The 57,671-nt window shown below is 63.3% G+C and carries 46 protein-coding genes, 1 tRNA gene, 1 pseudogene and 2 riboswitches (1 of these 50 running past the window's edge); of the genes and pseudogenes, 23 read left to right on the top strand and 25 right to left on the bottom strand.

Annotation, left to right across the window (positions count from 1 at the left end; translation table 11 throughout):
• The 4 genes in view from PPN31114_RS21155 to PPN31114_RS21140 are tightly spaced (at most 31 nt apart) and all read left to right on the top strand, a layout consistent with a single transcriptional unit that may run on beyond the window.
• Window positions 1-103 carry the final stretch of an ABC transporter permease gene (locus PPN31114_RS21155; RefSeq protein ID WP_150681478.1) on the top strand. 722 nt of this gene lie to the left of the window's left edge, so only the last 103 of its 825 coding nucleotides appear in the window; the start codon falls outside the window, past its left edge; it ends in the stop codon at window positions 101-103.
• Window positions 104-108: 5 nt separating this feature from the next.
• Window positions 109-912, top strand: coding sequence for an ABC transporter permease (locus PPN31114_RS21150; RefSeq protein ID WP_150681477.1), 804 nt, complete (start codon window positions 109-111; stop codon window positions 910-912).
• Between the two features lie 31 nt (window positions 913-943).
• Window positions 944-1,987, top strand: a complete 1,044-nt coding sequence (locus PPN31114_RS21145) for an ABC transporter ATP-binding protein (protein WP_150681476.1) — start codon at window positions 944-946, stop codon at window positions 1,985-1,987.
• A gap of 7 nt (window positions 1,988-1,994) precedes the next feature.
• Window positions 1,995-2,822, top strand: a complete 828-nt coding sequence (locus PPN31114_RS21140; protein ID WP_150681475.1) for a phosphodiesterase — start codon at window positions 1,995-1,997, stop codon at window positions 2,820-2,822.
• Window positions 2,823-2,888: 66 nt separating this feature from the next.
• Here PPN31114_RS21140 and hmpA read toward each other — a convergent pair whose 3' ends face one another.
• Window positions 2,889-4,088: an NO-inducible flavohemoprotein gene (gene hmpA, locus PPN31114_RS21135; protein ID WP_150681474.1), complete on the bottom strand. Its 1,200-nt coding sequence runs from the start codon at window positions 4,086-4,088 to the stop codon at window positions 2,889-2,891.
• Between the two features lie 215 nt (window positions 4,089-4,303).
• Window positions 4,304-5,392, bottom strand: a complete 1,089-nt coding sequence (locus tag PPN31114_RS21130) for an ankyrin repeat domain-containing protein (RefSeq protein ID WP_150681473.1) — start codon at window positions 5,390-5,392, stop codon at window positions 4,304-4,306.
• Window positions 5,393-5,653: 261 nt separating this feature from the next.
• On the opposite strand from PPN31114_RS21130, the gene PPN31114_RS21125 reads away from it, so the two are divergent.
• Window positions 5,654-6,328, top strand: coding sequence for a DUF1415 domain-containing protein (locus tag PPN31114_RS21125; RefSeq protein WP_150681472.1), 675 nt, complete (start codon window positions 5,654-5,656; stop codon window positions 6,326-6,328).
• Window positions 6,329-6,488: 160 nt separating this feature from the next.
• On the opposite strand, the gene PPN31114_RS21120 is transcribed toward PPN31114_RS21125, so the two are convergent.
• From PPN31114_RS21120 to PPN31114_RS21110, 3 genes are all read right to left on the bottom strand, one after another.
• Window positions 6,489-6,564: transfer RNA gene (locus PPN31114_RS21120), tRNA-Thr, on the bottom strand.
• 199 nt (window positions 6,565-6,763) lie between these two features.
• The gene (locus PPN31114_RS21115; protein WP_150681471.1) at window positions 6,764-7,777 is read right to left on the bottom strand and encodes a class 1 fructose-bisphosphatase; all 1,014 of its coding nucleotides are present in this window, start codon (window positions 7,775-7,777) and stop codon (window positions 6,764-6,766) included.
• A 105-nt stretch (window positions 7,778-7,882) separates the two neighbouring features.
• Complete coding sequence (locus PPN31114_RS21110; protein ID WP_058377817.1) at window positions 7,883-9,166, bottom strand: aspartate carbamoyltransferase; 1,284 nt, start codon at window positions 9,164-9,166, stop codon at window positions 7,883-7,885.
• Between the two features lie 135 nt (window positions 9,167-9,301).
• On the opposite strand from PPN31114_RS21110, the gene PPN31114_RS21105 reads away from it, so the two are divergent.
• Window positions 9,302-10,207 (top strand): LysR family transcriptional regulator, encoded by a 906-nt coding sequence (locus tag PPN31114_RS21105; RefSeq protein ID WP_150681470.1) that lies wholly within the window; start codon window positions 9,302-9,304, stop codon window positions 10,205-10,207.
• Between the two features lie 94 nt (window positions 10,208-10,301).
• On the opposite strand, the gene PPN31114_RS21100 is transcribed toward PPN31114_RS21105, so the two are convergent.
• The gene (locus PPN31114_RS21100; protein ID WP_150681469.1) at window positions 10,302-10,505 is read right to left on the bottom strand and encodes a hypothetical protein; all 204 of its coding nucleotides are present in this window, start codon (window positions 10,503-10,505) and stop codon (window positions 10,302-10,304) included.
• Window positions 10,502-10,765, bottom strand: a complete 264-nt coding sequence (locus PPN31114_RS21095; protein WP_150681468.1) for a hypothetical protein — start codon at window positions 10,763-10,765, stop codon at window positions 10,502-10,504. The genes PPN31114_RS21100 and PPN31114_RS21095 overlap by 4 nt, the downstream gene beginning before the upstream one ends.
• 440 nt (window positions 10,766-11,205) lie before the next feature.
• On the opposite strand from PPN31114_RS21095, the gene PPN31114_RS21090 reads away from it, so the two are divergent.
• From PPN31114_RS21090 to PPN31114_RS21080, 3 genes are all read left to right on the top strand, one after another.
• On the top strand, window positions 11,206-13,164 hold the full coding sequence (locus PPN31114_RS21090; RefSeq protein ID WP_150681467.1) for an aconitase family protein: 1,959 nt from the start codon (window positions 11,206-11,208) through the stop codon (window positions 13,162-13,164).
• Window positions 13,165-13,464: 300 nt separating this feature from the next.
• Window positions 13,465-14,889, top strand: coding sequence for an MFS transporter (locus PPN31114_RS21085; RefSeq protein WP_150681744.1), 1,425 nt, complete (start codon window positions 13,465-13,467; stop codon window positions 14,887-14,889).
• A gap of 42 nt (window positions 14,890-14,931) precedes the next feature.
• The gene (locus PPN31114_RS21080; RefSeq protein WP_150681466.1) at window positions 14,932-15,525 is read left to right on the top strand and encodes a class I SAM-dependent methyltransferase; all 594 of its coding nucleotides are present in this window, start codon (window positions 14,932-14,934) and stop codon (window positions 15,523-15,525) included.
• Between the two features lie 115 nt (window positions 15,526-15,640).
• Here PPN31114_RS21080 and pepN read toward each other — a convergent pair whose 3' ends face one another.
• Entirely contained in the window at window positions 15,641-18,352 is a 2,712-nt protein-coding gene (gene pepN, locus PPN31114_RS21075) for an aminopeptidase N (protein ID WP_150681465.1), read from the bottom strand.
• 213 nt (window positions 18,353-18,565) lie between these two features.
• On the opposite strand from pepN, the gene PPN31114_RS21070 reads away from it, so the two are divergent.
• Window positions 18,566-19,177, top strand: coding sequence for a DUF4136 domain-containing protein (locus PPN31114_RS21070; RefSeq protein WP_150681464.1), 612 nt, complete (start codon window positions 18,566-18,568; stop codon window positions 19,175-19,177).
• Window positions 19,178-19,295: 118 nt separating this feature from the next.
• On the opposite strand, the gene PPN31114_RS21065 is transcribed toward PPN31114_RS21070, so the two are convergent.
• From PPN31114_RS21065 to xdhA, 7 genes are all read right to left on the bottom strand, one after another.
• Window positions 19,296-19,853 carry a TMEM165/GDT1 family protein gene (locus PPN31114_RS21065; protein ID WP_246182675.1) on the bottom strand — a complete coding sequence of 186 codons (558 nt, stop codon included), beginning with the start codon at window positions 19,851-19,853 and terminating at the stop codon, window positions 19,296-19,298.
• 22 nt (window positions 19,854-19,875) lie between these two features.
• A riboswitch (yybP-ykoY riboswitch) is annotated at window positions 19,876-20,061 on the bottom strand.
• A gap of 263 nt (window positions 20,062-20,324) precedes the next feature.
• Window positions 20,325-21,653, bottom strand: a complete 1,329-nt coding sequence (gene guaD / locus PPN31114_RS21060; RefSeq protein ID WP_150681462.1) for a guanine deaminase — start codon at window positions 21,651-21,653, stop codon at window positions 20,325-20,327.
• Window positions 21,654-21,672: 19 nt separating this feature from the next.
• On the bottom strand, window positions 21,673-23,097 hold the full coding sequence (locus PPN31114_RS21055) for an NCS2 family permease (RefSeq protein WP_246182674.1): 1,425 nt from the start codon (window positions 23,095-23,097) through the stop codon (window positions 21,673-21,675).
• Between the two features lie 289 nt (window positions 23,098-23,386).
• Window positions 23,387-24,427 carry an adenosine deaminase gene (locus PPN31114_RS21050; protein ID WP_150681461.1) on the bottom strand — a complete coding sequence of 347 codons (1,041 nt, stop codon included), beginning with the start codon at window positions 24,425-24,427 and terminating at the stop codon, window positions 23,387-23,389.
• 133 nt (window positions 24,428-24,560) lie between these two features.
• Window positions 24,561-25,688, bottom strand: coding sequence for a xanthine dehydrogenase accessory protein XdhC (xdhC, locus tag PPN31114_RS21045; protein ID WP_246182673.1), 1,128 nt, complete (start codon window positions 25,686-25,688; stop codon window positions 24,561-24,563).
• Window positions 25,688-28,036, bottom strand: a complete 2,349-nt coding sequence (xdhB, locus tag PPN31114_RS21040) for a xanthine dehydrogenase molybdopterin binding subunit (protein WP_150681460.1) — start codon at window positions 28,034-28,036, stop codon at window positions 25,688-25,690. Before xdhB ends, xdhC begins: the two co-directional genes overlap by 1 nt.
• Before the next feature lie 13 nt (window positions 28,037-28,049).
• On the bottom strand, window positions 28,050-29,522 hold the full coding sequence (gene xdhA / locus PPN31114_RS21035; protein ID WP_150681459.1) for a xanthine dehydrogenase small subunit: 1,473 nt from the start codon (window positions 29,520-29,522) through the stop codon (window positions 28,050-28,052).
• A 210-nt stretch (window positions 29,523-29,732) separates the two neighbouring features.
• On the opposite strand from xdhA, the gene PPN31114_RS21030 reads away from it, so the two are divergent.
• Window positions 29,733-30,728: a LysR substrate-binding domain-containing protein gene (locus PPN31114_RS21030; RefSeq protein WP_246182672.1), complete on the top strand. Its 996-nt coding sequence runs from the start codon at window positions 29,733-29,735 to the stop codon at window positions 30,726-30,728.
• Between the two features lie 81 nt (window positions 30,729-30,809).
• On the opposite strand, the gene PPN31114_RS21025 is transcribed toward PPN31114_RS21030, so the two are convergent.
• From PPN31114_RS21025 to PPN31114_RS21010, 4 genes are all read right to left on the bottom strand, one after another.
• A complete protein-coding gene (locus PPN31114_RS21025) occupies window positions 30,810-31,322 on the bottom strand; it encodes a disulfide bond formation protein B (RefSeq protein WP_150681458.1) in 513 nt (170 codons plus the stop codon).
• Between the two features lie 247 nt (window positions 31,323-31,569).
• Complete coding sequence (locus PPN31114_RS21020) at window positions 31,570-32,955, bottom strand: amidase (protein ID WP_150681457.1); 1,386 nt, start codon at window positions 32,953-32,955, stop codon at window positions 31,570-31,572.
• A 2-nt stretch (window positions 32,956-32,957) separates the two neighbouring features.
• Window positions 32,958-33,641, bottom strand: a complete 684-nt coding sequence (locus PPN31114_RS21015; RefSeq protein WP_150681456.1) for a GntR family transcriptional regulator — start codon at window positions 33,639-33,641, stop codon at window positions 32,958-32,960.
• Window positions 33,642-33,655: 14 nt separating this feature from the next.
• A complete protein-coding gene (locus PPN31114_RS21010) occupies window positions 33,656-34,342 on the bottom strand; it encodes a DUF2848 domain-containing protein (RefSeq protein ID WP_150681455.1) in 687 nt (228 codons plus the stop codon).
• Between the two features lie 452 nt (window positions 34,343-34,794).
• Here PPN31114_RS21010 and PPN31114_RS21005 point away from each other — a divergent pair, with 452 nt between their 5' ends.
• The gene (locus PPN31114_RS21005; protein ID WP_150681454.1) at window positions 34,795-36,594 is read left to right on the top strand and encodes a cation:proton antiporter; all 1,800 of its coding nucleotides are present in this window, start codon (window positions 34,795-34,797) and stop codon (window positions 36,592-36,594) included.
• Window positions 36,595-36,714: 120 nt separating this feature from the next.
• On the opposite strand, the gene PPN31114_RS21000 is transcribed toward PPN31114_RS21005, so the two are convergent.
• The 3 genes from PPN31114_RS21000 to PPN31114_RS20990 all read right to left on the bottom strand — a co-directional run bounded on the left by PPN31114_RS21000 (window position 36,715) and on the right by PPN31114_RS20990 (window position 38,861).
• Complete coding sequence (locus tag PPN31114_RS21000; protein ID WP_150681453.1) at window positions 36,715-37,305, bottom strand: PaaI family thioesterase; 591 nt, start codon at window positions 37,303-37,305, stop codon at window positions 36,715-36,717.
• Between the two features lie 178 nt (window positions 37,306-37,483).
• The gene (ribB, locus tag PPN31114_RS20995) at window positions 37,484-38,221 is read right to left on the bottom strand and encodes a 3,4-dihydroxy-2-butanone-4-phosphate synthase (RefSeq protein WP_150681452.1); all 738 of its coding nucleotides are present in this window, start codon (window positions 38,219-38,221) and stop codon (window positions 37,484-37,486) included.
• 96 nt (window positions 38,222-38,317) lie between these two features.
• A riboswitch (FMN riboswitch) is annotated at window positions 38,318-38,495 on the bottom strand.
• Window positions 38,496-38,663: 168 nt separating this feature from the next.
• Entirely contained in the window at window positions 38,664-38,861 is a 198-nt protein-coding gene (locus tag PPN31114_RS20990; protein ID WP_150681451.1) for a heavy-metal-associated domain-containing protein, read from the bottom strand.
• A gap of 272 nt (window positions 38,862-39,133) precedes the next feature.
• Here PPN31114_RS20990 and PPN31114_RS20985 point away from each other — a divergent pair, with 272 nt between their 5' ends.
• The 6 genes and pseudogenes from PPN31114_RS20985 to PPN31114_RS20965 all read left to right on the top strand — a co-directional run bounded on the left by PPN31114_RS20985 (window position 39,134) and on the right by PPN31114_RS20965 (window position 46,669).
• Window positions 39,134-41,710 carry a heavy metal translocating P-type ATPase gene (locus tag PPN31114_RS20985; protein ID WP_150681450.1) on the top strand — a complete coding sequence of 859 codons (2,577 nt, stop codon included), beginning with the start codon at window positions 39,134-39,136 and terminating at the stop codon, window positions 41,708-41,710.
• Window positions 41,711-41,835: 125 nt separating this feature from the next.
• The gene (locus PPN31114_RS20980) at window positions 41,836-42,657 is read left to right on the top strand and encodes an endonuclease/exonuclease/phosphatase family protein (protein WP_217426973.1); all 822 of its coding nucleotides are present in this window, start codon (window positions 41,836-41,838) and stop codon (window positions 42,655-42,657) included.
• A 7-nt stretch (window positions 42,658-42,664) separates the two neighbouring features.
• Window positions 42,665-43,063: pseudogene (gene cueR, locus PPN31114_RS26465) on the top strand (Cu(I)-responsive transcriptional regulator); the annotation flags it as partial.
• A gap of 255 nt (window positions 43,064-43,318) precedes the next feature.
• Window positions 43,319-43,456, top strand: coding sequence for a hypothetical protein (locus PPN31114_RS26235; RefSeq protein ID WP_174988315.1), 138 nt, complete (start codon window positions 43,319-43,321; stop codon window positions 43,454-43,456).
• A 131-nt stretch (window positions 43,457-43,587) separates the two neighbouring features.
• Window positions 43,588-43,728 carry a DUF3563 family protein gene (locus PPN31114_RS20970; RefSeq protein WP_150681448.1) on the top strand — a complete coding sequence of 47 codons (141 nt, stop codon included), beginning with the start codon at window positions 43,588-43,590 and terminating at the stop codon, window positions 43,726-43,728.
• Between the two features lie 631 nt (window positions 43,729-44,359).
• On the top strand, window positions 44,360-46,669 hold the full coding sequence (locus tag PPN31114_RS20965) for a TonB-dependent receptor (protein WP_150681447.1): 2,310 nt from the start codon (window positions 44,360-44,362) through the stop codon (window positions 46,667-46,669).
• 126 nt (window positions 46,670-46,795) lie between these two features.
• On the opposite strand, the gene PPN31114_RS20960 is transcribed toward PPN31114_RS20965, so the two are convergent.
• On the bottom strand, window positions 46,796-47,293 hold the full coding sequence (locus tag PPN31114_RS20960) for a DUF995 domain-containing protein (protein ID WP_150681446.1): 498 nt from the start codon (window positions 47,291-47,293) through the stop codon (window positions 46,796-46,798).
• A 342-nt stretch (window positions 47,294-47,635) separates the two neighbouring features.
• Here PPN31114_RS20960 and PPN31114_RS20955 point away from each other — a divergent pair, with 342 nt between their 5' ends.
• Window positions 47,636-48,112 (top strand): nuclear transport factor 2 family protein, encoded by a 477-nt coding sequence (locus PPN31114_RS20955; RefSeq protein ID WP_150681445.1) that lies wholly within the window; start codon window positions 47,636-47,638, stop codon window positions 48,110-48,112.
• A 3-nt stretch (window positions 48,113-48,115) separates the two neighbouring features.
• Here the strand turns inward: PPN31114_RS20955 and PPN31114_RS20950 are convergent, their stop codons facing one another.
• Window positions 48,116-49,426, bottom strand: a complete 1,311-nt coding sequence (locus PPN31114_RS20950; RefSeq protein WP_150681741.1) for an Nramp family divalent metal transporter — start codon at window positions 49,424-49,426, stop codon at window positions 48,116-48,118.
• A 133-nt stretch (window positions 49,427-49,559) separates the two neighbouring features.
• On the opposite strand from PPN31114_RS20950, the gene PPN31114_RS20945 reads away from it, so the two are divergent.
• From PPN31114_RS20945 to PPN31114_RS20935, 4 genes are all read left to right on the top strand, one after another.
• Window positions 49,560-49,946 carry a hypothetical protein gene (locus PPN31114_RS20945; protein WP_150681444.1) on the top strand — a complete coding sequence of 129 codons (387 nt, stop codon included), beginning with the start codon at window positions 49,560-49,562 and terminating at the stop codon, window positions 49,944-49,946.
• Between the two features lie 174 nt (window positions 49,947-50,120).
• On the top strand, window positions 50,121-51,053 hold the full coding sequence (locus tag PPN31114_RS26230; RefSeq protein WP_174988312.1) for a damage-inducible protein: 933 nt from the start codon (window positions 50,121-50,123) through the stop codon (window positions 51,051-51,053).
• Window positions 51,010-52,722: a Y-family DNA polymerase gene (locus tag PPN31114_RS20940; protein WP_174988309.1), complete on the top strand. Its 1,713-nt coding sequence runs from the start codon at window positions 51,010-51,012 to the stop codon at window positions 52,720-52,722. Before PPN31114_RS26230 ends, PPN31114_RS20940 begins: the two co-directional genes overlap by 44 nt.
• A gap of 21 nt (window positions 52,723-52,743) precedes the next feature.
• Complete coding sequence (locus PPN31114_RS20935; protein ID WP_150681442.1) at window positions 52,744-56,115, top strand: error-prone DNA polymerase; 3,372 nt, start codon at window positions 52,744-52,746, stop codon at window positions 56,113-56,115.
• A gap of 92 nt (window positions 56,116-56,207) precedes the next feature.
• Here PPN31114_RS20935 and PPN31114_RS20930 read toward each other — a convergent pair whose 3' ends face one another.
• Window positions 56,208-57,581, bottom strand: coding sequence for a nucleobase:cation symporter-2 family protein (locus tag PPN31114_RS20930; protein WP_150681441.1), 1,374 nt, complete (start codon window positions 57,579-57,581; stop codon window positions 56,208-56,210).
• Window positions 57,582-57,671: the final 90 nt, after the last annotated feature.

Raw genomic sequence — 57,671 nt, 5'->3', positions numbered from 1 at the left:
GGCGACGGCAGCGGCGCTCTCGGTGATTCTCGGCATCGTCACGTGGGCCGTGCTCATGCTCGCGCGCAACTTCGCCGGGCAGACGGTTGCCGCCGGAGGCTGATTCGCATGCTCAAGAAAACCCTTTTCACGCTGCAACTGCTGCTCACGCTGCTGATGTGCGCGTTCTTGCTGGTGCCGGTGGGAATGTCGATTCTCGCCGGATTGTCGGTGAATTACTTCCGTGGCCCGTCGGCCGGTCTCACGTTTAAGTGGGTGATTCAGGTCTGGCAGGACTATCACGACGCCATTCTCAACTCGCTGTATGTCGGCGCGGCCACGCTCATTCTCGTGACGCTGCTGGGCGTACCGGCGGGCTATGTGCTCGCGCGCTGGAATAGCCGCATGGCGCGCTGGATCGAAGAACTGCTCACGCTGCCTATCGCGCTGCCTGGGCTGGCGAGCGCGCTGGCGCTCATCAGCGTGTACGGCGGCATGCGCGGGTTTCGCGAGAGCCTCGCGTTCATCGTGGTGGGGCACGTGATCTTCACGCTGCCGTTCATGGTGCGTGCCGTCGCGGCGGCCTGTGCCGATACGCGTATCAAGCTGATGGAAGAGGGCGCGGCGAGTCTCGGCGCGAGCTTCCTGCGCCGCTTCATGACGGTGGTGCTGCCCAATATCCGCAGTGAAATCGTTGCGGCGGCGCTCATCGTGGTGACGCTCTCGCTCGGTGAATTCAACCTGACGTGGATGCTGCATACGCCCGATACGAAGACGCTGCCGGTGGGGCTGGCAGACGCTTACGCGTCGCTGCGTCTGGAAATCGGCAGCGCTTATACGGCGGTGTTTTTCGTGCTGATCGTGCCGCTGCTGATCGTCATGCAGATGACGGCGCAGCGCGCCAAGATCCGCAACGCTCGCGGCCGCACTTGAACCCCGCCCATCGAATGCCTAGGAAATTGCAATGAAACTGACTTCGATTCCGATCCATCTCGAACGCTGTGCCAAGACGTTCAATGGCAACACCGTCTTGCAGCCGCTCGATCTGACGATCGGTGCAGGCGAGACGCTGGTGCTGCTCGGCCCGTCGGGTTGCGGCAAGACCACCACGCTGCGCATGATCGCGGGCCTAGAGCGTCCGGACGCAGGCGGACGTGTGCGCTTTGGCGATGAAGACGTGACGCGTCTGCCGATCGAAAAGCGTCGCGTCGGCATGGTGTTCCAGAACTACGCGCTGTTCCCCAACTTCACCGTGCGCGGCAATGTGGCTTACGGCCTGAAACTGCGTGGCCTGCCCTCGGCACAAGTCGATAAGCGCGTGAACGAACTGCTCGATCTCGTGCATCTGACGCCGTTTGCCGATCGTGCCATCGCACAGCTCTCGGGCGGACAGAAGCAACGCGTCGCGCTGGCGCGTGCACTCGCGCCGGAGCCACGCGTGCTGCTGCTCGACGAGCCGCTGACGGCGCTCGACGCAAAGCTGCGCGAAACCGTGCGCGCCGATATGGACAAGTTGCTACGCGGGCTCGGCGTGACGACGGTGTACGTCACGCACGATCAGGATGAAGCGATGGCGCTGGGCGATCGCATCGTGGTGATGAGCGCCGGGCGTATCGAGCAGATCGGTGCGCCGCGCGACATCTACTATCAACCGGCGTCGCGCCACGTGGCCAATTTCGTCGGCACGCTCAATCGCATTGCCGGGGTGTGGCGCGATGGCCACTTCCATACGGAAGGCGGACGGCTGGCTTGCCCGGACGTGCGCGCCGACGCGCAAGAACTGTACTTCCGCCCGGAAGATGCCATTGTGGTGCCGCCGGTCGATGCCCCGCTCGTCGGACAAATCGAAGCCGTGCAATTTCTCGGTGACCGCACGCGCCTGACGGTCGGCGGTGTGTCACCGGCCGGTGCAGTGCTGGTAGAAGTTTCGAGCCGTCGCGAATGCCGCGTCGGCGATTCGGTGGGCTTGTCGTTGCCTGCCGCTCATGTCTTTACGCTTCACGGATAACCCGCTCATGCTGTTCGCGCAAATCAGCGACCTTCACATCAAACGGCCCGGCAAACTGGCCTATCGGCGCGTGGATACCGCCGCTTATCTCGAGCGCTGCGTGGCGCGTTTGAATACCCTCGTGCCGCGGCCCGACTTCGTCGTGCTCACGGGCGATCTGGTGGACTTCGGCGCACGCGAAGAATACGAGCATCTGCGCCGTTTGCTCACGCCGCTCGAAATTCCGTACTACCTCGTCATCGGCAATCACGACGGGCGCGATGCCTTGCGCGAAGTGTTTCCCGAGCATACGTATCTCGGCAAGCCGGGCGACTTCGTGCAATACACGGCGATGTTCGGGCCGTTGCGGCTCGTCGCGCTCGATACGCAAGACCCGCCTAACGGTGGCGGCCGTCTGTGCGACGAGCGACTCGATTGGCTCGAAGCTACGCTCGCCGCCGACACGGCCACACCGACGGTCATCGCCATGCATCACCCGCCGTTTGCCTGCGGCATCGAGCACATGGACGTGCAAGCGCTCGACGCGGGCGATGCGGCGAAACTCGCCGCAGTAGTGCGCCGCTTCGATAACGTGGAACGGCTGATTTGCGGGCACGTGCATCGTCCGATTCACACGCGTTTCGCTGGCACCATCGCCAGCGTGTGCCCATCGCCCGCGCATCAGGTCGCGCTCGATTTGCGCGAGGGCGGGCCGTCAGCGTGGGTGCTCGACCCGCCCGCATTCCAGTTGCACCGGTACACGCCGCAAAGCGGGCTCGTCTCGCATCTCGGCTTTGTCGACGATGCGGGCGGCGCGCATCCCTTCTACGACGCCGCTGGCAAGTTGATCGACTGAGCGAATCGATCGAGTTCGTCGACTGAGTTCGTCAACCGAGTTCATCAACTGAGTCGGTCGACGATATCAACCCAGATCGAGCGCCTCCGGACCGAACACTTCGCGATGGATGCGCTCGGCGGGCACCCCCAAGTCGCGCAGGGCACGCCACTGCGTTTGCATGAACGGGGTGGGGCCGCACAGCAGGTAGTCCGCGCCGTCGGGCAATGCCAAGCGGCTCACGTCCATGCGGCCAGCGAAGGTGTAGTCGGTGCCTTCGCGCTCGTCGGCCAACGGCGTCTCGAAGAACGTGGCGACACGCAGGTGCGGCAATTGCGTGCCCGCGTGCAGCCACTGACGGCGCAGCGCAACATGTGCCGCGTTGCGTGCGGCGTGTGCGAACACGATCTCGCGGCGCGAGCCATTGGCCGCCAACGTGGCGAGCATCGACATCATCGGCGTGATGCCTACCCCTGCACTGAGCAATACCAGCGGATGCTCGGCATCGAGCGTCGTCGTGAATTCGCCGTACGGCGGGCTCACCTGCACGCGATCGCCTGCCTTGAGATTCGCATGCAACCAGTTCGAGACCTGCCCGGCGGGCTTGCCGTTCGAAGCGTCTTCCCGTTTGACGGTGATACGCCAGTGCGACGCACCCGGCGCGTCCGACAGGCTGTACTGGCGGCGCTGACGCAGGCCGTCCGGCAGCGTGACGGCGACGCTCACATATTGTCCCGGCACGAATTCGCCCGGTGAGGTGCCTTCCGGCGTTTGCAGATAGTACGAGACGATGTGTTCGGTTTCGCGATCGACATCGGTCACCACCAGCTCGCGCAGTGCGCCCAGCGGCGCATGCGTGCGCTCCGACAAGCGGGCCTCGGCAGCGATCAACTCGCCCGCCAGCAGCCAGTACGCTTCGTCCCACGCGGCGATCAGTTCGGGCGTGGCCGCGTCGCCCAATACGTCTTTGATGGCGGCCAACAGATGGCGACCGACGATTGGGTAGTGCGCAGGCGTGATGCCGACCGAGACGTGCTTGTGCACGATGCGCTCCATGACCGGTGCGAGCGCGGCAGCGTTGTCGATATTGGCCGCATAGGCAAACACCGCCGAGGCGAGCGATTGCTGTTGGGCACCGCTTGCCTGATTCCCCATGTTGAAGAGATCGCGCAGTTCGGGGTGAGCCTCGAACATGCTGGCGTAGAAGTGACGCGTGATGGCGAGTCCGTGGTCGCGCAGCACCGGCACGCTGGCGTCGATATACGGGCGGGAAGCAGCGGAAAGCATGGGGCACACTCCGAAGTGTTGTGGTTGTGAGTCGGGCGCGACGCTGAGGGCGTCAGACGTCGCGCACTACGGAGTGATTATAAGATGTAAAACAAATGCATCTTTAAAGGTGCGTCCGAATGCCGCATGGCAATCGGACGGGAGATGCGACGTGTCGCACGTGGCAGCGGCTGGCGGTGAGGCCGTCAGGCGGCGATCACCAACTGATGTCGAGCTTACGGGGTGACGTCAGAGTGCGACCAGCGGAGATAGTGCGAAGCCACGAAACGGAAATGTTCACGCTGAGGCGGGGGGAGCAGGTTGATGGCCGTTTCTCCTCTCGCATTGGGAAGATGGGGATCGGCGCCGGCGGCCAAGGCGGCGATGAAGGCGACAACGGCTGCGCTGCTTTGTGACGCAGCCGGCTGAAGTGTCTTGGCCAGGTGATGCAGTACCGAGTTCATTTCCGCATCGGTGGCAGATGGGCTCGCGTCGAACTGGAGCAACACGCGCGCAGCGTCGATGTAACCGTCACGAATCAGGCGAACGGTGAGCGGTGTGCCTTCGAGATCGGAGACCATCAGCGTAGTGCGATGCTCGACCATAAGCGCAACGCAATCTTCCAAGTCGTGGGTCGTTTCGCGCGGTGTCCGTCCAGCATCTCGCGCGGCGCGTGTTACGGCGACGAGCGCTCGGTAGAGTAGCGGGTTGCCTTCCCGGTCGCATTGGTTGGCACAGACACCGATGTCGAGCAAGAACGGGAGCCACTCGGGGGCATGGATGGCGCACAGGTGCGTGAGCGGGGGCAGCGTCTGCCCGGTGTTGAACGGATCGGGGACATCGTTAGCGGCGTCGCGTCCGACCGCAACGAGAACCCGCAGCGCCGGACCGATGTCCATGGCAGGCGGCTCGTCGATAGCCTGGACGCGAAGAAATTGGCTGACGTAGTCGAAGAATAGCCGTTGGTAGCCGTCCGGTGTCGAGCCGTACTCGAGCCAGAGCAGCAGCCCTTCGTCGGAGGACAACAGCTCGAGATCGTTGCGATCGGGCCATTCGTGCGGCAGTCTCGTGCGGAACATGCCGGTGTCGCGCAGCTGATCGAGTGTTCGCTGAGGTGGGGGGGAGACAAACAGCGAGATCACGGTATCGCGAAGCTTTGCCGCATCGGCTGTGGACTGTCGCGCAGACGTGGTGGCGAACTTGCACAGGGCGAGAAGTTCATCGGCGGCGGCACACCCAGAGCGTCGAAGCATAGACAACAGTATCGACGAGTCGATGCGACCCTCCCGGTGCGCGCTTAGTACCTGCTTCAGCGGTTGTTCCAAGAGGGCGTTCAAGTTGGGGCTAGGTTCGCGTGGCGTGGAGGCGGCGGCTGGCCACGTGCGTGGCGAGATGGGGACTGACGAATTCGAGAGAGGCATGGTGGGCGAGAAAGTGCGCGAGATAGCGAGCTAGTTGAGAAGTGCGGCATCTTGCGTGTGGGCCGGCGTCGGCGCTATCGCAATCGTCGGCGCCATTGCGGACTCTGTACGGCGGCTGGCGCGCTTACAATGTCGCTCTGATGCGTTTTTCACTGTAGTTTGCCCATGTCCGATGCCAACGACCTCGGGGCCACGACGCCCGAGACAGAACTCCAAAACGAAGCGACCGCCGCTGTGATTGCCGCGACCCGTCACTGGCTCACGCGCGCCGTGATCGGTCTCAATCTTTGCCCGTTTGCGAAGGCCGTGCATGTGAAGCGGCAGATCCGCTATGTCGTGAGCCATGCGCACGATATGGAGGGCGCGCTGCTCGATCTGGAGCACGAATTGCAGTGGCTGGCCGAGGCTGACCCGCAAGCAGTCGACACCACGCTGCTGATCGTGCCCGACGCGCTGCTCGATTTCCACGAGTACAACGACGCCCTGTTCTTCGCCGAGCGCATGCTCAAACAGTTGGGGCTTGAAGGCGAGCTACAGGTGGCGAGCTTTCATCCGGACTATCAGTTCGACGGCACCGAGCCGGACGACGCAGAGAACTACACCAACCGTTCGCCGTACCCGATTCTGCATATCCTGCGCGAAGACAGTATCGACCGCGCGGTCGAAGCCTTCCCGGAAGCCGAAGAGATTTTCGGGCGCAACGAAGCGTTGCTGCGCAAGATGGGCGTGGCCGGTTACCACGCTTGGATGGCTGAGCCCGCAGAAGACGAAGACGGCGCGAACGATAACGCGATAGGCGAAGGCGATCAGTCAGCGGGTGAGGGCAAGTCAGGGCAGTAATTCATGCGTCGCGCGTCCGCGAAGCGGGACACGGTACGCGCGCTCAATTGACGTCTGAAAACCGGAACCGCGCAGAACTGCGCGAGAAAACAAAAAACCCGCCAAGCATATGCATTAGCGGGTTTTTTAGGACTTCATCACATCCAACGATTTAAGTCGCTGGTGCCGGAGAGAGGAATCGAACCCCCGACCTTCTCATTACGAATGAGCTGCTCTACCGACTGAGCTACTCCGGCGCTGCGAAGAAGTGAGATATTAGCAGGTTTTCGGCGATTGTCACTACTTTTTTCAGAGATTTTTTATCGTCGGCGCGGGCGCGCCGCGTAAATCCTTGAAATTACAGAGTTCCTGCGCTTCGTCGCCGCGAAAATTTTTTGTCGGCAGTGCGCCAACTTCGCGACGACGAAAGTGATCGCCTCACCTTGCTTCTATCGGTTACTTCTGACCGGCTTCGTGGTGATAGCCCGTCACGCGCTCGACTTCGTTTTTCGAGCCGAGGAACACGGCAACGCGCTCGTGCAACTTCTGCGGCTGAATATCGAGAATGCGCTGCACGCCGTTGGTCGCAGCACCGCCAGCTTGTTCCACGAGGAAACTCATTGGGTTGGCTTCATACATGATGCGCAGCTTGCCCGGCTTGTCCGGATCACGCTTGTCGGCCGGGTACATGAACACACCGCCGCGCGTGAGAATGCGATGCACGTCGGCCACCATCGAGGCGATCCAGCGCATGTTGAAATCCTTGCCGCGCACGCCTTCCTTGCCTTGCAGCAACTCGCCGATATAACGCTGCACCGGCGGATACCAGTGACGTTCGTTCGACATGTTGATGGCAAATTCCTTGGTGTCTTCCGGAATGCGCATGCCTTCTTGCGTGAGCACCCACGACCCCATTTCGCGATCGAGCGTGAAGCAGTTCACGCCATGGCCAGTGGTGAGCACCAGCACGGTCTGCGGGCCGTACACGGCGTAACCGGCCGCCACTTGTTGCGTGCCGGGTTGCAGGAAGTCTTGTTCGGTCGGGTCCGTCACGCCTTCCGGGCAACGCAGAACCGAGAAGATCGTGCCGATCGACACGTTGACGTCGATGTTCGACGAGCCGTCGAGCGGATCGAACATCAGCAGGTATTCGCCTTGCGGGTAACGGTTGGGAATGTGGAAGACGTCTTCCATCTCTTCCGACGCCATGGCCGCGAGATGGCCGCCCCATTCGTTGGCTTCGAGCATGATTTCGTTGGAAATCACGTCGAGCTTCTTCTGGACTTCGCCTTGCACGTTCTCGCTGCCGGCGCTGCCCAGCACGCCGCCGAGGGCGCCCTTGGACACGGCGTGGCTGATCGACTTGCACGCGCGCGCAACGACTTCGATCAACAGACGCAGCTCAGCGGGAATATTGCTGTATTCCCGCTGCTGTTCGATGAGGTATTGGGTGAGGGTCTTGCGGCGCATAGCGGCCTCCAAAAGCAAAAAATGCGTTCGTATTTCGTGACGGACGCAATTTTACCCGTAAAGACCCGCCGCCCCGGCGAAAAAACGCGGGGCGGGCGCTTTCTATCAGTCGAGACCGTCGAACAGCGCGTCGTCCGGGCCCACATGCGACGGCGAGCGCCACGTGGCGTCGCGCATGCTGTGCTGCACTTGCTTATCCACGCCGAGCAAAATCGCGAAGATCGCCATGCGCACCGGAATGCCGTTGTCGGTTTGACGGAAGATCGCCAGACGCGGGTCGTGATTCAGATCGGTCGACAGATCGTTGGCTCCCGGACGGCTGTCGCGCGGCAGCGGGTGCATGATGATCGTGCGGCTGTCGCAGTACGTGTTGATCAGCGCTTCGTTGATTTGGAAATCCGGCGTGTAGCCTTCGATCGCCTCGTCGGCAAAGCGCTCTTTCTGAATGCGCGTCGCGTAGACCACATCGGCACCGGCCAGATCGGCGAGCGAGTTGCTCTGCACGATCACATGACCGTTCTGCGAAATCTGATCGAGAATGTACGTCGGCATTTCCAGCGACGGCGGCGAAATCAGCGTGAATTTCAGGCCGCGATACAACGCCAGCAGCTTGATCAGCGAGTGCACCGTACGGCCATAACGCAGGTCGCCGACCATCGCCACGTGCGCGCCGTCGACCAGCTTGCCGAGGCGCGAGAACTCGCGGCCGATGGTATAGAGGTCGAGAATCGCTTGGCTCGGGTGCTCGCCGGGGCCGTCACCGCCGTTGATCACCGGAATGTTGGTGGCGCGCGCAAACTCGGCAACCGAACCCTTTTCCGGGTGGCGCACGACTAGCGCATCGACGTAGCCGCTCATCACGCGGCTCGTGTCGTAAATCGACTCGCCCTTGGCCATCGACGAGAATGTGAAGCCGGTGGTGTCGCACACCGAGCCGCCCAGGCGGCAGAAGGCCGAGCCGAAGCTCACGCGAGTCCGGGTACTGGCTTCGAAGAACAGATTGCCGAGCACTGCACCTTCGAGCACGCGCGAGATCTTCTGGCGGCGGGCAATCGGTTGCATGATGTCGGCAACGTGGAACAGCTCTTCGAGTGAATCGCGCGAGAACTGGTCGACGGAGATCAGATGCGGCTTGCCGTCGAGGCCCATGCGTTCACGCAGCGGCTTGTGTGCGCTTTGCGTAGATTCCGCAGACGGTGCTTCGCGACCGAGAATTTCGCCGACGAATTTCTCCACGATGCTCGGCATCGTGCGATATTCGCTCGAATCTTCGGGAAGCAACCAGGTGTCGAGGGCGCGCCGGCGAACGCCGATACGCTCGGCGAAGGTGTCGCGGGTCATGTTCAGGCGACGCATCGCGTCGCGCAAGAAAGTCTGCTGTGCACTCATGGTCGGGTCGGCAGGGCTGTGTACGCGATGCGTATAATAGGCGTCGATTCGTTGTTTGTCCAGCAAAAGACGTGCTCCTCGCGGGGCCGCGCCAGCCGGGCGTTTCCGGCATTTCCGGTGTATTGCCGCACAGGTATGGAAAACCTTCTCCGCAAGCTAGACCTCACTTCTTTACGCCTTTTTGTCGCCGTGTGCCAAGAGCGGAGCATGGCGCGTGCGGCTGAGCGCGAATTCATCGCGCCGTCGGCCATCAGCCGGCGAATTGCCGACATCGAGGCCATCGTCGGCCTGCCGCTGATTCAGCGGCATCAGCGCGGAATTACCGTCACCCCGGTCGGTGAAACCGTACGCCGCTACGCCGAGCGCATCCTCGGCACCATTGAATCGCTGGGCGCTGAGCTATCGCAGTTTCACGAGGGCGCGCGCGGCAGCGTGCGCATTGCGGCGAATTTGTCGGCCATCGTGCAGTTTCTGCCCGAAGACCTCGCCGCGTTCGGCCGTGTGTTTTCAGCGGTCGATGTCGAACTCGATGAGCAGCACAGCAATGAAGTGCTGCAACGAGTGGCTGAGCGCGCCGTGGATGTCGGTATTTGCAACGCCGTCGCCGGTATCGAAGCCTTCACGATGGTGCCGTACCGGCGTGACCGGCTCGCGGTGATTCTGCCGGTGGGCCATCCGCTCGCCGCGCGCACCGGCGAAATTCCGTTTTCGGCCTGCGTGAACGAAACCCTCGTCGGTCTGCAAGGCAACAGCGCCCTGACGCAGTTGCTGCGTCAGCAGGCGAGTGCCGCGGGCGCGTCGCTGCGCATCAAGATTCGGGTATCGAGCCTCGACGCGCTGTGCCGCATGGCACACGCCGGGCTGGGCATTGCCATCGCGCCGGAGCAAGTCGGTCAGTTGTATGTCGGCAAGCTCGACGTGGTGGTGCGTCCGCTCACCGACGAGTGGGCGCACCGGCAGTTGTGGCTGGTGTTCCCGTCGCACGATCAACTGAGCGCGACCGCTTCCGCTGTGGTGAATTTCCTCGCGCAGAAGGAGTGATTTGGCGCGACGGCGCGGTGAAACCCCACCGCTCCCCGAAAAAATGCCCGGTATCCAGGGAGCGGCAAGGCATTGCCGTTTTCAGCGCGGCGGCTTAAGCGCGTGACACGAGTGAGACGATGCGCGACGAGAATGCGCTGGGATCGGTTAGCTGGATGACGTCATCGGGCACATCGATGACGTGGGCTTGCTGATCGGGGCCGGCAGCGATGCCCGCCACTTGTCCGCGCATGTTTTCGTTACTTTCCTGTGCGGCGACGAGTTGCCCCTGCTTGTCGATGATGACGATCATTTTCATACCATCCCCCCGCCTTGCAAGTTATGCCAGGCACCGCCCGGCCCAAGATTGGTAATCGTGACGTAGTAGGTCGTGTGACCGTTGTTGTCCTTCTCTTTGCGTTGGTTGTCGGCGCGATGGACGCCCCCGGAATTTGGCGTCTTGACGTCGGCGCTCGCAAATTGCGTGCCGAGGTCTTCGCCGCCGTTGCGGACATACCACCAATAGGCAGACTGGTTAGGGTTTAGAAACGTCAGCGGCCCTACATTGTTGAACGCCATGGCATGACTCCTATGGAAACGGCGCGAAATGGCTGCTAGCGGGCAGGTCACGCGCCTGGATGGAGTTCCGTACGCCACACGAACCCGTTGGCCCGTGATGTGGATAAATGGTCCGCATGCCGTACGTGCGTCAGCGGTGTTTGATGGGTTGCCGTCGCCGATGACGCGCTTGCAATCTAGTCGTCCCGGCGCGCGCCGTCGTGAGGCGCGAGGCTGTCTCCCGCGTTATGGGCATTTCCGTCATTTGTAACTTCCATATTTAGGAATTTTCCCAAGGAACTTGATCTGCGTTAGGACGTTGGTCGGGTGACTGACGGCATCGATTTAAGGGCATCGATCGGCACGCCAGCGACGTCGCAATCCGTCACGGCGCCCTTGCCGAGACGGCACGGCAGGCGCAGTTAGCCGCCGCTATGCTGTCTTTCGGAGGAAATCGCTGCATGGAAGACACCATTCGTTTCGACGGCCGCTTGCTGTTCTTGTCCGACGACCCGGCCATCGTGCGCCGGCAGATCGCGGGCGAAGCCATCACCCGCGCCGAGGCCGGCGCACTGCGTGACAACGTCTCGACCGACGAAATCACGCCCGTCACGGTCATGCTCACTTACGACGAGCGTCTTGGCCGCTATCCCTACGTCGGTTTCAAAGCGGGAAACGAGCTTCCCATCGGTGAGCACGACATTCGCCGCGGCGGCTTTCAGGTCACCGTGGCGGGCAAACGCTACGGCAAAGGCTCGTCGCGCGAATCGAGCCCGCTGGCGGAGTTGTCCGCCGGTATCCGGCTGATCGTTGCCGAGAGCTTTGAGCGCATCTATCAACAGAACTGCGACAACATCGGCATTTTGACGACGACCGAATTCGGCGTACTCGAGCGCATTCTGGCGGGCGAAGCCATCCCCATCACCGAATTTCTCAAGGGCCGCGACGCGCTCACGCAGCAGATCATCCGCAGCGGCGGCCTGCTCGCGTACAGCAAGTTTGCCGAGTGGCCGTTGCCGGTGACCGAGCCGGTAGCCACCGCCACCGCCTCCAGTGCACCGCCGCGCACGCTCGTCGAGAAGATCATTGCGCGCCGCCTGCATCCGGCGACGCCCGGTGCTGCGCGCGGCGACGGCGTGTTCGTTGCGGTCGACTGGCGGTTCTCGCACGACTACTTCACCGGCATGTGCGCGCACTTGATGCATCGCGCGTTTGGTGAACCCGCGCCGTTGCACGATCCGGCACGCATCATCGCGTTTCAGGATCACCTGGTGCTGGCCGCGCAGAGTTTTCCGCATGTCACGCAGGGACTGCTGCCCGGCGTGGCGAATCTGACCGATGGACATCGCGAATTCGTGACGCGTTACCCCGTGCTGGCCCATGGCCAACTGGACGGTGCGGCAGGGGCCGACGGCATTTGCCACGCGCTGATGGCGGAACGTTACGCGCTGCCCGGACAGATCGTCATCGGCACCGATTCGCATACGCCGCACGCGGGCGCGCTGGGCTGTCTCGCATTCGGCGCAGGTGCGACGGATATCGCCAACAGTTGGACGACCGGCTACGTGCGCTGCAAGGTGCCCGAGACGCTGCGTATCGAGATCGACGGCGAGTTGCCGCCGGGCGTCACCGCCAAGGACGTGGTGCTGCACTTGCTGCATCTCGATGCGATTCGCAGTGGTGGCGCGATCGGTCTGGTTTTCGAATACGGCGGCAGCGCCGTGCGTGCGATGTCGATCGACGAACGCGCCACGCTCACCAATATGGTGGCGGAGCTGGGTGGTTTTACCGGCATCGTCGCGCCGGACGAGAAAACCGTGGCGTTCCTGAAAACGCGCCGAGGTGTCGACTTCACGCTCGAGGCGTGGATGACGAGCGACGCCGATGCGGTGTATCGCGACACGATTCGCATCGATGCGTCGTCGCTCACGCCGATGCTCGCGCGCCCGGGCGACCCCGGCAACGGCGTGGCCCTCAACGCGCTGGAAACCCCCGTGCCCATCGATATCGCTTATGGCGGCTCGTGCACAGCGGGCAAGCGCGACGACTTCGACGCTTATCACGACGTGCTCGCGTGGGGGCTCGAACACGGCCTGCGCGTGGCCCCCGGGCGCTCGTTGTTCCTGCAATTCGGCACGATGGATGTACGCGCGTACTGCGAATCGCGCGGCTATCTGAAGACGTTCGAAGCGGCGGGCGTCACGCTGATCATGCCGGGCTGCGGGGCGTGCGCGAACTGTGGGCCGGGCCAATCGACGTCACCCGATCAAGTCACGATCAGCGCCATCAATCGCAATTTCCCGGGGCGCTCAGGCCCGGGCAATGTTTGGCTCGCGAGTCCTTACACGGTGGCGGCCAGTGCATTGGCCGGGCGTATTACCAGCTTCGATGACCTGCGCCGCGCGACAAGCGCGTCGTGAGTGACGATGCTGTGCCGATGAGTGAAACCGAAACGATGTGCTGTGTGGTGTTCGTGCAACGGTAGCGCCGTGCTGTCGATGCTGAACATCGCAAATTTTCGTTGTGCATGAGAAGTGAGTGGAAAGCGGTGACAGGCGCGGCATCATTCGTGGCAGAATTTCGGCCTCGCGCCTGTTGATTCATGGTGTATCGCGACGTAGCGCCCGCATCTGTTCGTGGGGTGCCGCGTCGACAAAAAGCTGTTCGGCCATGACCGGACAGGCCCGGAGACGACTTTCATGCCATCCCCCCAAGTTTCGATGCCTTCCTCGCCTGCCAATTCGGCCGCCGCTCACGCGCGTGCCGCAACCCGCCTCACCGCTGGTGACATTTCCGCCCGTCTCGACCGCCTGCCGCCCACGCGCACCGTCTGGAAACTGGTGGTGCTGTTGAGCCTCGGTTTCTTCTTCGAACTCTACGATTTGCTCTATACCGGCTACATCGCGCCGGGGCTGGTCAAGAGCGGCATTCTGACGCCGACCACGCCGGGGCTGTTCGGCACCACCGGGGTGGCGAGCTTCATTGCCGCGCTGTTCTCGGGGTTGTTCATCGGCACGATCGCCTGCGGCTTTCTGGCCGATCGCTTCGGTCGGCGTGCCGTGTTCACCGGCTCGCTGCTTTGGTACACCGTCGCCAACGTCATCATGGCGTTTCAGGAGACGGCCACGGGCGTGAACTTCTGGCGCTTTATCGTCGGGCTGGGCATCGGCGTCGAGCTCGTGACCATCGGTACGTATATCGCGGAGCTGGTGCCCAAACAGATTCGCGGCCGGGCGTTCGCGTGCGAACAGGCGGTGGGCTTCACGGCGGTGCCGGTTGTAGCGTTCCTCGCCTATTGGCTGGTGCCGCGCGAGTTTCTCGGTCTGGAAGGCTGGCGCTGGGTGGTGCTCATCGGCGCGCACGGGGCCGTGTTCGTCTGGTGGATTCGCCGGGCGTTGCCCGAAAGCCCGCGCTGGCTCGCGCAGAAAGGGCGTCTGGAAGAAGCCGATCGGGTGCTGAGCGCGCTCGAAGCGAAGGTCGCTGCCGAGTACGGCAAGCCGCTGCCGCCGCCGGGTGAGCCTGAGCCTGTGGTGCCCAAGAGCGCGTTCGGCGACATGTGGGTGCCGCCGTACCGCAAGCGCGCCATCATGATGATTTTGTTCAACATCTTCCAGACGGTGGGCTTCTACGGCTTCGCCAACTGGGTGCCGACGCTGCTCATCAAACAAGGGATTACCGTCACCACCAGCCTCGCGTATTCGAGCGTGATTGCGCTGGCCGCACCCATCGGGCCGCTGATCGGGCTGTGGATGGCCGACAAAGTCGAGCGCAAGCACGCGATCGTGTGGACGGCAGGCATCGGCATCGTGTGCGGGTTGGTGTTCTCGCAGGTGACGTCGTCGTTCCTGCTCATCGCGATGGGCATCGGGCTCACGCTTGCCAACAACATCATGTCGTACAGCTATCACGCCTATCAGACGGAGCTGTTCCCCACGGGCATTCGCGCTCGCGCGGTCGGCTTCGTGTACTCGTGGAGCCGCTTCTCGGCGATCTTCACCGCGTTCCTGATCGCATCGGTATTGCGCAATTTCGGCGTGACGGGCGTGTTTGTGTTCATCTCGCTGGCGATGTTGGTGGTCATGCTGTCGATCGGTCTGATGGGGCCGCGCACACGTGACGTGGCGCTGGAGAAGATTTCGCAGTAAAGCGGGGGCTTCTTCCCCTTACGTCCTCTGGAGGGCGAGACGATGGCGGACATGCAAACCGAAGCGGCCTACGAGGCCAATGCCGCGAGCTACAGCGAAGATTGGCTCAACCAGCCGCCGCCCGACGATATGTACGCGCTGCTGGTGCGTCACTTCGTGTCGGGTGGGCGCACGGTCGATGTCGGCTGCGGTAATGGCCGCGACGCGGCGTGGCTGGCGAAAGCGGGCTTCGACGTGGTGGGGTACGACAACTCGCCCGCGCTCGTCGACCTCGCCCGCAAGACGTTTCCGTGGGTCTCGTTCCACGTGGGCAAGCTGCCGCAACTCGAGAACGTGACGGAAACGTTCGACAACGTGGTTTGCGAGACGGTGCTCATGCATCTGAACGCGGCCGACGTGCCTGCGGCTGCCGACCGGCTCTGGACGCTGGTGCGCCCCGGTGGCGTGCTCTATGTGTCGTGGCGCGTGACGGAGGGGGCCGACCAGCGCCATGCCGATGGGCGACTGTATAGCGCGTTTGCGCCAGACGTCGTGCGCGCGGCATTGCACGAGGGCGTCGTGCTGCATGAAGAGGACGTCACGAGCGCCAGCTCGGGCAAACGGGTTTGCCGGTTGATCGTGCGGCGACCTGTCTAATTTCTCTATAAACCCCGCGCGCCGGCGCTACCGGCAGCCATGAAAAAAGGCGATGCGTATTTCTCGCATCGCCTTTTTTTGTCACTGCTGTCACGCTGGTGCGCTTAGCTAGCCATTACGCCAGCGCTTTCTCGACGATCTCGCGCACGTCTTTCGACAACGCGTTATGCGCGGCCACTTGCTGCAACGCGTTGCGCATGTGATCGCGCAGCGTCGGCGTGTACTTGCGCCAGCGGTCGAGCACACGGGCAAGGCGGGCAGCCACCTGCGGGTTCAACGCGTCAAGCGAGAGCACTTGTTCCGCCCAGAACTGATAGCCGGAGCCGTCGGCAGCGTGGAACTGCGCCGGGTTGCCGCTACAGAAGCTGAAGATCAGCGAGCGGGCGCGGTTCGGGTTCTTGATCGTGAACGCCGGGTGACGCATGAGCGCGCGCACCGCATCGATCACACAATGGCTGCCGTCGCCGCGTTGCATCGCCTGCAAGGCGAACCACTTGTCGATGGCGAGGGCTTCGTGTTCAAAGCGCTGATAGAAGTCGTCGAGCGCCTGCGCGGCGTGGTTCTGGCCATGCGCGGCGTCGCCGTCGCGGGCAGCACCGCCGCGTTGCACAAGCGCCGTGAGGGCCGCGAAACGGTCCGTCATGTTATCGGCGGTGTCGTACTGCGTGCGGGCGGTTTGGGCGACACCGGCGTCCGACAACTCCATCAAATACGACAGCGCCAGGTTCTTCAGCGCGCGCTCGCCTGCCGACGCGGCATCCGGGCGGTACGGGCCCGGCACGCGGTGATTGTGGTACGCGGCCAGCCATTCGGTATGCAGCGAAGCGGCCAGACGCTGACGCAGATACTGACGCGCAGCATGGATGGCCGCCGGGTCGATTTCCGCCATCTGCTCGCCAAGGTACGACTCGGCGGGCAGCGTAAGGGCTTGCGCACGGAAGGCCGGATCGAGCGTTTCGTCGCGCAGCACCTGACGGAAGGCTTCGAGCACGTAGCTATCGACGCTCGGCAATTGGCCCATCTGAATCGATTCGACCAGCGCCAGCAACTGACGCGTGGCGAGGCGCTGACCGGCCTCCCAGCGGTTGAACGGATCGCTGTCGTGCGCCATCAGGAACGCGAGTTCGTCGATGGTGTATTCGTGCTCCACGATCACCGGCGCCGAGAAGCCGCGCAGCAGCGAGGGCATCGGTGAGTGGTCGACGTCTACGAACGTGAAGCTCTGATGTTCCTGCGTGAAGTCGAGCACGCGCGTGGTCGCGGCCGGTGCATCGGCAGGTTCCCCAGCCAAGCGCAGCGACATGTCGCGCCCATCGCGGTCGAGCAGGCCGACCGCAAACGGAATATGGAACGGCTGTTTGACGAGGGCGGTGTCGTGCAACTCCACGCCGACCTTCGGGCAACGCTGCGTGAGCGTGAGCGTATAGGTGCGGGCGGCTTCGTCGTACGAGGCATCGACGATGACACGCGGCGTACCCGCCTGGCTGTACCAGCGGCCGAATTGCGTCAGGTCGCGCTGATTGGCATCGGCCATGGCGGCGCGGAAGTCGTCGCACGTCACGGCTTGGCCGTCATGACGCTCGAAGTACAGATCCATGCCCTTGCGGAAGCCGTCGCGGCCGAGCAGCGTCTGATACATGCGCACGACTTCGGCGCCTTTCTCGTAGACGGTGACGGTGTAGAAATTGTTGATCTCGACGTAGCTCTCGGGGCGCACCGGGTGAGCCATCGGGCCAGCGTCCTCGGGGAACTGCGCTTGACGCAGCACGCGTACGTCGTCGATACGCTTGACGGCACGGCCCGAATCCGAGCCCATCATGTCGGCCGAGAATTCCTGATCGCGGAAAACCGTCAGCCCTTCTTTGAGACTCAACTGGAACCAGTCGCGGCAGGTCACGCGGTTGCCGGTCCAGTTGTGGAAGTACTCGTGACCGACCACGGCTTCGATGTTGCCGAAGTCGTCGTCCGTCGCCGTGGCGGCATCGGCCAGCACGTACTTCGTGTTGAAGATGTTCAGACCCTTGTTTTCCATCGCGCCCATGTTGAAGTCGCTCACGGCGACGATCATGAAGCGGTCGAGATCGAGCACGCGGCCAAAGCGCGTTTCGTCCCAGCGAATGGAATTGATGAGCGAGTCCATCGCGTGTTCGGTCTTATCGAGGTCCTGCGGCTGGACCCAGACCTGCAACAGCTTCTCGCGGCCGTCGCCCGCGACGATGCGCGCTTCGCGGCACACGAGGCGTCCCGCGACGAGCGCGAACAGATAGCTCGGCTTCTTGAACGGGTCGTCCCAGATTGCGAAGTGACGGCCATCGGGCAGATCGCCCTTGTCGATCAGATTGCCGTTGGCGAGCAGCACCGGATACGCTTCGCGATCGGCGCGCAGCGTGACGGTGTACGTCGCCATGACATCGGGACGATCGAGGAAGTACGTGATCTTGCGAAAGCCTTCGGCTTCGCATTGGGTGAAGAAATTGCCGCCCGACACGTACAAGCCCATCAGCGACGTGTTTTCCTGCGGACAGCAACGCGTGACGAGCGTGAGTTCGAACGCCTCGGGCGGTGCCTCGACGGTGAGCGTCTCGTCGCCGGTGCGGTAGCCGGTCCATGGCTTGCCGTCGACTTCGAGGCTCACCAGTTGCAGGCCCTGACCGGCCAGCTCGAGATCGCCGCCCGCGCTTGCCGGGTTGCGATGCACGCGCATGCGGTTGGTCACGGTGGTGACGTCGGGAGCGAGGTCGAAGTCGAGTTGGACGGTGTCGATCAGGTACGCCGGGGGCGTATAGTCGGAGCGCTGAATAAGGCCAGCGATATCGGTTCTGAGCATGGACGGTGATTTTGCGGACGGCCAAGGATTCACAAATTGTAACGGATTGGCGCGCGCAGGCTGTTGCCTCAGTGTGCAGCCGTCAAATTTGCAGAATTTTGTGACGGCACGCGCGTCAAAGCGTCGGGATGGTGCACGAGGTGCCGTCCTATGCTTAAATCGGCGCGAGGGGCGCGCTTTGCCGTACTTGGCATTTCTCTGGAGCAGTGAATCATGTGGAAAAAATGGGGAATGGCGACGCTGGTCGCTGCCAGCGCGATGCTGGCCGGTTGTGCCAGCACGGTCACGAGCCAGGTGACCGCGTTTGGCGACTCACCGGGTTTTGACGGGCCGCGCACGTATGCGCTCACGCGTACCCCGGAGCAGCAGAACAATCAGGAGCACGCAACCTACGAACAGTGGCTGCGTAACCGGCTGGCGGGTGACGGTTTCTCCGAACAGAGTGCGTCGTCCGCGCATTTTCTGGTGGGGATGACCTACGGCATCAGCCAGCAGATGATGCGGGTGGCCGAGCCAGCCTACGACCCGATGTTCGCCCCGGGACCGTGGGGGCCGTGGGGACGCCCGTGGGGTTGGTACGGCAACCCGTATTGGGGCGCGGGTCCGGCCTATATCGAGCGTGACTATCCGTATGCGCTCAAAGGCTTGCAGTTGCGCTTCACCGACCGCGCGAGCGGCAAAGAGGTGTATCGCGTGTCGGCCGAAACCAGCGATGGCGGCACGTCGCTCGCCTCGACCATGCCTTACCTGATCGATGCAGCGCTCAAGCAGTTGCCGTTCCCGAGCGGGCGTACGGTCAATGTGGAGCAGAAAGTCGGGAAGTGATCGATGAGGTGGCAGCGCGGCAAGTAATGGGCCGCGCTGTCATGTGACCGGTCATACAGACGCCGGGCAGGGCGTCGCACCGTGGTACTGGGTGCGGCACCTTGTCCGGCGTTTTGTTTTACTGCATCAACGTGATGATGCCGAGCACCAGGAAGATGACGGCGGCCACAGCGTGCACGGCGCGCGTGGGCAGGCGGCCGGAGAACTTGTGACCCACGAGCACGGCGGGCACGTTGGCGAGCATCATGCCGAGCGTGGTGCCGGCCACGACGCCGAAGAAGTCTTGATAGCGCGCGGCGAGCATCACCGTGGCGATCTGCGTCTTGTCGCCCATTTCAGCGATGAAGAACGTGAGCACGGTGGACGCGAACACGCCGAGCTTGCGCTTGGTGGTGGCGTCTTCGTCGTCGACTTTGTCGGGAATCAGAATCCAGATCGCCATGCCGATGAACGACGTGACGACGGCCCACTTCATGATCGACGGGCTGATGGCGGTCGACAGCCATTCACCGAGCGCACCGGCAAAGCCGTGATTGACGAGCGTGGCGACGAGAATGCCAAGAATGATCGGCACGGGCTTTTTAAAGCGCGCAGCGAGAACGAGAGCCAGCAGTTGGGTTTTGTCGCCGATTTCGGCGAGACCGACGACGCCGGTCGAGATGAGGAATGGGGACACCTTATTTTTTCTCCGCCGGGCCATGTTGATGCGAGCCAATGACAATGCATCCCGGCCCGGTTGGCGGAAGCATCGTCATCGGTCTCGCCAGGCCCTTAGGCTGCGCACGCCATAGCCGGAATCGGCCAAGTCTGTTGACGTACGCCCCTATCGGTACACGTGATGCCAAATGTGAACGATAGGGCGGCTACTCCCCAATGAATCGGAGCGGATTATAGCATCCGATTCGTGACGCGCAAGTGAAGCCCTGCACGGGAGGGGGCCTCTTAGCGCGCTTGAATCACCGGCTCGTCCATGCAAAAAAGGGCGGCCGAAGCCGCCCAAGGAGATCCCCGACCGCATGCCCCTTGCGCACGGTCGGCGACCGCGGGGGAACGGGCGTCGCGCCAAGGCGGCGACGTACGTTCCCACGCGTAAGCAGTGCAACCCAGTCATGCACGTCATCGATGCGCAAACTGCCGCGCGCCGATATCAGTGCGCCGTGCGCCGATGCACCGGTTTCCCGGCGGCATAGGTGGTGGCGATGGCGCGGTCGTCGCCGAGCATGGCGAAGGCAAACAGCAACTCTTCGAGCGATTCGGCCAGCGCCGAGCGGCGTGCGAGCAGCGGCGTGGCTTTCGGATCGAGCACTACGAAGTCGGCTTCTGCGCCCACGGCCAGCGTGCCGATGGTGCCGTGCAGATCGAGCGCGTGCGCGGCCCCTTCGGTGGCCAGATAGAACATGCGTTCGGCCGTGAGGTGGTAGCCCGACAGGCGCGCGACCTTATGCGCTTCGTTCATCGTTTGCAGCATCGAGAACGTGGAGCCGCCGCCTACGTCGGTGGCCAGCGTCACCGGCATACGCGTAGCTTCGGCCGACGCGAAGTCGAACAGCCCGCTGCCGAGGAACTGGTTGGACGTCGGGCAGTGCGCGGCGACGGTGCCGGTCTCGAACATGCGGCGGCGATCGTGGTCGTCGAGCCAGATGCAGTGGCCGTACACGGCGCGCCGGCGCAGCAGCTTGTAGTGGTCGTACACGTCGAGGTAGCTGCGGTGGCCCGGGAAGAGCGAGCGCACCCATTCGACTTCGTCGGTGTTTTCGGCGACGTGGCTTTGAATGAACACGTCCTGATATTGCTGGGCGAGCTCACCGCAAACGCCCAGTTGCGCTTCGGTCGACGTCGGTGCGAAACGCGGCGTGAGTGCATACAGTTGGCGGCCGTGGTTGTGCCAGCGCTGGATCAGCGCTTCGCTGTCGCGCGCGCCGGTCTCAGCGGTATCGCGCAGGAATTCTGGACAGTTGCGATCCATCATCACTTTGCCCGCCACCATGCGCAGATTGCGCGCATCGCTTGCCTTGAAGAAGGCGTCGGCCGAGCCCGGATGCACGGTGCAGTACACGAGCGCGGTGGTGGTGCCGCCGCGCAGCAGTTCGTCGAGGAAGAACTGGGCGACATCGGCGGCGTATTCCGGGTTCTCGAACCGGCGCTCGGTCGGGAAGGTGTACTTCTCGAGCCAAGGCAGCAGGCCGGGGGCCGGCGACGCGATCATGTCCGTCTGCGGATAGTGGATGTGCGTATCGATGAAGCCCGGCGTGATGAGCTTGTCGCGCAGATCGTCGATGGGCGTGCCCGGCGGCAGCGTGGGCGCCACTTTGGCGTAGTCGCCCACGGCGGTGATGCGGCCGTTTTCATACGCGATCAGCCCGTCGGTGTGATGCACAGTGCCGGGTGTGCCATCGAGGTAGGCGCGTGCCGGGTCGTGCGTGAAGTAGACCAGTTGCGCGCGTACGGCGCGCAAGGCTTGGGTCGTGGTGGACATTTGCAGGGTCCTTATGTCGTTACATTTGCGTGAGCAGCAGCACTGCCAGCGCGGCGACGATCCACATCGCCGGCTTGATTTCCTTGACGCGCCCGGTGAACAGCTTGAGCACGACGAACGCGAGGAAACTGTAAGCGATGCCGTCGGTAATCGAGTACGAAATCGGGATCATCACGAGCGCGATGAAGCTCGGGATGGCCTCGTCCATGCGGTGCCATTCGATGCGTGCGACCGATTCCATCATGAACACGCCCACCAGAATCAGCGCCGGGGCGGTCGCGATGGCCGGCACCAGCGAGAGCATCGGCGAGAGGAACAGGAACGGCAGGAACATCAGCGCGCAAACGACGGCGGTCAGGCCCGTGCGTCCGCCTTGTGCAATGCCCGCGGCCGATTCGATGTAGGCGTTGGCCGGGCTCGTGCCGAGCGGGCCGGAAATCAGCACCGAGAACGAATCGACGATCATGGCCTGACGCATGTTGCGCGGATTGCCGTCGCGATCCTTCATGTTACCGGCTTCGGCGATACTCATGAAGGTCGAGAGGGTATCAAAGAACGCGGTGAACAGCATCACGAAGATGAACGGCATGTACGCGACTTTCAGCGCGCCCAGCAGGTCGAGCTGGCCGATGCCGGAGAAGTCGGGCGCGGCGAAGAAGCCTTGGAAGTTCACGAGCGTGGCGGTCGCGATTTCCTTCGGGAAATACGCCGAGCCGTCGCCCCAGTAGCGGCCGATGGGAATGGCCATCAGCGTGGTGACGACGATACCGATCATCAGCGCGCCGTTCACGCGGCGGGCGACGAGCACGGTGGTCAGCGCCAGACCGATCAGGAACGTGACCGTCGGCGGCGAGAGATGCGCCAGACGCACGACCGTGACCGGATCGCTCACGACCAGCTTGGCATTGACCAGACCGATCACCGTGATGAACAGGCCGATACCGCACGAAATCGCGTAGCGCAGGTTCGCCGGAATGGCTTCGACGACGAAGCGGCGCACGTTCAGTGCGGCGAGCAGCGCGAACAGAATGCCCGACCAGAAAACGCAGCCCAGCGCGGTCTGCCAAGGCATGCCGACGCCGTGCACCATCGTGAAAGCGAACAGGGCGTTCAGGCCCATGCCGGGCGCGACGAGCACCGGGTTACGGGCGTACAGGCCCATGGCGCAGCTGCCGAAGAAGCTGATGAGCACCGTGGCGGTGAGCGCTGCCGGGAAGGCCATGCCGGTCTTCGACAGAATGGCCGGGTTCACGACGATGATGTACATCGCCGCGAGGAAGGTGGTGATACCCGCTATCACTTCGGTACGGAAAGTCGATCCGAGTGCCGTGATACCGAAATATCGATCGAGTGCCGATGCAGGCTGCGCGCCCGCCACGCGCGTGGTGTCTTGTGCCGCTTCGGGCGCGGCGCTGCCTGCCGGGGGGCTGAGCGATGAGTCCATGGGGTGTTGTCTCCGATGTTCTTAGATGTCGAGTGCTTTTTTTGACGCATCGATGTGGGGGCACCGAAGAGCGCGCATTTGGGCACGCTCGAAAAATAGCATTCGCATCTGTTGAAAATATTCCTTATGCGGAATGTCGGACATCACCCGGGGCTAATACATCGTGCTGACATTCTCGCGGCGCGAGTTTCGTTCTCAGATTGACGTCTCATATTCCCGTGCAAACCATAAAAAAACGCCCGAAAAGGTTTCGGGCGTTTTTGGTGAGCGCAGCGCGTTTAATACACGCTTACGTCGGGTTTGCTGCGCGGAATCGTTCCAATTCGTCGATTAGCGCGCGCTTTGCGCTTTCATCGATAAACGACGCCTCAAAGCTATTGCGCGCCAGTGTGTACGCATCGTCCATCGTCATATCGAGCGCATTAAACGTGGCCAGGAAATTCTCGTTCAAATAACCGCCGAAATACGCGGGATCGTCCGAGTTGATGGTCACGGCCAAACCGCGTTTCAACAACTGATGCAACGTGTGCTGCCCCATGTCTTCGAAGACTTTCAAACGCACATTCGACAACGGGCATACCGTCAACGCGATCCGTTCGCGTGCCAGGCGATCCAGCAATGCCTCGTCTTCAATCGCGCGCACGCCGTGGTCGACACGTTCGACACGCAGATTGTCGAGCGCTTCGTGAATGTACGCGGGCGGGCCTTCTTCGCCAGCGTGCGCCACGATGCGCAAACCCAGCGCACGGCAACGCTCGAACACGCGTGTGAATTTCGACGGCGGATGACCCTGTTCCGACGAATCGAGCCCGACACCGATCAAACGATGCCCATGGCTGTTGAAGTACGGCAGCGCCGTCTCCAGCGTCTGCAATGCATCCTCTTCCGGCAAATGGCGCAGGAAACACAGGATCAGACGGCTCGTGATGCCGTGCTGAGTCTCGGCTTCGACCAACGCGCGCTCGATGCCGTTGATGACGGTCTCGATGGAGACGCCGCGCGCCGTATGCGTCTGCGGGTCGAAAAAGATTTCGGTGTGACGGACGTTGTCTGCCGCGCAGCGTTCGATGTACGCGCGGGTCATGTCGCTGAAGTCGTCTTCGGTCAGCAAGACGCTCGCGCCCGCGTAATAGATGTCGAGGAACGATTGCAGATCGGTGAAGGCGTACGCGTCGCGCAACGCCTCTACGCTCGGATACGGCAGCTTGACGCCATTGCGTTCAGCCAACCGGAAAATCAACTCGGGCTCCAGCGTGCCCTCGATATGCAAATGCAGCTCCGCCTTGGGCATGGCGCAGATAGTCTTGGCGAGTTCTGGCGTGAGTGGCATGGAATGTAATGTTCTCGTTGGGGGATTGGGCGGGATTCTACCGTCGCATGCCTGTGCCGGTCACGTGTGTCTGAGCGCGCGTCGGGCGTGCGAAGCGTGAGGTAAGCCGGGGCAATCGGTGAAATGCCGCGAGTCAGATCGACGCGCCGGCACGCTCGGGGCTGATGGCGGGGGTGTCGCTACGGTTCGCCGCAGCGTCATCCGTGGTGCCCGCTGGCGCGCTCAGGCGCATTTGCTGTTCGCGCACGCGCAGCAACTGGGCGGCGACGGCAATGGCAATGGTCGCGGGCGCTTTGCCGGTGATGCCAGCCACACCAATCGGGCAAATCATCTGCTCGAAACGCTCGGGCGGCACGCCCCGGTCGCGCAGACGGTGCTCGAACTGGCGGCGCTTCGTCATGGAACCGATCAGCCCGAAATACGCGAAATCCTCGCGTTTGAAGATCTCTTCGCACAGCCGCTGGTCAAGCGCATGGTTGTGCGTCATCACCAGGAAGTACGCGCCCGGCGGCGCATCGGCGACGACGGCTTCGGGCGTATCGGTCGATTCGACGACGGTGTTGGGCGGGACGGTTTCGGGGAAGGTCTCGTGGCGCTCGTCGGCCCACGTGACGCGGCAAGGCAGGGTGGACAGCACCTGCACGATGGCTTGGCCGACATGACCTGCGCCGAACAGCACGATATGAAAGTCGCTGGGTGCCAGCCGCTCGCTCAACCACAGCCAGCCGTCGCTGCCTTGCCAAAAAGCGCACGCGGCGTCGTCGGCATCGCGTGTCAGCGTGTGCGGGTGTGCCAACGGCTCGTTTGCATCGAGTTCGGTCAGCAACACCGGGCCGCCTTGCTGTTGGCTCGCCACGGCATTGGCACCGGGCGCGCCGAAGGCGACGCTGCGCAGGCTCGATTCGCCTGCGCTCAGCCGCTTATGCAAGGCGCTGACCCACGCCAAGTCGGTGAGGGTCAGCACTTCGAAGGCCAGCGTGACGGCACCGCCGCAACACTGGCCCAGACTCGGGCCCAAGGCGAAACGCTCGAGATGGCGTCCGCCCTGTTGCCCATACTGCTTGAGCAGTTGACGCGCGACTTCCATCGCACGCCATTCGAGATGGCCGCCGCCGATGGTCTCCCACACATGCTCACGCGTGACGAGCAAATGCGTGCCCGCTTCGCGCGGTGCCGACCCCTCCACGCGCGCGATCGTGACCAATACCGCGGCTTCACCGCGCGCGAGCAGTTTGTGGGCGGCGTCGACCCAGCGATGCATCAGGCGGCGCTCCGCGTGCGCAACTCGGTAATCGCCATGAGCAGCGCTTCGGACGTGGCCGGCGCATTGAGCACCGGTTCGTCGCGATAGTCGTTCACGCTCGCGACCGCATCGCGCAGCGCGTTGAACACCGAGAACGGCAGCAACAGCGGCGGTTCGCCAACGGCCTTGGAGCGGTGGATCGAATCCATGACGTTGGTGTTCTCGAAGAGCGCCACACGGAAGTCGGTCGGGCAATCGCTAATGCCGGGAATCTTGTACGTGGACGGGGCATGCGTCATCAGCTTGCCGTCCTTGTTCCACCACAATTCCTCGGTCGTCAGCCAGCCCATACCCTGAATGAACGCGCCTTCCACCTGCCCGATGTCGAGCGCCGGGTTGATCGACTTACCCGCGTCGTGCAGCACGTCGGCGCGCAGCAGACGCCACTCGCCGGTCAACGTGTCGAGCACCACTTCGGAGACGGCCGCGCCGTACGCGAAGTAGTAGAACGGGTTGCCGTTCATCTTCGCGGCGTCCCACGACAGGCCCGGCGTGGCGTAGAAGCCGTCCGACCACAGTTGTACGCGCGCCCAGTAGGCCGCTTCCACGAGGTCCGGGAACGCCACGTCGGTGCCGTTCGCACTGACAACGTCGTTCTCGAAACGCACGTCGTCGGCCGAGCCACCGTACTTCTGCGCAGCAAACGCGGCGAGTCGCTGGCGAATCTGCCATGCGGCGTTCTGTGCGGCCTTACCGTTCAAGTCGGCGCCGGTCGAAGCCGCCGTGGCCGAGGTGTTCGCCACCTTGCTGGTGTCGGTCGCCGTCACGCGAACGTGCGAGAGATCGACGCCCAACTCGTGCGCCACGACTTGCGCCACCTTGGTGTTCAGGCCTTGCCCCATCTCGGTGCCACCGTGATTGACCAGCATCGAGCCATCGCGGTAGACGTGCACCAGCGCACCGGCCTGATTGAAAGCCTGCACGTTGAACGAGATACCGAACTTGAGCGGCGTGAGCGCTAGGCCCTTGCGCAGCACCGGGCTCGTGCGATTGAACTCGCGCACGGCTTCGCGGCGCGCGCGGTATTCGCTCGTGGTTTCCAGTTCGCTGACGAGCTCGTGAATGATGTTGTCCTTCACGGTTTGCCCGTACGGCGTGGTGTTGCGATCGGTCGTGCCGTAGAAGTTCACGCGGCGCACGTCGAGGGCGTCTTTGCCCAGTCGGCGCGCGATGGCGTCTTGCAACACTTCCATGATCAGCGCGCCTTGCGGGCCGCCAAAACCACGGAATGCCGTGTTGGACTGCGTGTTGGTCTTGCCGCACAGCGCGCGCAGGTCGGCATCGGGCACGTAGTACGCGTTATCGAAGTGGCAGATCGCGCGCGTGGCAACCGGGCCCGACAGGTCGGCGGAAAAGCCAGCACGCAGGGTCATGTCGACTTTCGCGCCGGTAATGCGGCCCGTGTCGTCGAAACCCACGTCGTATTCGAAGTAGAAGCCGTGGCGCTTGCCCGTCATCATGAAGTCGTCGTCGCGATCGAGACGCAGCTTCACGGGGCGCTTGAGGCGCGTGGCACACAAGGCGGCGACGCAGGCGAACAGGCCCGATTGCGATTCCTTGCCGCCGAACCCGCCGCCCATGCGACGGCATTCGACCAGCACCTGATGGCTATGCCAGTGCAGCGCGTGCGAGACGAGCATCTGCATTTCGGTCGGGTGCTGCGTCGAGCAGTAGACGTGCACGCCATCGTTTTCCTTCGGAATGGCGTACGAAATCTGCCCTTCGAGATAAAACTGCTCCTGCCCATTGCACTCGAACGTGCCCGTCAGACGGTTCGGCGAGGCTTGCAGCGCGGCATCGGCGTCGCCACGGCACAGGTGATACGGCGGCAACACGCCGGCACCCGCGGCCTTGGCGGCCTGCGGCGTGAGAATGGCGGGCAAGTCTTCGTATTCGCCCTTTGCCAGACGTGCCGCACGGCGCGCGGCGTCGTGCGATTCGGCGACCACGGCAAACATCGGCTGGCCGATGTATTGCACGATGCCGTCGGCAAGAATGGGGTCGTCGTGAATGACCGGGCCGCAATCGTTCACGCCGGGGATGTCGGCGGCGGTCAGCACGGCCACCACGCCCGGCGCATTGCGCACGGCCTCGAGATCGAGCGACACGATACGGGCATGCGCCTTGGGCGACGGGCCCAGTGCGCAGTGCAGCGTGCCTTGTACTTCGGGAATGTCGTCGGTGTAAGTGGCTTCGCCTGCCACGTGGAGCACTGCCGATTCGTGCGGACGCGAGCGGCCCACCTGGGCGCTCTTTGCCGTGGTGGTGCCGGTCTGCGTCATGAAGCCTTCAACTTGCGTGTTCATGGGGCAACTCCGGTCAGACAGTGGCGAACGCATTGACCTCGTGTGCCGCGAGCGGCGCGTCGGTACGCGTTTCCAGGAAAAAACGATACAGCAGATTCTGCGCGCCCGCGAGCCGGTAAGCACTCGTTGCCCGCATATCCGACAACGGCTGATAGTCGGTCGGCAGCGCAGCCATCGCCGCACGCACGCTCGCCTCGTTCCAAGGCTGACCGTTCAGCGCGGCTTCAATGGCCGCGCCGCGCTTGGGCGTGGCAGCCATACCGCCGAAGGCTACGCGCGCCGAGCGCACCATATCGCCGTCGAGTTCCACAGCGAAGGCGGCGCACACGGCCGAGATGTCCTGATCGAAGCGCTTGGCAAGCTTGTAAGTGCGGAAGCGCTGCGCGGTGCCCGGATACGGCACACGAATGCCCTGCACGAATTCACCCGCTTCCAGCGCGCTCTTTTGATATGCGATGTAGAAGTCTTCGAGCGGCATTTCGCGCACGCGGTCTTCACGGCGCAGCACGATGGAGGTGCCCAGCGCGATCAGGCCCGGCATGGAGTCGCCGATTGGCGAGCCGTTGGCGACGTTGCCGCCCAGCGTGCCCGCATTGCGAATCGGGAACGAGGCGAAGCGCTGACGCAGTTCGGCCAGTTCGGGGTAGTGCTTGACCAAGGCATCGAAAGCATCGTTGAGCAGGGCGCCTGCGCCGACATAGATGCCGTTCGGACCTTCCGAAATCTCGCGCAGTTCCGCCACTTGACCGATATAAATCAGGTGTTTGAGATCGCGGAATTGCTTGGTGACCCACAGGCCCACGTCGGTGCTGCCCGCGAGAATGCGCGCTTCGGGGTGGGCGGCGCGCAGCGTGCCCAGCTCGGCAAGCGTGCGCGGTGCGTGGAACAGGTGGTTATCGTGCTCGTAGCTCAGCATCTCGCCGCGTTGCAGCGCTTGAAGCTGTTTGGCGAGGGCTGCGCGGTCGAACTCGTGACGCGGCAGGTCGTACATCTTTTGAGCCGCGTCGACGATCGGGCGATAGCCGGTGCAGCGGCACAAGTTGCCGGAGAGCACGTCGTCGATTTCGCGGCGGCTCGGGCAGCCGGCCGATTCGGGGCGGTTCAGATACATGGCCCACAGCGACATCACGAAGCCGGGTGTGCAGAAGCCGCATTGCGAGGCGTGGCAGTCGACCAGCGCCTGTTGCACCGGGTGCAGCTCGCCCGTGGGCGCGCGCAGGTCTTCTACGGTGAACAGAGCCTTGCCGTCGAGCGTGGGGAGAAACTGGATGCATGCGTTGACCGCGCGCAGAGACACATCGCCATCGCCGGCCAATTCGCCGATCACAACAGTACAGGCACCGCAGTCGCCTTCGGCACAACCCTCTTTGGTGCCGGTGCAATGCAGGTCTTCGCGGGTGTACTGGAGCACGGTGCGGGTCGTGTCCTCGCCCGTGACCTCGTGCACCTTGCCGCGGTAATAAAAGCGGATGGGTTGTGTCTCCATGATTCTCAGTGTAGTGCAGTGAATTGTTGTCGATGTGCCGGGACTGCTCCGGCATGGGGATGAGGCGAAGATAGCACCGGCGCGGGAGGTAAATATTTCGGGGCCATGATGATGGCTATTCGGTCGCCCCGATGACGCGGCATTGTCATAAACTATGGCCCATCCCCCTGATATCAGACGTTTTATACGTCCACCGAGCCCCCAAGCCCCATGCAAAGACCCCGCGAACAGATCGACGCCTACCTGCTGCGGGTGCTCCATACGCTGCTTACCGAACAAAGTGTCTCGCGCGCGGCGCTCAAGCTGGGGCAGTCGCAACCAGCCGTGAGCAACTCGCTGCGCCGCCTGCGCGAAATTACCGGCGACGCCATTCTGGTGCGCGGCAAGAGCGGCATGGTCGCCACCGAGCGCGGCCGGGAATTGCTGGGCTTTGCCACCGACGCGCTCGCCGCCATCGACCGGATTACCCATCCCGCTACGGAATTCGCCCCGCAGACCACCACGCGGGCCTTCCGGCTGGGCGCGCCCGACTATCTCGACGCGGTTTTCCTGCCCAATATTGCCGAAGTGCTGCGTCGTGACGCGCCGTCGGCCCGATTGCACGTTCAGCCGATCAACGCGGGATTCGACTACGCCGGGGCGCTGGAAAACGGCTCGCTCGACGTCGTGATCGGCAACTGGCTCGAACCGCCGCCGCAACTGCATATGTCGCGTCTGTTCGACGACGAAGTGGTGTGCATGCTCGGCGCGCAGCATCCGCTCGCCAACAAGGGCATCTCGCTCAAGCACTATCTGGAGCTGCCGCATCTGGCGCCCACACCTTACGTGGCGGAGCGTCAGAGCTTCATCGACGGCTGTCTGGCGGAGCAGGGGTTGCGGCGCAACATTCAAATGACGATGCCGTATTTCGGGCTCGTCCCGTACGTGCTGATGCGCACCGATCTGGTGTTCACCACCGGTCGCCAGTTTGCGCAGCACTATGCGCGCTATTTGCCGATTCGCGTGCTGCCGTCGCCGTTCCAGTTCCCGCCGATGCGCTTCTATCAGCTTTGGCACGAACGGACGCACGCGGCCCCGGAAGTGACGTGGCTGCGCCGGCGTGTGGCGGAAGTGGCGACGGAATTGGATGCGGCGGGCGCGGTTGGCGTTGGCGCAGGGATGGGTGGGAATGGCGCGGGCGACACCACATTGGCTGGGCGGCCCTGAGACCTTTGATGCCCTTGATGCCCCTGCTGCGCAGACGGGCCGCCTGAGCGGCGGCCCGGTACTGAAGCAAAAACTACCGTCTTAGCGCAACGAAATCGCGCGGCGCGGACGATGCAGCGCCAACGCCAAGAAAATCACGACAAACGCGGCGAGCGACCACATCGGCAGCGTCAGGCCGAGAATCGGCGGGTACATGGTCTGGCACATCCCCTGCACTTGGAAGACCTGCGGCAGCATGCGCGAGGTGGGCAGGGCGTCGACGAACGCCTCGACGACGTCGTAGCCGCAACTCACCATCGGGTTGGCCTGCACGTAAATCAGATAGGCCGACGCCGCCATGCCGCCAATCGCGGACAACGCCGCGAGCACGCGCGCGAACTGAATGCCGCCCCAACCGCGCGACACCGCACCGACCAGCCCGAAGATCGCAATGAGCACCAGCGCGTAACGCGCCAGAATGCACAGCGGGCAGGGGTCTTCGTGCAACACGTATTGGAAGTACAGCGCGCCGCCAAGCAAAGCCAGGCAGACGAGGGTGAGCAGGAAATACAACGAGCGTTCGCGGCGCAGGGCCGGTTCGATTTGAGCGTTCATGTCACTTCGGGCGGGTGGACTATCGGATAACAGACGGCACGCTGATGCTCGCAAACGCCCGTATGATGCGGGCGTTGGGCACTTGGGCTGGCATTGTAACCCCGCGTCGATTCGTGCGTGAGACGAAAAATTACGGAACTTTCTGCCCAAAAAGCGGACGTTTGCCTCTCCTGCGAGCTATCAAAACGCGCAGGGTTCCCGAAAAGGTGGCACCGAACCCGGCCGAGGCATCGCCCCGGCCCCGGGATCAGTGGCCCAGACCGGCGCCGCGCAACGTCTGCTCGATGGCGCGGCCGACCGGGAACAGACGGGCATCGTCGCCCGCAGCACCGCTCACCATCAGGCCAATCGGCGCTTCTCCCGCCGCCTGACACGGCAGCGAGAACGCGCAGCCGTCGATCATATTGATCGCCGTGGGGTTGCGCAGCACCAGCGCATTGGTCGCCGTGAAGGTCTCGTCGCTGGCTTCCAGCGGGCCGATGGCCGGGGGCGTGAGCGGCACGGTCGGGCACAGCACAGCGTCGAAACTCTGCCAAACCGGGTTCGCTGCCCCGATGAGCGCGGCTCGCGCGGCGATCAGGTCGATATAGTCGGCGGCGCTCGCGGGCTCGCCCTTGCGAATGCGGACCAGCACGCGCGGGTCGTACCCATCGGCGCGCTCAGCCAGCAGCTTGCGATGCCATGCGAACGCTTCAATCGGCGAAAAACCGAAGCGGTTGATCGTCGGCAGCGTGTCGAAGGGGGCGAACGTGAATTCGACGAGCGTTGCGCCCGCTTTCGCCAGCGTGGCGAGTGCACGCTCATAGATGGCAAGGGCGGCCGGTTCTGCGCCGTCGAGCACATAGTTGGTCAGCACGCCAAAACGCATGCCCTTGAGCGAGCGCGGGGCCGAAGGCGCTTCAACGACCGGCTGACCCGACAGAATGGCGTCGACCCACGCGCAGCAGTCGACGGAGCGGCCGATCGGTCCGACCGAATCCAGCGTGGTCGACAGCGGCACGGCGCCATCGCGCGGCGTGCGCGAGGCCGTCGGCTTGAAGCCGGTCAGGCCGCAGAACGCCGACGGAATGCGGATCGAGCCGCCGGTGTCGGTGCCCAGACCGACGGCTGCCATGCCATCGGCCACGGACGCCGCAGCACCCGACGACGAGCCGCCAGCGACGTGGCCGGTCTCGCGCTGCCACGGCGAGCGCGGGGTGCCGTAGTGCGGGTTCAGACCCAGCCCGGAAAACGCGAACTCGGTCATATTGGTGCGCCCAACGATCACCGCACCCGCCTGACGCAGACGCGCCACAGCCGGGGCGTCGTGCGTGGCTGGTGCTGCGTCGGCGAGTACCGTGGACCCGGCGCGCGTGACTTGTCCGGCCACATCGAACAGATCTTTGACGGACACCGGCACGCCCATCAGCGGCGACAGACGCACGCCAGCGCGGCGCAGGGCGTCTGCGCCATCGGCGGCGGCGCGTGCGGCGTCGGCATCGACTTGCGTGAAGACGACGTTGCCTTGACCCGCCGGATCGGCAATGCGCGACAGCGCTTGCTCGGTCAGGGCACGGCTGGTGGTGCGGCCGCTGTCGAGGGCGGCGGCGAGTTCGGACAGGGGGCGTTTCAGATCGATGGCGTCGTGGCTCATGTTCAGATCGCTTTCAGAATATGGGTGCGGAATTCTTCGATATGCCGGGTAATCGCCCGGCGTGCGCGCTCGGCGTCGTGTGCCGCCAAGGCTTCATACAGTTCGAGATGCTCCTCGTACACGCCTTCCAGATGGCTCGGGGACGACAGCGCCAGAAACCAGAAGCGCAGCGAGCGCTCGTGCAGGCCGCGCAGCAACTCGGCCAACGTCTGGTTGCGCGAGGCGCGCGAGATGGCCAGATGGAAGTCCCGGTCGATGGCCATCATCTGCGCTACATCGCGCGACGCAATCGCCGCGCGCGATCGCGCCAGTACCGCTTCGATGGCCGCGAGGTCGCCCGGTGTCGCGGCGCGCGCGGCCAGTTCGACGCAGTAAGTCTCGTTGATCATGCGCACGTCGATGATTTCCAACGCGTCGTTGAGCGAGACCGGCGCGACCATCGCGCCCTTGCGCGGCAGGATCACGAGCAACCCTTCGAGCGCCAAACGGTGCATGGCCTGATGCACCGGCGTGCGCCCGAGCCCCGTCGACTGCATCAATTGCGCCTCGTTGAGCGTCTCGCCCGGCCGTAAGCGCAAGGTGATGATGTCGTGCTTGATCGCCTCGTAGGCGCGCTCGGTGAGACTGCGCCCGTCGGCGGGCGCAGCGGCAGGAGACAGGGAAACGTCGGGCGTGTGGTTGAGCATCGAATCGGGGGAAATCAGTCGGCGATCGCCAGCGCCTGCGTGGCGTAGCGGTGCCGGATGGCGCGGTCGAGGACCGGGTCGCGCAATTCGATCTCGAATGCCTCGCCGCCGGCCACACCGCCAATGGCAGCGAGTGTGCCACAGAACATCGCCGCGCCAATAGGCAAGCCGTTCGCGCCCAGTTTCGCCATCAATTCCTGCGGCGAAAGCAAGCCCGCCACCGTGCCTTCCTGATACAGGTGACGCTCGCCGCCGCGCGTGACCCACGAGCGCAGTTCCAACTGATCCCAGTGATCGGCCACGTCGGCGAAGCGCCACGCGGTGCGCGCGACGGGCTTGCCGCAAACCTGTTTCGATACGGTCACGCCATACGCTTCGACTTCCCGGTCGGTGTGGTCGGAACCCACGCTCACGAGCAATCCCGCCTCGCTTTGCACCAGCACGCATTCGGCTTCGCCGCTGCTGGTTTGGCCGACCACGTCGATGGCGTTGTCCTGCGAGAGCAAGGCCGGGGCCAATCGGTAAAAGCACGGCGTGGTCGACGGACGGCGCACGCCGAGCGCCGCCAACTCGGCAATGTGATGCTCGACGGCATCGCGATCGCGCCCGGCCCAGCCGGCGATGATCAACGAATCGACACGTACGTCGACCGACGAGGATGCGCCACCTTGCGGCACCCCAAACGACAAACGGGAACTCATGAAAACGCACTCCTGTGAAATTCAATTGATATTTGTGTGATATTTCACAGCGCGACGCGACAAAACGCAAGTAAAAAAATTTCATCGGAAGTGGCATACGACGGGAATTTTTTGTGAAGAGCCCCGTCAATCATGGGTTGCGCGCGTCTCCGCCCATCGCGTATATTGGGTCGGCGCGCGGTTTGTACCATGCTTTGCACCGTGCTTTGCGTATCGGATCGCGGTTCACTGCATTCGAACGGGGCATGCATCAAACCGGCGGTCCGGCGGAAAAATCCGCCAATGCGGCCGAGCGCAACGTCTATCAAGCCGGCGGGAAGTCAGCCGGCGTCCCACCTTTATCAAGCATCACGCCTTGTGTTGCCGCGGCGGCCTTCGGGTTGCAGCGCGGCGCGTGGGCGTCGTCAAGAACAGTAATACCGGCGAAACACGCCGCGGGGAGAACGTATCGGATGCATCACGCCATCGACTTCATTCAGGACCTGGCCGTCATCATGCTGCTGGCAGGCATCGTGACGGTCATCTTCAACCGGTTCCGGCAACCGGTCGTGCTCGGCTATATCGTGGCGGGCGTGATCATCGGCCCGTACACACCGCCGTTTGCCCTCATACACGACGAGAAGACGATCGGCATTCTGGCCGAACTCGGGGTCGTGTTCCTGATGTTCTCGCTGGGGCTGGAATTCAGTTTGCGCAAGCTCGCACGCGTGGGCGTGACGGCGTTCGTCGCCGCGTTGACTGAAATCGTGCTGATGCTCTGGATCGGTTACGAGATCGGCCGCTTCTTCGGCTGGAATGCGATGGACTCGATTTTCCTCGGGGCCATGCTCGCGATTTCGTCGACCACCATCATCGTGAAAGCACTCGACGAACTCGGCATGAAGAAGGAGCGCTTTGCGCAGCTCATCTTCGGTGTGCTGATCGTGGAAGACGTGCTCGCCATCGGCATGATCGCGCTGCTCTCGGGGATTGCCATCAGCGGCTCGGTCGATGCGGGCGAAGCGACGTTCACGCTGGGCAAACTGCTGCTGTTCATGGTCGTGTCGCTCGTCGTGGGCATTCTGCTCGTGCCGCGCATTCTTGGTTACGTGGCGAAGTTCAAGAGCGACGAAATGCTGCTCGTGGTGGTGCTCGGGCTGTGCTTCGGCTTCTGTCTGCTGGTCATTCAGATGGGCTACAGCGTGGCGCTCGGCGCGTTTCTCATCGGCGCGATCATGGCCGAGGCGCGGGAGTTGCACACCATCGAGCGGTTGGTGGCCCCCCTGCGCGACATGTTCAGCGCGATCTTCTTCGTGACCATCGGCTTGTTGCTCGACCCGCATGTGCTCACCACGTACATCGTGCCGATTCTGGTGATTACGGTGGCGGTGGTGGTCGGCAAGATCGTGTCGTGCGGACTGGGTGCGTTCATGTCGGGGCAGGACGGCCGCACGTCGATGCGCGTGGGCATGGGCCTGTCGCAGATCGGTGAGTTCTCGTTCATCATCGCCTCGCTGGGCCTGTCGCTGAAGGTGACGAGCGACTTTCTATACCCGATTGCCGTGGCCGTGTCGGTCATCACGACGCTGCTCACGCCGTATCTGATTCGTGGTGCCGACCCGTTCACTGGCTGGTTGGGCCGCGTGATGCCGGGGCGTTTGTCGTATGTGCTCGGGCAGTACACGCAGTGGCTGCAAAGCATTCAGCTTACGGGGGATAGCGCAGCCATCGTGGGAATCGTGCGGCGCATTGTGATGAGCGTGGCGATCAATTTGGCGCTCGTCGTGACGATTTTCCTCGGGGGCGCGTTCTTCTACCGCCGTCTGGCCGAACTGATGTCGCCGTGGGTGCGTGACCCAAGCCTGCAAAGCGCAGTGGTGTGGGGCGGGGCGCTGGTGTTGTCGCTGCCGTTCCTGATTGCGGTGTATCGCAAGCTCAAGTCGCTCTCGCTGCTGCTCGTCGAGTTGTCGGTGCCGCCTAGCCTGACCGGGCGCTACACACTGCAAGTGCGCCGCGTGGTCGCCGAGATTCTGCCGATTGCGGCGATGGTTGGGGTGATTCTGCTCGTGGCGGCGCTCTCGGCCAGCATTCTGCCGTCGACCGAGATGATCGTGCTGATCCTCGCCGGGACGGTGGTGCTGGCGATTGTGATGCGTAGCTGGTTCGTGCGTATGCACGCGAAGCTGCAAATCGCGCTCAAGGAAACGCTGGAGCATCAACCCGACGCCGATCAAGGCAACGGGCCGCATGGCGGTGGCGGGTCGTCGCACTAAATTGCCTTGTTACGGCGTGAAGCGTTTCGCGCCGTAACGATTGAACGGAATCGCTAACGAGAAAGCCCGCCGGGGGATCCCCTCCGGCGGGCTTTTTCATGTCGGCAACCGTGTGGGCGCTTACGCTTTTCGCGGCGGGAAATCGAAGATCAGGCAAGTGGTGGTCGCGTGAGCGTACAGCGTGCCGTCCGGTCCGACGATGCGGCCTTCGGCAATGCCCACTTGGCGGCCAACTTGAATCACTTTGCCTTCGGCGCGCACGAGCGGCACGTCGCGCGTGAGGGCGCGCACCATGTTCGTTTTGAGTTCCAGCGTGGTGTAGCTGCGCCCGGCGGGCAGCGTCGAGTGAATGGCGCACGCGACGCACGAATCGAGCAGCGTGGCGAACCAGCCGCCGTGGATCGAGCCGAGCGGGTTGTAGTACGGCAGCGCCGGCTTGCCCTGAAACACCGCGTGACCGTCGGCAATGTCCATGGCAATGAACCCGAGCGTCTCGCTGATCGGCGGCATGGGCAGCTTGCCCTCGAACATCGCCTGAAAGATCTCGTTGCCGGACAGGCCAATCACATCCGAGGGCGTCGCCACGCCATAGCGCGCCGGACCGTCGCGCTCGACGCGCGCCCGAACGGCGGCTTCGTCGGCTTCCCACTGGGCAAGTACCGCAGCGGCGTCGGCGTTGACGGGTTTCAGATGGGGGGCACTCTGCGTCATGACGTCTTCCTCGTAACTTTTATAATGATAGGCATGTCAGGCGATTATAGAAGCGCTTTCGCATGACCGTGTATCACCGCGTTAGAGGGAAATGTCGACGCAGGTTGGAGGGCGCGGGGAAGCCGCGCAGTGAGGGGCATCGTGTCGTGCAAGACCGCCGATGCCCATTCAATGCCGCTTATGCCGCTTGCGCCTGATCGCGACGGTATGTGGCCAACTCGTCGATCGTGAGGATCGGCAGGTTGTGCAACTCGGCGAAGCGCTCGATGTCGGCGCCGCGCGTCATGGTGCCATCCGGGTTCATCAATTCGCACAACACGGCGGCAGGCTTCAGACCGGCGAGCATCGCCAGATCGACCGAGCCTTCGGTGTGGCCGCGGCGCGTGAGCACGCCGCCCGGCTGGGCACGCAGCGGGAAGACATGGCCGGGGCGCGACAGATCGGACGGCTTGGCATCGTCGGCGATGGCGGCACGAATGGTCGTGACGCGATCGACGGCCGACACGCCGGTCGTGACACCCTGACGGGCTTCGATCGTCACCGTGAATGCGGTGCCATAGCGGCTCTGGTTCTGATCGACCATCGGCGGCAGATCGAGGCGGCGCAGCGTTTCGTCGGGCAAGCACAGGCAGACGATGCCGCTGCATTCGCGAATCAGCATGGCCATGGTGGCGGGCGTAATCTTCTCGGCGGCGATGATCAGATCGGCTTCGTTCTCGCGGTCGAGATCGTCCATGAGAATCACGGGACGGCCTTCGCGCATGGCGTCGAGCGCGGCGGCCAGGCGAACTTCGACCGGCGGCAAATTGGCGAATGCGGGGTAGTCCAGCAGATTGTCGTCGGCGTTGGCCGCGTGGTTTGCGGTAGCTGACGAGACTTGCGGTGCAGCTTGGGTATTGCGGGTAATGACGGACATGAAACGCTCCTCGCGTAAATAGATCGGGCGAAAAACGTTTCAGGGCATGCGAACGGACGTCGCCATGGGACGGCATCCCATGGAGCGCGGGTATCGACGCATCTTCTCTCATCCGGACTATGACCGTCGGCTCTGGCTTCGCACCAGATCTGCTGACCCTGCCGATGTTGCGAAAGCAACGGTGGCAAGCGCTCGCGGGCTCATGAGCGGGCAGCGCAAACTGCCTTTCTCACATACCGCCGGTGGGGACTTTCACCCCGCCCTGAAGACGTGTATGCCAATGGTGCGGTGTCTACGAAGCGTGACAACGACACCATCAGCGGGACAAAGCGTAGCACAAGGTGTGGGAACTCTGCTGGAGAGGCAGCAATGACGGTGCGGGAATGCGGGGAAGATGGCCCGTGAGGCCGGCGAGCCTCACGGTGTACGGCAACAACGGTGTTTAGCTGGCGCTTTTAACCGTATAGCCTGCGTCGACGATCGCTGCCGTGACTTCTTCGGCGGAGAGATCGCTATCGACATCGACGCGACCCGCGCCGAGATCCACGTTGACCTTTGCGTCGGCGTCGCGCTCGGTGATCGCACGCGTGACGGCCTTGACGCAGTGACCGCAGCTCATTCCTTCGACTTGCACTTGCATGGTGAACTCCTTGAGTGACAGTTGGGATGTTCCCGGGAGGGCGTGATTTCGGTGTCCCTTCCGACGTGAACCGATCATAGACCTTCCTATAACGGGAAGCTCAAGCGATTTTTCAGCGTATTCGTGTGTCACGTCAGACGGGGCCCAAACCTGCGCGGTTCCGGCGGCGCTATGGTGGAGCAATTGCAAATGAGCTTGCGCAATGCGCTTGACCTTCCTGTCATGGCAAGGTCTATGCTTCGAGACATGATAGGGCTCATGGAGTGACTCAAATGACGCAGAACTGGTCGGTTGGCATCGAAGGCATGACCTGCGCATCGTGTGTGACGCGTGTCGAGAAGGCATTGCGGCGCGTGCCCGGTGTGGCTAACGCGACGGTCAATCTCGCCACCGAGACGGCCGCTGTGGAGGCGGCGCCGGATGTGACGCCGTCGGCATTGCTTGGCGCCGTGCAGAGCGCGGTGAACGACGCTGGCTACGAAGTGGCCGGGCAGTCGTTCGAATTGGCGATCGGCGGCATGACGTGTGCGTCGTGCGTGGGGCGTGTCGAAAAGGCCCTGCGCGCAGTGCCCGGGGTGATCGAGGCGAGCGTTAACCTTGCGACCGAGAAAGCCAACGTGCGGGGTGTTCGCGGTGCCGTCGATAGCACGGTGTTGATCGCGGCAGTTCAGAAGGCGGGCTACGAAGCGACGCTGGTCACCGACCCGGCAGCCGAAGCGGTTTCGCACGAAGGCCCGGCATGGTGGCCGGTGGCTGTCGCGGCGGCGCTATCGCTGCCGCTGCTGTTGCCGATGCTGGTCGAGCCGTTCGGCGTGCATCTGATGCCGCCGCCGTGGGGGCAGTGGCTGCTTGCCACGCCGGTGCAGTTCTGGCTGGGCGCACGCTTCTACCGTGCGGGTTACAAGGCGGTGCGCGCGGGCAGCGGCAACATGGATTTGCTCGTGGCGCTCGGCACATCGGCCGCTTACGGCCTGAGTTTGTACGAATGGTGGCGCGCGCCTGCGGGCAGCATGCCGCACTTGTATTTCGAAGCGGCGGCGGTTGTCATCACACTGGTACTGCTTGGCAAATGGCTTGAGGCACGGGCTAAGCGCCGTACTGTCGAGGCGATTCGGGCGCTGGCGGCATTGCGCCCCGAAACGGCACGTGTGCTGCGTGACCCGCAGGGTGCGGCCAACGAAGTCACCGTGCCGCTCGCGCAAGTGGCCGTCGGCGATTGGGTGGTCGTGCGTGCTGGCGAGCGTTTGCCGGTGGACGGCGTGATTCGCGACGGCGCAAGCCAGCTCGATGAATCGCTGCTCACTGGCGAGCCGTTGCCGATCGACAAGAGCGCAGGAGATACCGTTGTCGGCGGTTCGATCAACGGTTCTGGAACGTTGCGTGTCGAGACGACGGCGATCGGCGCTGACACGGCACTGGCACGCATCATTCGGATGGTCGAAGACGCGCAGGCGGGCAAGGCACCGATTCAACGCGCAGTCGACCGGGTGGCGGCGGTGTTCGTGCCGGTGGTGGTGGTCATCGCTTTGATCACGCTGTTCGGTGGCTGGGCGTATGGCATCGGGTTCGAAGCCGCCATGCTCAATGCGGTGGCGGTGCTGGTGATCGCATGCCCGTGTGCGCTGGGGCTGGCCACGCCTGCGGCGATCATGGTGGGGACAGGTGCGGCGGCACGGCAGGGCATTCTGATCAAGGACGCTGAAGCGCTTGAACTGGCACATCGCGTGAACGTCGTCGCGTTCGACAAGACTGGCACGCTGACGGAAGGCAAGCCGCGTCTGGTCGCTTATTTGCCCGCTCAAGGTGTAGATGCGCAAACGCTGTTGCGCTGGACTGCGGCGGTGCAATCGGGAAGTTCGCATCCGTTGGCGAAGGCCGTGATTTCGGCGGCTGACGACGCAGGGCTTGCCGCGAACGTACCGGTCGTGACCGACATTGCCGCCTTGCCGGGGCGCGGTATGCGCGCGCGCATCACCGAGTCGGGCGCTTCGCATGCGCTGCAACTGGGTAACGCGCGCTTGTTGGACGAATTGAACGTGTCGCAAGGCGAGCTGGCACAAGAGGCTGCGCGACTGGCCAGCGAAGGGCGCACCGTGTCGTGGCTCGTGGATGGCGGTGATGGTGCCAGCGTTGGCAACGGTGAGTCGGGTGCCGCGCCTAATGCTCAAGGCGGCGAGTCTCTCCGGCTGCTGGGGCTGCTGGCGTTCGGCGACACGGTGAAGGCATCGGCGCGCGAGGCCGTGGCGCGACTGCAAGCGATGGGTGTTCGCACGGTCATGGTGACCGGCGACAACGCAGGCAGCGCCAACGCGGTGGCGGCGGCCCTTGGGCTGGATGCAGTGCACGCCGACGTGCTGCCGGAACACAAGGCCGAGGTGATTGCGCAACTCAAACGCGACGGCGCGGTCGTAGCCATGGTCGGTGACGGCATCAACGATGCCCCGGCACTTGCGGCCGCCGACGTGGGCATCGCCATGGGGTCTGGGACGGACGTTGCCATGCAAACCGCAGGTATTACGCTCATGCGAGGCGATCCGCTGCGGGTGGCCGACGCGATCGACGTGTCGCGCCGCACGTGGTCAAAGATTCGGCAAAACCTGTTCTGGGCCTTCGCTTACAACGTCGTTGGCATTCCGCTGGCAGCCTTCGGACTGCTCAGCCCGGTGATTGCCGGTGCCGCCATGGCGCTTAGCAGCGTGAGCGTGGTGAGCAACGCGCTGCTGCTGCGCCGCTGGCGTCCGGCGGGTGTTGTGAGCGGTGCGTCCAGCGCGAGTGGTGAAGGGGCGCCGGGGCAGGCTGCACGGGCGGTTCCGGGCGATTTGCCCGGGCACACGTCTAACGGCGCATAATGAATTGACCGAGGGCGACGCATTTGAGGTTCACGCCCGATGCGCCGCTTAAATTCCAAAGCATCTTGAAATTCGCCGAAAGAGACATCATCTTTTGATATCGTCTGTCTTCCGGCACGGAGGTTATGCTGCCGAATATGAATAGTCTGCATATCGCGAGTTACAACATCCACAAGGGCTTTTCCGCTTTCAATCGACTGCGGGTGCACGAGTTGCGCGCCGGGCTGGAAGGGCTCGCACCGGATCTCGTCTTCCTTCAGGAGGTGCAGGGGCTGCATCAGCGCCACGCCTCACGCCACAGCAACTGGCCGGTTCAGCCGCAGCACGAATTTTTGGCGAACGGCATTTGGCACGATCACGCCTACGGGCGCAACGTGGTGTACGAGCACGGCCACCACGGCAACGCGATTCTGAGCCGTTATCCGATCGTCAGATCGGACAATCACGACATCACCACCTATAGTTTTGAAAAGCGCGGCATGCTGCACTGTGAAATCGCGGTGCCGGGTTTGCGCCAGCCGCTGCATTGCCTGTGTGTGCATTTGTCGTTGGCGGGGCCTGGTCGGCGTCGGCAATTCGACATGTTGGCTGAGCGGGTGGCGGACGCGATTCCGAAGGACGCACCGCTGATTATTGCTGGCGACTTCAACGATTGGAGTAATCAGGCAGACCGGTTGCTCGCAGAGAAGCTGGCGCTCACCGAGGTGTTTCAGAACAGTGTGGGCCGGCCGGCCCGTAGTTTTCCGAGCGGTTTACCGCTTTTACGACTTGACCGCATTTACTCACGCGGCTTTGATATCGAAGGGGCGCAGGTGTTGCACGGCCGCCCCTGGTCGAGAATCTCCGATCACTCGCCCATCAGCGCCCGGCTTATGCCGTCGGACGATGAGAAGTCGGCGATGAATGGTGCTTTCACCCCGTCGTTCAACCCTCGTTCCCCCCAGTGAGGCAGCTATGAACATCGGACAAGCGGCGCAGGCCAGCGGTGTTACGGCCAAGATGATCCGGTACTACGAAAGTATTGGCCTGATGCCTCCGAGCCCCCGCTCCGACGCCGGTTACCGGCGTTATGGCGAGCAAGACCTGCATCTGCTGCGCTTCATTCGGCAGTCACGTCGGCTGGGTTTCGGCATCGATCAGATACGTCAGTTGCTCGCGCTCTGGCAGGACCGCGGCCGTTCCAGCGCGCAGGTCAAGGCGCTTGCTCAGTCGCACGTCGACGAACTCAATCAACGCATTGGGGAATTAGTCGCCATGCGCGACACGCTCTCCCATCTAGCCGTGCATTGCCATGGCGATGACCGCCCCGATTGCCCGATTCTCGAAGGGATCGCCGCTGCCACGCTTACACCGTCGAGCGCGTCGTCGGCAGCCGGGGCGGGTGCGACGAGTGCGACGAGTGCGACGAGTGCGATGGGGGGCACCGCGACAGCGGCCCCAGCCAACACGGGCTCAGTGAGTGTCCCTGCGCAGCAGGCGGCGGCGGCAGAGGCGGTTTCCGGCGCGCCAGCCAGCAATTCCGGCAAAGACGGCGACACGCAGGCCTGCCACGTGCCGCAAGGGTAAGAGGCACCAAGCCGGTGGACGCACCGCGCTCGAAAATCCAGCATGATGCGCCGCAACAGCGGCGCTTTTTTTGATCTATTGTTTTTTGATTGGCCTCTGCGACGCACTGCCGCAGGCGATGTTGTGGTGCGCCAACAAAAATATATCTATTTGATTTTTAAGTTGTTTTATTGGAATTGACTGTATTCGAAGTGTTTCTCTAGCAGATTTGGTGTGCTTTTCACAGATCAGGGCTAACCCTTTACGGGAAAACCCTATATAATGCGAAGCACTGCTGCGATGCAGCACACTAAATGAATTGGAGAAACGTCATGTTTGCCGCCCTGTTTGAAGTCGTGAACACTTGGTTTGAAACTGCTGAACGCCGTCGTCGTGAAGCGTTCCTGGCTGAGTCGAAGGACATCGTTGAATTGGAACAACGTATCCGCTCGCTCGAAACTGCCGGTTACTAAGTAGTTAGTTAGCAGTTAGTAAGCAGTCGATAAGCACTAAAGCAGTCCCCCGGAAGCACGGTCGTCGCTGGCGCAATCAGGCTAGTCGATCGTCACATAGGGCGATTCCCGTCATCACTGCGATGACGTGCGACGGCGCCCCAGCCGTGAATCCGGATGCCTCGTCCCGCTGTGTTGGGACTGGCTCGCACAAAAGCCCGCCGTTTGGCGGGCTTTGTCGTTTACGCCGACTCGTCCTCATCCGCCGCCCTCATCTCCCACCGTCGTCGCCCACCTTCATCTCCCGGCATCGCTCCCCCGTCCCGTGATCTCCGCCGTACGTTACCAACGTATCAAACTCAACGTTCCGATGAACGTTACCCCGGTTTTTGCCCGAAATGCACGTATTGCCTGACCTCCCATAAATCACAGGCTCCCAGCGTGGCATTTTTGTAATTGATAACAATAATAATTCTCATTAAACTTCGTGCGAACTGAGCTGTCGTGCGAAGACATCGCCGCGAGAGTTCACGCCAAGACGTCGGTGCCGCCGGCGGCCGTGCCTTGTGCCGGTTCGCGGTCAGTCGCCGCCGAAACGCTTCCAGTCCCGGATGGCTGTGCTTCCCGGGGCGTATCCATCAAGTCGTACCTCATGTCTGACGATTCCCGTTTGTCTTTGCCGAAGCGCGCCGCCTGCGCTGGCGATGTTGTGCGTGCCCGCGCTTTCGATGCCCGTTCTCCCGTGCTGCGCCCGACGGCTGCGGCCGTCGCCCTAGCGCTTGGCGCGTTTGTGCTCTTGACGAATGCCGTCGCGCAATCGGCGTCCCCGGCCGCTACGGCACAAACGTCTGTTGGCACGGCGTCCAATGCGTCCTCTGCCAAGGGCGACGGCGCGCAGAACGATGTCGCGTTGCCGACGGTCACGGTGCAAGCGGACCGCGACGCATCGCCTAACGATCCGCCGCCCGCATATGCCGGTGGTCAGGTGGCACGCGGCATGAGCTTTGGCGTGTTGGGGAATCAGAACAATCTCGATGTGCCGTTCAGCATGAGTGCGTACACGTCGAAGATGATCGAAGACCAGCAGGCGCGCACACTCGCCGACGTGCTGGACAACGACCCGTCGGTACGTATGTCGCGAGGTTTTGGCAACTTCGCGCAAACCTTCGTGATCCGCGGCTTTACGCTGGCTGGCGACGACATTTCGCTCAACGGTCTGTACGGCATCACGCCGCGTCAGTTGGTGTCGACCGAAGCGCTGGAACGCGTGGAATTGTTCAAAGGCGCGAACGCGTTTCTGAACGGTGCGTCGCCAGGCGGCTCGTCTATCGGCGGGGGCGTCAATCTTCAACTCAAGCGCGCGGACGACACGCCGCTCACTCGCGTGACGGTCGATACCAGCGGCTCGGGCGAACTGGGTGCGCACGTAGACGTCGGCCGACGTTTCGGCAGCGAAGGGCAGTTCGGCATTCGCGTGAATCAGGCCGTGCGCGACGGCGAGACTTCCGTCGACCGCGAGCATTCGAACTCGAACACCACAGCCGTGGCACTCGATTGGCGTGGCGACAAAGTGCGTGTGTCTGCCGACTTCCTGTACCAAAAGGAACACATCGGATCGGGCCGCGCGCTGTACAACTTCTCGGGCAACGTGTTGCCCCAGCCGCCGGCGGCCACGTCGAACTACGCGCAGTCTTGGAGCTACACGACGCTTGAAGACAACGTCGGCATCGTGCGTGCCGAGTACGATTTCCTGCCGAACTGGACCGCGTACGTCACCGGTGGTGTGCGTCACACCAACGAGAACGGCGAGTATTCGAACCCGACGTGGAAGGGCTCGCCAAGCACGATTACCGCCACGCGTCTGAACGCACCGCACCAGGAAGATGCACTGTCGGGCGAAGCCGGTGTGCGCGGGCGGTTTACCACTGGTCCCGTGTCGCATTTCGTGACGGCCGGGGTGTCGGGCACACGTCTGGATTCGCAGTCCGCCTATACGTATGCGGGCGCGTTCTCCACGAATTTCGTCAATCCGCCGCAAGTGGCGTATCCGAAGACGACGCTGCAAGGCGGCAACCTCGACGACCCGCAGACCACGGCGCTGACGTTGCTGCGTAGCGCCGCGGTGTCCGACACGCTGGGCTTCTTCAACGACCGGGTGCTGGCGACGGTGGGCGTGCGTCATCAATCGATCGGCGTGAACAACTACAGCTACACCGGGGTGCAAACGCTGGCCTACAACGACTCGATCACCACGCCGGTGTTCGGGCTGGTGGTCAAGCCGTGGGAGAACGTGGCGTTTTTCGCTAACCGTAGCGAAGGCTTGGCGGCAGGCTCGACTGCCCCGCAGGGCACGAACAATTACGGCCAGTCGCTGCCGCCGTATCGCTCGAAGCAGTACGAATTCGGGGCGAAGTACGACACGGCACGTTTTGGCGCATCGGTCGCGTTCTACCAGATTGAAAAGCCGTCGGCGTACACCAACGCCGCCAACTTCTATGTGGCCGATGGCTCCGAGCGCCATCGCGGCGTCGAAGCCTCGATTTACGGCAGCCCGGTCAAGAACGTACGTGTGATCGCGGGGGTGTCGTATATCGACGGCGAGTTGCTTAACCAGTCGAGCGCATCGACAAACGGCAACCGGCCGGTGGGCGTGCCCACGTTCCAGTACAACCTTGGCGCCGAGTACGACGTGCCGTGGGTGCCGGGTCTCACGCTCAATGCCCGCTGGATTCACACGGGCCGCGAGTACGCCAACATTGCGAACAGCGCGTCGATTCCCGCATGGGACCGCTTCGATTTGGGGGCGCGTTACGCCATGCAGATCTACGGCAAGCCGACGACGTTCCGCCTGAGCGTGCTCAACGTGACGAATAAGGCTTACTGGTCGAGCGTGTCGTCGAGCAACTACCTCACGCTCGGTGCGCCGCGCACCTTCCTGATGTCGATGACGACGGATTTCTGAGTGGTTTAACGGATCGGTCGCTTCGCCCCCGCTGCCACGCTGACGACGGAAAACGCAGTGGAAGCAGTCGCGCCCCGGTGCTGTTCGCAGCATCGGGGCGTTTTATCGTCGGGCTGTCGCGGCCGATTACTTCTCGAAGTGAAACTCGGTCGCGAGGGCCGCCCCGTTGGCGAGCGACGTGACGCCGTAGTACTTGTCGCCGACTTTGAACATGAACCGGCACCAGTTCTCGGTGATGGCGCGCCACTCCAGGTTCACGCAGTACGAGCCGTTGTCGTTGACCGACCACGTGCCGGTGGCGTGCGCGGTTTGCACGAGACGGGTGGTCGACCCCATATTGCCTTTGTTATCCGTCGTCGCGTTGAGCGAGCCGTTGGTTTCGTTGACCCATTTACGCGTGCTGCCGTTGTCGAGCAGGTTGGTGACGTGTGCGCCGGGCATCAGCGAACGTAAGTCGTCGACCGAGAGTTGCTGCCCGTTGGCTTGCTTGATGTCGGACAGATGCATCGGGTCGGCTTGCGCCAGTGGCGACAGCGCACACAGGCCGAGCGCGGCGAGGGCGGGGAAAAGGGTAAAGCGGTAGAAGCGGTGGGGGCGTTGGAAGGGATTGGCGAGGCTGAACATAGTGACTCCCGGACGAAGCCTGAGCTCGACGCTGGCGCTTGCACGTGCACGAACGCACGTGCGTGCATCGGCAACGGTGCAGCCGTGCGACGGCACATCAGCGCAGTGGCGAGTGGCGTCTTGCGAGCATTCCCGCGCTTGGGGGCGCGGTGTGGCTATCGGTCCGGGTCATGCGTTATCACTATAGGCGGCGCGAGGGATGCCCCCAATCCGGCGCAACCCGGGGGCAGCGCGGCCTGTACGCGTGCGGGGTGAGGGCGCGGTGGGGGCTCATCAGCGGCGCAAATCGCTTGGCGCTACACTCGCACGACCCGTGTTCCTCTTTTCGAAAGGAGCGTTGCCATGGCAGACAATGAAGCCCGCCCGCCGTTTCCCCCGTTCACGCGTGAGACTGCGATTCAGAAAGTGCGTATGGCCGAAGATGGCTGGAATTCACGCGACCCGGCGCGGGTAGCGTTGGCCTATACCGCCGACAGCCGCTGGCGCAATCGCGCCGAGTTTCCGCGCGGGCGCGACCAGATCGTCGAGTTTCTGACGCGCAAATGGCAGCGCGAACTCGACTACCGGCTAATCAAAGAATTATGGGCCTTTACCGAGAACCGCATCGCCGTGCGCTTTGCCTACGAGTGGCGCGACGATTCCGGCAACTGGTTCCGTTCCTACGGCAACGAGAATTGGGCGTTTGACGCGCAAGGGCTGATGGCCGAGCGTCATGCGAGCATCAACGACACCCGCATCGGCGAGCACGAGCGGTTGTACCACTGGCCACTCGGCCGCCGTCCCGACGATCATCCGGGGCTGAGCGATCTCGGTCTGTAACGATTAATCCAGCCCGAAGATCAGTAGCAGATTCGTCGCGGTAATCACAACGAACAGCGCCCACGCAACGACTTGCGTGGGGCGCCCGATCGTGTTGCCGTTCATCACGCGCGGGTCGCTGACCGAGCGGATGAGCGGCCACATCGCAAACGGCAATTGCAGGCTGAGCAGCACCTGACTCCACACGAGCAGCTTGCCCACCGCGCCGTCGCCCAGCCACAGCACACCGATTAACGCGGGCACGAGCGCGAGCCCTCGCGTGATCAGCCGTCGCTGATAGCAGGGTATCTTCATGTGCAAAAAGCCATCCATGATGACCTGACCGGCGATGGTCCCCGTGAGCGTGGAGCTCTGGCCCGAGGCGAGCAAGGCGATGCCGAACAGAAAGGCGGCGGCGCTGCCTGCAATGGGCGTGATGAGTTTGTAGGCCTGTTCGATATCGGTGACGCTCGTCTGACCGCTCGCATGAAAGACCGAGCCTGCGAGAACGAGAATGGCCGCGTTCACGAACATCGCGATCACCAACGACACCCACGTATCGATGCGCACGAGCGCGAGCGTGTCGCGAATGTCGCCGTGCTTGCCGCCGCGCACGCGCCGCGTTTGCACGATGGACGAATGCAAATAGAGGTTGTGCGGCATGATCGTGGCACCCACGATGCCCAATGCCAGCACGATGGCATCGCGCCGGTCGTGGCTGGGCGCGCCCGGCACCAGACCCGCCGCGACCGCGTGCCAGTCGGGCGGCACCATCGCCACTTGTGCGACGAAGCAAAACGCCATGGTGCCGATCAGCCCCAGCACAATGGCTTCGATTTGCCGGAAGCCTTTGCCTTGCAGTCCCAGCACGATCATCGTGTCGAATGCGGTCAACACGATGCCCCAAGCAATCGGCACGCCGAGCAACAGTTTGAACGCGAGCGCGCAGCCGAGCACTTCGGCGATATCGCAGGCAATGATCGAGATTTCCGCCGTCACCCACTGCACGACGCGCCCGGTGCGGCCGTAGCGCTCGTAGCTGGCTTGCGCGAGGTCTTTGCCTGCCACGAGCCCGAGCCGAGCGGCAAGCATCTGAAGAAAGATCGCGGCAATGCTTGATAGCGCGACCACCCAAAGCAGCGAATAACCGAACTGCGAGCCAGCCTGAATATCGGTGGCCCAGTTGCCGGGGTCCATATAGCCGATGGCAACGAGCAGGCCGGGGCCAGCAAAACGCTTGAGTTTGCGCCAGCGCGATTCGCTGGCGTCGATCACGATGCTGCCTTTGACTTCGGCGGGACAGAACGGGGCAGTGGCGGTGGTCGGCAGTGGCATGGGGGAGGGCGTGAGCGCGCGATTGACGACGAGCATACCGGGACACCCGCCTCATGGCGACCCTCTGTTTTTCGCTTGAGTGGCGCGTGCGTTTGCCACAGAATGCTCAGTGCTCGAATAACGGGGAGAACACATGAGCAAGGTCTCGGGATCGGTTGCGGTGAATGAAACAGGGGCGAAGCGCAAGCGTGCGCTTTGGATTTACGTGTTGGCCCTCTTTGTCGGATGGCTGATTGCTGAAGCCATTCAAATGTTCACTGGTAGGCGATCGGAAATGCATGCGGTGCTGCCGTTTGGCTTGGCCTTCTTGTGGGGCGTGCTTTTTGCCGGAGCGCTGCTCATCAATAGTCTCGCCGTACTCGGCAAGGTGTTTGGCGGCGGGTGGGCTCGCGTTAAGGGAGAGAAGTACTACGGGGAAGAAATCCCGCTCCTTGACTGGCTGCGCGAGCCGAGTGGATTCTTCGCCATATTGCTGCTGCTGACGCCGAATACCATCCTCTGGCTGAAGTCGGCGTTCTGACGGCGTGCATATCGCGTTTCGCGAGATGCGCTGAAGCAAGCCACGACAAAGCCCCGATGCGTCGGGGCTTTGTCGTTTTCATCGGTGTCCATCGACGTTTACCGATGCGCAGACTGACACGTCAATAGCGTTCTACCTGCTATACTGTATATCCATACAGTATTGTGACGCGTCATGACTCTGCCGCTCTCTTCTTTGCCCGCCGGGCTGTGGCGTGCCAGTGAACTGGCGCAATACCACCGTGCTGGCCACACCACAGGCTTTGCCGCGCTCGACGCGGAACTGCCCGGTGCGGGCTGGCCGCATGGTGCGGTGACCGAGTTGCTGAGCGAGCGCCCGGGCATTGGCGAATGGCGGCTGCTGGCGCCTGCGTTGCGCGATCTTACGCAAGCCGGGCAACCGGTGGTGGTGATCGCCCCGCCGATGCTGCCGTATGCACCGGCACTGGCCGGGTGGGGCATCGATCTGCGCTGGCTGAGCGTGGTGACACGGCCGGTGCGCAGTGACGCGCGTGCGGCATCGGCCGCGAGATCGGCATCAAGATCTGCATCAACACAGGCAACCCGCACCGCCTCTCGAACCCGCGCGGTTCGGGGCGAAGACCGCGACATGCTCTGGTGTGCCGAGCAGGCGCTCAAGAGCGCGTGTTGCGGCGCGGTGCTGGCATGGCTGCCAGCCGCGACGCCTGAGCAAATCCGGCGGCTTCAAGTGGCCTCGGGCGGTGGTGACGCGCTCGCGTGGGTGATGCGAGCGCCAACGGCGGCGGCCACGGCTTCCGCTGCGCCGTTACGGCTCGGCTTGCAGGTTGGCGAGGACAGCCGCCTCGGCGTGCAATTCCACAAACGCCGGGGGCCGCCGCGTACCGAGCCGCTCTGGCTGACACTGCCCGCGCCGTATGTGCGTGCGGAACACCCCACACAACCGGTGGCCGGGGACGATGCGGCTATCCCAACCGCTCCTCGGCCAGCGCCTTCCTCCGCGCCGTCGGCGGTGCCTTCCGCTGCCACATCGGCGTCCACATCAGCTGCCACCTCAGCTTCCGCTTCTGTTTCCGGAGTCTCGCATGGCTTGCTGGATCGCCCTGCATTTGCCGACGCTCGCGCTTGAGCTCGCCGGTCCCGGTCCGGGTTCGAGTCCGGGTTCAAGCCCGGGTTTGAGTCCGCTAATGCGGGCCGATGACAGCCAACGAGGTGAGCCTGCCCCGGTCGTCGACACGACCGTCGTGCTCGCGCAGTCGCGCGTGTGGCAGGCGAGCGAGGCGGCGCAGGCGGCGGGCGTGCAAGCGGGCATGCGCCGGGGCGGGGTGCTCGCGTTGTTGCCGCAGGCGAGATTTCACGACCGCGACGAAGCTGCCGAGACCGTCGCGCTCGAAGCGCTGGCGTTGGCGTTGTTGCGTTTCGGCCCTGACGTCGCCATCGCGTCGCATCAGTGTGTGCTGATCGATGTCGCGCCGAGCCTGCGCCTGTTCGGTGGTTTGGCGTCGCTCGCCGCACAGATTCTCGACAGTGCCGATGCCCTCGGCCATCGCGCGTCGCTCGGTGTCGCGGCAACGGCCAGCGCGGCGGCATTGCTGGCACGCATGGGCGATGCGAGTGATCTTGAGCAGGCGGGCGCCGATCCTCATGCATCGACCTCGGCGCAGATGCAGGCTGCCATGAAGTCGCGTGCGTCAGGCCGTGCAGCGACATCTGCGGCACGAAAGACGATCTCGCCACGGTCGCACCATGTGGCCGACCCGGCGTCCTCTCGTTTTTTCGCGCCGTGCTTGCCCCCGCCGTTGGCAGCGTTGCCGCAACAACTCGATATGTTGCCCGTGGCGTTGCTGCCCGAAGCGCAACCGTGGCTCGACTGGCTGGCGCAAATCGGCTGCGCCACGTTAGGCGAGTTGCGTGCGTTACCGACCAGCGGCATACGGCGCCGTTGCGGCGCGGCGCTTCCGGCGGCGCTTTCGCGCGCGTATGGCGAAGCCCCCGAAGCCCCGGCTTGGTATCGCGCCCCGCCGCACTTCGAAGCGGTGTTGCCGCTGCCATCGCTCACGCACGATGTGGAAGTGTTGTTGTTTGGCTTGCGTCGCTTGCTAGCCCAACTCACGGGGTGGCTGACGGCCGGACAACTGGCCACGCGCGCCCTCACGCTCATTCTTGAACACGAACCGTTGGGACGCCACACGCTGGCGCCGACGCGTTTCGACATTCGCCTGGCTGAAGCGAGTGCGGCACCGGCGCACCTGCTCTCGCTGTGTAAGGAACGCTTGGCACGCTCGCCGCTGGTCGCGCCGGTGCTCACGTTGCGGCTCGACGTCACGCAAACCGCGGCGCACGTACCGCTGAGCGGCAGTTTGCTGCCCGAGCCTGGGCGTGCGCGGCAGGATTTCGTGCAACTGATCGAGCGCATGTCTGCGCGTTTGGGCGACGAGCATGTGCGACGACTGCAAGTGCGTGGCGATCATCGGCCCGAGGCGGCGTTTGCGAGCGTGGCCTATGAGGCAAAGGCGTTGACGGGGGAAGCCGCTCGCGGGCCGATACCGCCGCGCCCGGCGTGGTTGCTCGATGCGCCGCAGCGGCTCATGGTGCGCGACGAGCGTCCGTGGCGGCAGGGGCCGTTGCAGTTGGTCAGCGGCCCCGAGCGTATCGAAGCGGGCTGGTGGGAGCCGGGGACGGTCACGCGCGACTACTTCATCGCTGCCGATACGGCGGGCGCGTTGTTGTGGCTGTTTCGCGAGCGTCCGGTCCACGGTGCGGATGCCGCGTGGTATCTGCACGGCCTGTTCGGCTGATCGCTCGGCGCCGGTGTATTCATGGATATCGACGACTTCCTGCCTTGGCAGGGCCCGACCGAAGGCCTCGCCGCCAACGACGACAGTGCGGATGCCCCGGCCCCCGGTACGGCCGACCCGCGCGCGGCTGACGACGGCAGTCTGCCCGCGTATGCCGAACTGCACTGCTTGTCGAATTTCTCGTTCCAGCGCGGCGCTTCGCATCCGGAGGAACTGATCGCGCGTGCGGCGCATCTGGGCTACACCGCGCTGGCGATTACCGATGAATGTTCGCTCGCCGGTGTGGTGCGGGCATTGGCCGAAGCGGTGCAGCATCCATCGGTTTCGCTGATCGTCGGCAGTGAATTTCGTCTGACGCCGAGCCAAGATTTAGCGACGGGCTTGGTGCCGGACTTAGCATCTGATTTAGGGTCTGACTTAGGGGCCGACTTAGCCCCGAATATCGAGCCACCGGGCACCGTGCATCTGGTGGCGCTCGCGCAGCATCGCGAGGGGTACGGCAATCTCTCCGAGATGATTACGCTTGGGCGCATGCGTGGCCCGAAGCGCAGTTATCGTCTGCATCCCCGCGACTTCAGCGCGCCGGACGACGCACAAGCCCATCTGCGCGGTCTGCCCGGTTGCCTGCTGATTCTGGTGCCCGATGCCGACGCGAGTGCAGCGCAGACGCTCGCGCAAACCCGCTGGGCAGCGCAGACCTTTGGCGAGGGGCGGGTGTGGCTCGCGCTTGAGCGCCGTCACCGTGCCGACGACGAGGCCCATCTGGCGAAATTGCGGGCGATCTCGGCTGAATGCGGCGTGCCGCTCGTGGCCACGGGGCACGTGCTCATGCATGTGCGATCGCGCAAGCCGTTGCAAGACACGCTGACCGCCATCGGGCTGGGCCAGCCGGTGCAGACGTGCGGGCTGGCGCTCACGGCCAATGCGGAACAGCACCTGCGAGCGCGCTTACGTCTTGCATGGCTGTATCCGGCCGAGGCGTTGGCCGAGACGGTGGCGATCGCCTCGCGTTGTCATTTCGATCTACGCAGCCTGCGCTACGAGTATCCGGAAGAGTTGGTGCCGTCGGGCCACACACCGCAGACCTATTTGCGGCAGGAGGTCGAGGCCGGGCTGAAACGCCGCTATCCGGGCGGGGTGCCGCAGAAGGTTCGCAAGCTGATCGAGGCCGAGTTGAAGCTCATCGGTGAGCTCGAATACGAACCGTATTTCCTGACGGTCTACGACATCGTGAGTTTTGCGCGCAGCGTGCACATCTTGTGTCAGGGGCGCGGCTCGGCGGCGAATTCGGCGGTGTGTTACTGCCTTGGCATTACCGAGGTCGACCCCGATCAGGTGCAATTGCTCTTCGGGCGTTTTCTGTCGAAAGAGCGTAACGAGCCGCCCGATATCGACGTGGACTTCGAGCATCAGCGGCGCGAAGAGGTGATCCAGTACATCTATAAGAAGTACGGCGTGGACCGTGCCGCGCTGGCGGCGACCGTCATCAGCTACCGCATGCGCAGTGCGGTGCGCGATACCGGGCGGGCGCTGGGCATCGACTTATCGATTGTCGAGCAGGTGGCACAGAGTCAGCAGTGGTGGGATGGCCGTGAAAATCTGCTCGCGCGCATGGCCGCGCAGGGGCTTTCGCCCGATGCCCCGACCACGCGGCTATGGGCCGATCTGGTGGCGCGCCTGATTGGTTTCCCGAGGCATTTGTCGCAGCACGTGGGCGGCTTTGTCATCTCGCGCGACAAGCTCTCGCGGCTGGTGCCGATTGCCCCGGCGGCGATGGAAGACCGCTACGTCATTCAGTGGGACAAGGACGACATCGACACGCTCAAGTTGCTCAAGGTCGACGTGTTGGCGCTGGGCATGCTCAGTGCGTTGCGCCGCACGCTCGACTTGTTGGGCGAGTGGCGTGGCGTGCCGATGACGCTGGCCGATATTCCGAAAGAAGATCCGGCGACGTACGGGATGATTCGCCGGGCCGACACCATCGGCGTGTTTCAGATCGAGTCGCGGGCACAGATGAGCATGCTGCCGCGGTTGAAGCCGATCACGTATTACGACTTGGTGATCGAAGTGGCGATCGTGCGGCCCGGGCCGATTCAGGGCGGCATGGTGCATCCGTATCTGCGGCGCAAGCAGGGCAAAGAGAAGGTGGACTACCCGCGCGAGGAGATCAAGGCGGCGCTCGAGCGCACGCTGGGTGTGCCGATTTTTCAGGAGCAGGTGATGCAGGTGGCGATGATTGCCGCCGACTTCACGGCGGGCGATGCCGACCAGTTGCGCCGCTCGATGGCGGCGTGGCGGCGCAAGGGTGGGCTCGAGAAATTCCAGACGCGCATTGTCGACGGTATGTTGAAGAACGGCTATCCGCGCGATTTTGCCGAAGCCATTTGCCGACAGATCGAAGGCTTCGGCGAGTACGGATTTCCGGAGAGTCATGCGGCGAGTTTTGCGCTGTTGGCGTACGCGAGTGCGTGGTTGAAATGTCATGCGCCGGAGATGTTTCTGTGTGGTTTGCTCAACAGTTTGCCGATGGGGTTTTATTCGGCGTCGCAACTGGTGCAGGATGCGCGCCGGCACCGGGTCGAGGTGCGTCCGGTCGATGTGTGCGTGAGCGATGTGGACTCGTTGCCCGAGGCGCGCATCGGGCGCTATGGCAATGCGCGGCGTCCGGCGGTGCGGCTGGGGCTGTCGCTGGTCAAGGGGCTGTCTGACGATGGCGCAAAGGCGATTGCGCGGGCGCGCAAGCAGCGGCCATTTACCGATATCGACGACCTGACGGCGAGGGCGGCGTTATCGCGGCACGATCTCGATGCGTTGGCGGCGGCCGATGCGTTATCGGCTTTGCTGGGCGGGCGGCGTCAGGCGCGTTGGGCGGTGGCGGCGTGGCAGCCGCCGACACCGTTGCTGGGCGCGACGACATTGCGCGATGCCGTGCCGGGCAGTGCTGACGAGCGAGTGGTGTTGCCGCCGATGCCGGAGGGGCAGGACATCGTGGCCGACTATGCGAGCACGGGGCTGACGCTGCGTCGGCATCCGTTGCTGTTGTTGCGCGAGAAGTTGGAGAAGATGCGGGTGCGTACGGCGAAGGAGTTGCATGCTGAAGCGGTGCACGGGCGGCGGGTGAGAACGGCGGGCATCGTGACGGGGCGGCAGCGGCCGGGCACGGCCAACGGCACGGTATTCGTGTCGTTGGAAGACGAGACGGGCGTGATCAATGTGATCGTGTGGCCCGATCTGGTCGAGACGCAGCGCAAGGAATTGCTGGCATCGTCGTTGCTGGGCGTGGAAGGGGTATGGCAACGCGAAGAGCGCGTCATGCATCTGGTCGCTCACCGCTTGATCGACCTCTCGCCGATGCTGGGCGAGTTGACCATCTCAAGTCGGAATTTTCATTGAGCGGTTTTCGATAGGATGGAGTCACTACGACTCGCAATAGAAAAGGGGGCACGTATGCCCCCTTGTTCATTGATACGCCAACACCACGCACGTCAATGCGCCGCGTCCGCCTGTCGACCGGCTTCTTGGGCGAGCGCGCTGGCTTCTTCTTCGCTGCGCAGCCCGTTGAAGTGGAAGTTCAGCAGCACGGCACTGATCGACGCCAGCAGAATGCCGCTGTGGAAGAACGGCGCCAGCGCGTGCGGCAGCTTCATGAAGAACTTGTCTGAGGCCACCGGAATCATCCCCACGCCAATGCTGATCGCGATGATGTACAAGTTGTAGCGGTTTTTCGAGAGATCGACCGTCGAGAGAATCTTGATGCCCGTGGCCGTTACCATCCCGAACATCACGATGCCCGCACCGCCCAACACAAACTGCGGCACCGATGCGACCACGTGTGCCACTTTCGGAAACAGCCCGAGCACGATCAGAATCAGCCCGCCCATCGCGCACACCCAGCGGCTCTTCACACCCGTCACGCCAACCAACCCCACGTTCTGCGAGAACGACGTGTACGGAAACGTATTGAAGACGCCGCCGATCAACGTGCCCAGTCCGTCGACGCGCAGACCCCGCACCAACGTCTTTTGATCGACCGGACGCCCGACAATATCGCCAACCGCGAGAAACATCCCGGTCGATTCGATGAACGTCACCAGCATCACCAGCGTCATCGTCGCAATGGCAATCGGATCGAAGCGCGGCACGCCGAAGTGGAACGGCATGACGAAGCCAAACCACGGCGCTTCGCTCACCCCGGCAAACGACACCTTGCCCAGCGCCACCGCCACGATCGTGCCGAACAAAATGCCCAGCAACACGGCAATGTTCGAGAAGAAACCACGCACGTATTTGGTAATGAACAGAATGCAGAGCAACACCGCGAACGACACGCCCAGATACAACGGGTTGCCGTAGTCGGGGTTACCGAAGCCACCTGCCGCCCAGTTGATACCCACCCCCATCAGTGAGATGCCGATCACGGTGATGACCGTGCCGGTCACGACCGGAGGGAAGAGCCTCAGCAACTTCCCGATAAATGGCGCAATGAGAATGCCGATGATCCCCGCCGCAATGGTCGCGCCGTAAATATCGAGCAGCCCCAGATCGGGGTTGGTGCCGATGGCAATCATCGGCGTGACGGCCGTGAACGTCACGCCCATCATGATCGGCAGACGCAGGCCGAAGATCCATAAGCCGAGCGTCTGGATGAGCGTGGCAATTCCGCAGGCGAACAAATCGGCGTTGATCAGAAACGCAATCTGATCGACCGACATCTTGAGCGCACCGCCAATGATGAGCGGCACTGCCACCGCCCCCGCATACATCACCAGCACGTGTTGCAAGCCCAGCGTGAACAGCTTAGGGAGCGGCAGGCGCTCATCGACCGGATGCACCGGTGCGGCTGCGGCAGTTTGCGTCATGTCTTCTCCTGATCCGACGTTTCGGTGGGACATCGTTGTGCTACATGGCGAACCGAGCGTAAATTTTTTATTGAACGGCAGCGAGTGCAG

Source organism: Pandoraea pneumonica (genome assembly GCF_902459645.1).
In the GTDB taxonomy this organism is placed as follows: Bacteria; Pseudomonadota; Gammaproteobacteria; order Burkholderiales; family Burkholderiaceae; genus Pandoraea; species Pandoraea pneumonica.
Note: the sequence above shows the minus strand (reverse complement) of the source record. Positions and strands in the feature narration are given on the sequence as shown.

Coding starts and splice junctions, on each gene's coding strand:
- PPN31114_RS21150 (WP_150681477.1), top strand. CDS start 109: ATGCTCAAGAAAACCCTTTTCACGCTGCAACTGCTGCTCACGCTGCTG.
- PPN31114_RS21145 (WP_150681476.1), top strand. CDS start 944: ATGAAACTGACTTCGATTCCGATCCATCTCGAACGCTGTGCCAAGACG.
- PPN31114_RS21140 (WP_150681475.1), top strand. CDS start 1,995: ATGCTGTTCGCGCAAATCAGCGACCTTCACATCAAACGGCCCGGCAAA.
- hmpA (WP_150681474.1), bottom strand. CDS start 4,088: ATGCTTTCCGCTGCTTCCCGCCCGTATATCGACGCCAGCGTGCCGGTG.
- PPN31114_RS21125 (WP_150681472.1), top strand. CDS start 5,654: ATGTCCGATGCCAACGACCTCGGGGCCACGACGCCCGAGACAGAACTC.
- PPN31114_RS21115 (WP_150681471.1), bottom strand. CDS start 7,777: ATGCGCCGCAAGACCCTCACCCAATACCTCATCGAACAGCAGCGGGAA.
- PPN31114_RS21110 (WP_058377817.1), bottom strand. CDS start 9,166: ATGAGTGCACAGCAGACTTTCTTGCGCGACGCGATGCGTCGCCTGAAC.
- PPN31114_RS21105 (WP_150681470.1), top strand. CDS start 9,302: ATGGAAAACCTTCTCCGCAAGCTAGACCTCACTTCTTTACGCCTTTTT.
- PPN31114_RS21100 (WP_150681469.1), bottom strand. CDS start 10,505: ATGAAAATGATCGTCATCATCGACAAGCAGGGGCAACTCGTCGCCGCA.
- PPN31114_RS21095 (WP_150681468.1), bottom strand. CDS start 10,765: ATGGCGTTCAACAATGTAGGGCCGCTGACGTTTCTAAACCCTAACCAG.
- PPN31114_RS21090 (WP_150681467.1), top strand. CDS start 11,206: ATGGAAGACACCATTCGTTTCGACGGCCGCTTGCTGTTCTTGTCCGAC.
- PPN31114_RS21085 (WP_150681744.1), top strand. CDS start 13,465: ATGCCTTCCTCGCCTGCCAATTCGGCCGCCGCTCACGCGCGTGCCGCA.
- PPN31114_RS21080 (WP_150681466.1), top strand. CDS start 14,932: ATGGCGGACATGCAAACCGAAGCGGCCTACGAGGCCAATGCCGCGAGC.
- pepN (WP_150681465.1), bottom strand. CDS start 18,352: ATGCTCAGAACCGATATCGCTGGCCTTATTCAGCGCTCCGACTATACG.
- PPN31114_RS21070 (WP_150681464.1), top strand. CDS start 18,566: ATGTGGAAAAAATGGGGAATGGCGACGCTGGTCGCTGCCAGCGCGATG.
- guaD (WP_150681462.1), bottom strand. CDS start 21,653: ATGTCCACCACGACCCAAGCCTTGCGCGCCGTACGCGCGCAACTGGTC.
- PPN31114_RS21055 (WP_246182674.1), bottom strand. CDS start 23,097: ATGGACTCATCGCTCAGCCCCCCGGCAGGCAGCGCCGCGCCCGAAGCG.
- PPN31114_RS21050 (WP_150681461.1), bottom strand. CDS start 24,427: ATGCCACTCACGCCAGAACTCGCCAAGACTATCTGCGCCATGCCCAAG.
- xdhC (WP_246182673.1), bottom strand. CDS start 25,688: ATGCATCGCTGGGTCGACGCCGCCCACAAACTGCTCGCGCGCGGTGAA.
- xdhB (WP_150681460.1), bottom strand. CDS start 28,036: ATGAACACGCAAGTTGAAGGCTTCATGACGCAGACCGGCACCACCACG.
- xdhA (WP_150681459.1), bottom strand. CDS start 29,522: ATGGAGACACAACCCATCCGCTTTTATTACCGCGGCAAGGTGCACGAG.
- PPN31114_RS21030 (WP_246182672.1), top strand. CDS start 29,733: ATGCAAAGACCCCGCGAACAGATCGACGCCTACCTGCTGCGGGTGCTC.
- PPN31114_RS21025 (WP_150681458.1), bottom strand. CDS start 31,322: ATGAACGCTCAAATCGAACCGGCCCTGCGCCGCGAACGCTCGTTGTAT.
- PPN31114_RS21020 (WP_150681457.1), bottom strand. CDS start 32,955: ATGAGCCACGACGCCATCGATCTGAAACGCCCCCTGTCCGAACTCGCC.
- PPN31114_RS21015 (WP_150681456.1), bottom strand. CDS start 33,641: ATGCTCAACCACACGCCCGACGTTTCCCTGTCTCCTGCCGCTGCGCCC.
- PPN31114_RS21010 (WP_150681455.1), bottom strand. CDS start 34,342: ATGAGTTCCCGTTTGTCGTTTGGGGTGCCGCAAGGTGGCGCATCCTCG.
- PPN31114_RS21005 (WP_150681454.1), top strand. CDS start 34,795: ATGCATCACGCCATCGACTTCATTCAGGACCTGGCCGTCATCATGCTG.
- PPN31114_RS21000 (WP_150681453.1), bottom strand. CDS start 37,305: ATGACGCAGAGTGCCCCCCATCTGAAACCCGTCAACGCCGACGCCGCT.
- ribB (WP_150681452.1), bottom strand. CDS start 38,221: ATGTCCGTCATTACCCGCAATACCCAAGCTGCACCGCAAGTCTCGTCA.
- PPN31114_RS20990 (WP_150681451.1), bottom strand. CDS start 38,861: ATGCAAGTGCAAGTCGAAGGAATGAGCTGCGGTCACTGCGTCAAGGCC.
- PPN31114_RS20985 (WP_150681450.1), top strand. CDS start 39,134: ATGACGCAGAACTGGTCGGTTGGCATCGAAGGCATGACCTGCGCATCG.
- PPN31114_RS20980 (WP_217426973.1), top strand. CDS start 41,836: ATGCTGCCGAATATGAATAGTCTGCATATCGCGAGTTACAACATCCAC.
- PPN31114_RS26235 (WP_174988315.1), top strand. CDS start 43,319: ATGATGCGCCGCAACAGCGGCGCTTTTTTTGATCTATTGTTTTTTGAT.
- PPN31114_RS20970 (WP_150681448.1), top strand. CDS start 43,588: ATGTTTGCCGCCCTGTTTGAAGTCGTGAACACTTGGTTTGAAACTGCT.
- PPN31114_RS20965 (WP_150681447.1), top strand. CDS start 44,360: ATGTCTGACGATTCCCGTTTGTCTTTGCCGAAGCGCGCCGCCTGCGCT.
- PPN31114_RS20960 (WP_150681446.1), bottom strand. CDS start 47,293: ATGTTCAGCCTCGCCAATCCCTTCCAACGCCCCCACCGCTTCTACCGC.
- PPN31114_RS20955 (WP_150681445.1), top strand. CDS start 47,636: ATGGCAGACAATGAAGCCCGCCCGCCGTTTCCCCCGTTCACGCGTGAG.
- PPN31114_RS20950 (WP_150681741.1), bottom strand. CDS start 49,426: ATGCCACTGCCGACCACCGCCACTGCCCCGTTCTGTCCCGCCGAAGTC.
- PPN31114_RS20945 (WP_150681444.1), top strand. CDS start 49,560: ATGAGCAAGGTCTCGGGATCGGTTGCGGTGAATGAAACAGGGGCGAAG.
- PPN31114_RS26230 (WP_174988312.1), top strand. CDS start 50,121: ATGACTCTGCCGCTCTCTTCTTTGCCCGCCGGGCTGTGGCGTGCCAGT.
- PPN31114_RS20940 (WP_174988309.1), top strand. CDS start 51,010: ATGGCTTGCTGGATCGCCCTGCATTTGCCGACGCTCGCGCTTGAGCTC.
- PPN31114_RS20935 (WP_150681442.1), top strand. CDS start 52,744: ATGGATATCGACGACTTCCTGCCTTGGCAGGGCCCGACCGAAGGCCTC.
- PPN31114_RS20930 (WP_150681441.1), bottom strand. CDS start 57,581: ATGACGCAAACTGCCGCAGCCGCACCGGTGCATCCGGTCGATGAGCGC.